General features: G+C 46.0%; 47 protein-coding genes (1 of these 47 cut by a window edge). 20 read left to right on the forward strand and 27 right to left on the reverse strand.

What is annotated here, in order from left to right; translation table 11 throughout:
• Positions 1 to 314 precede the first annotated feature (314 nt).
• The 4 genes from GV64_RS23570 to GV64_RS03945 all read left to right on the forward strand — a co-directional run bounded on the left by GV64_RS23570 (position 315) and on the right by GV64_RS03945 (position 6,330).
• Positions 315 to 1,292, forward strand: a complete 978-nt coding sequence (locus tag GV64_RS23570) for a DUF3943 domain-containing protein (protein ID WP_020584224.1) — start codon at positions 315 to 317, stop codon at positions 1,290 to 1,292.
• A 346-nt stretch (positions 1,293 to 1,638) separates the two neighbouring features.
• The gene (locus GV64_RS03935) at positions 1,639 to 3,417 is read left to right on the forward strand and encodes an acyl-CoA dehydrogenase C-terminal domain-containing protein (protein WP_020584223.1); all 1,779 of its coding nucleotides are present in this window, start codon (positions 1,639 to 1,641) and stop codon (positions 3,415 to 3,417) included.
• A 287-nt stretch (positions 3,418 to 3,704) separates the two neighbouring features.
• Positions 3,705 to 4,805, forward strand: a complete 1,101-nt coding sequence (locus tag GV64_RS03940) for an RICIN domain-containing protein (RefSeq protein WP_020584222.1) — start codon at positions 3,705 to 3,707, stop codon at positions 4,803 to 4,805.
• Between the two features lie 616 nt (positions 4,806 to 5,421).
• Positions 5,422 to 6,330, forward strand: coding sequence for a phosphatase PAP2 family protein (locus tag GV64_RS03945; RefSeq protein WP_020584221.1), 909 nt, complete (start codon positions 5,422 to 5,424; stop codon positions 6,328 to 6,330).
• Positions 6,331 to 6,386: 56 nt separating this feature from the next.
• Here GV64_RS03945 and GV64_RS23575 read toward each other — a convergent pair whose 3' ends face one another.
• From GV64_RS23575 to GV64_RS03975, 6 genes are all read right to left on the reverse strand, one after another.
• Positions 6,387 to 7,442, reverse strand: a complete 1,056-nt coding sequence (locus GV64_RS23575; protein WP_051700869.1) for an OmpA family protein — start codon at positions 7,440 to 7,442, stop codon at positions 6,387 to 6,389.
• 581 nt (positions 7,443 to 8,023) lie between these two features.
• Positions 8,024 to 9,490, reverse strand: a complete 1,467-nt coding sequence (locus GV64_RS03955; protein ID WP_020584219.1) for a hypothetical protein — start codon at positions 9,488 to 9,490, stop codon at positions 8,024 to 8,026.
• A gap of 162 nt (positions 9,491 to 9,652) precedes the next feature.
• On the reverse strand, positions 9,653 to 10,210 hold the full coding sequence (locus GV64_RS03960; RefSeq protein ID WP_020584218.1) for a hypothetical protein: 558 nt from the start codon (positions 10,208 to 10,210) through the stop codon (positions 9,653 to 9,655).
• An 89-nt stretch (positions 10,211 to 10,299) separates the two neighbouring features.
• A complete protein-coding gene (locus GV64_RS03965; protein WP_020584217.1) occupies positions 10,300 to 12,039 on the reverse strand; it encodes a GspE/PulE family protein in 1,740 nt (579 codons plus the stop codon).
• Positions 12,040 to 12,267: 228 nt separating this feature from the next.
• The gene (locus GV64_RS03970; RefSeq protein WP_020584216.1) at positions 12,268 to 12,810 is read right to left on the reverse strand and encodes an RBBP9/YdeN family alpha/beta hydrolase; all 543 of its coding nucleotides are present in this window, start codon (positions 12,808 to 12,810) and stop codon (positions 12,268 to 12,270) included.
• Between the two features lie 185 nt (positions 12,811 to 12,995).
• The gene (locus GV64_RS03975) at positions 12,996 to 13,607 is read right to left on the reverse strand and encodes a CYTH domain-containing protein (RefSeq protein WP_020584214.1); all 612 of its coding nucleotides are present in this window, start codon (positions 13,605 to 13,607) and stop codon (positions 12,996 to 12,998) included.
• A gap of 175 nt (positions 13,608 to 13,782) precedes the next feature.
• Between GV64_RS03975 and GV64_RS03980 the strand changes: the two genes are divergently transcribed.
• The 4 genes from GV64_RS03980 to argA all read left to right on the forward strand — a co-directional run bounded on the left by GV64_RS03980 (position 13,783) and on the right by argA (position 18,451).
• Positions 13,783 to 14,463 carry a TIGR00153 family protein gene (locus tag GV64_RS03980; RefSeq protein WP_020584213.1) on the forward strand — a complete coding sequence of 227 codons (681 nt, stop codon included), beginning with the start codon at positions 13,783 to 13,785 and terminating at the stop codon, positions 14,461 to 14,463.
• Between the two features lie 19 nt (positions 14,464 to 14,482).
• The gene (locus tag GV64_RS03985) at positions 14,483 to 15,754 is read left to right on the forward strand and encodes an inorganic phosphate transporter (RefSeq protein ID WP_034844020.1); all 1,272 of its coding nucleotides are present in this window, start codon (positions 14,483 to 14,485) and stop codon (positions 15,752 to 15,754) included.
• Between the two features lie 94 nt (positions 15,755 to 15,848).
• A complete protein-coding gene (argE, locus tag GV64_RS03990) occupies positions 15,849 to 16,997 on the forward strand; it encodes an acetylornithine deacetylase (protein ID WP_020584211.1) in 1,149 nt (382 codons plus the stop codon).
• A 92-nt stretch (positions 16,998 to 17,089) separates the two neighbouring features.
• A complete protein-coding gene (gene argA / locus GV64_RS03995) occupies positions 17,090 to 18,451 on the forward strand; it encodes an amino-acid N-acetyltransferase (protein ID WP_020584210.1) in 1,362 nt (453 codons plus the stop codon).
• A gap of 2 nt (positions 18,452 to 18,453) precedes the next feature.
• Here the strand turns inward: argA and GV64_RS04000 are convergent, their stop codons facing one another.
• Positions 18,454 to 18,996, reverse strand: a complete 543-nt coding sequence (locus GV64_RS04000) for a hypothetical protein (RefSeq protein WP_020584209.1) — start codon at positions 18,994 to 18,996, stop codon at positions 18,454 to 18,456.
• 165 nt (positions 18,997 to 19,161) lie between these two features.
• Here GV64_RS04000 and GV64_RS26055 point away from each other — a divergent pair, with 165 nt between their 5' ends.
• The gene (locus tag GV64_RS26055; protein WP_269078653.1) at positions 19,162 to 19,290 is read left to right on the forward strand and encodes a hypothetical protein; all 129 of its coding nucleotides are present in this window, start codon (positions 19,162 to 19,164) and stop codon (positions 19,288 to 19,290) included.
• A 55-nt stretch (positions 19,291 to 19,345) separates the two neighbouring features.
• On the opposite strand, the gene GV64_RS04005 is transcribed toward GV64_RS26055, so the two are convergent.
• The 4 genes from GV64_RS04005 to thiI form a co-directional block, all read right to left on the reverse strand.
• On the reverse strand, positions 19,346 to 20,041 hold the full coding sequence (locus tag GV64_RS04005) for a YccT family protein (RefSeq protein ID WP_020584208.1): 696 nt from the start codon (positions 20,039 to 20,041) through the stop codon (positions 19,346 to 19,348).
• Positions 20,042 to 20,242: 201 nt separating this feature from the next.
• Positions 20,243 to 22,933 (reverse strand): hypothetical protein, encoded by a 2,691-nt coding sequence (locus tag GV64_RS04010; protein WP_160171762.1) that lies wholly within the window; start codon positions 22,931 to 22,933, stop codon positions 20,243 to 20,245.
• A 358-nt stretch (positions 22,934 to 23,291) separates the two neighbouring features.
• The gene (locus GV64_RS04015; RefSeq protein WP_020584206.1) at positions 23,292 to 23,795 is read right to left on the reverse strand and encodes a dihydrofolate reductase; all 504 of its coding nucleotides are present in this window, start codon (positions 23,793 to 23,795) and stop codon (positions 23,292 to 23,294) included.
• Positions 23,796 to 23,885: 90 nt separating this feature from the next.
• On the reverse strand, positions 23,886 to 25,349 hold the full coding sequence (gene thiI, locus GV64_RS04020; RefSeq protein ID WP_020584205.1) for a tRNA uracil 4-sulfurtransferase ThiI: 1,464 nt from the start codon (positions 25,347 to 25,349) through the stop codon (positions 23,886 to 23,888).
• Positions 25,350 to 26,062: 713 nt separating this feature from the next.
• Between thiI and glnA the strand changes: the two genes are divergently transcribed.
• The 6 genes from glnA to GV64_RS04050 all read left to right on the forward strand — a co-directional run bounded on the left by glnA (position 26,063) and on the right by GV64_RS04050 (position 32,885).
• On the forward strand, positions 26,063 to 27,466 hold the full coding sequence (glnA, locus tag GV64_RS04025; protein ID WP_020584204.1) for a glutamate--ammonia ligase: 1,404 nt from the start codon (positions 26,063 to 26,065) through the stop codon (positions 27,464 to 27,466).
• Between the two features lie 366 nt (positions 27,467 to 27,832).
• Positions 27,833 to 28,390, forward strand: coding sequence for a DUF4124 domain-containing protein (locus GV64_RS04030; RefSeq protein ID WP_020584203.1), 558 nt, complete (start codon positions 27,833 to 27,835; stop codon positions 28,388 to 28,390).
• 468 nt (positions 28,391 to 28,858) lie between these two features.
• Positions 28,859 to 29,932, forward strand: a complete 1,074-nt coding sequence (glnL, locus tag GV64_RS04035; RefSeq protein WP_020584201.1) for a nitrogen regulation protein NR(II) — start codon at positions 28,859 to 28,861, stop codon at positions 29,930 to 29,932.
• A gap of 3 nt (positions 29,933 to 29,935) precedes the next feature.
• Positions 29,936 to 31,384, forward strand: coding sequence for a nitrogen regulation protein NR(I) (gene glnG, locus GV64_RS04040; protein WP_020584200.1), 1,449 nt, complete (start codon positions 29,936 to 29,938; stop codon positions 31,382 to 31,384).
• A 124-nt stretch (positions 31,385 to 31,508) separates the two neighbouring features.
• Complete coding sequence (locus tag GV64_RS04045; RefSeq protein WP_020584199.1) at positions 31,509 to 32,003, forward strand: hypothetical protein; 495 nt, start codon at positions 31,509 to 31,511, stop codon at positions 32,001 to 32,003.
• A 165-nt stretch (positions 32,004 to 32,168) separates the two neighbouring features.
• The gene (locus GV64_RS04050; protein ID WP_020584198.1) at positions 32,169 to 32,885 is read left to right on the forward strand and encodes a fimbrial biogenesis chaperone; all 717 of its coding nucleotides are present in this window, start codon (positions 32,169 to 32,171) and stop codon (positions 32,883 to 32,885) included.
• A gap of 55 nt (positions 32,886 to 32,940) precedes the next feature.
• Here the strand turns inward: GV64_RS04050 and GV64_RS04055 are convergent, their stop codons facing one another.
• The 9 genes from GV64_RS04055 to GV64_RS04100 form a co-directional block, all read right to left on the reverse strand.
• Positions 32,941 to 33,885 (reverse strand): Csu type fimbrial protein, encoded by a 945-nt coding sequence (locus GV64_RS04055; RefSeq protein WP_020584197.1) that lies wholly within the window; start codon positions 33,883 to 33,885, stop codon positions 32,941 to 32,943.
• A 239-nt stretch (positions 33,886 to 34,124) separates the two neighbouring features.
• The gene (locus GV64_RS04060; RefSeq protein ID WP_020584196.1) at positions 34,125 to 35,096 is read right to left on the reverse strand and encodes a hypothetical protein; all 972 of its coding nucleotides are present in this window, start codon (positions 35,094 to 35,096) and stop codon (positions 34,125 to 34,127) included.
• 132 nt (positions 35,097 to 35,228) lie between these two features.
• On the reverse strand, positions 35,229 to 36,266 hold the full coding sequence (locus tag GV64_RS04065) for a hypothetical protein (protein WP_020584195.1): 1,038 nt from the start codon (positions 36,264 to 36,266) through the stop codon (positions 35,229 to 35,231).
• Between the two features lie 132 nt (positions 36,267 to 36,398).
• Positions 36,399 to 37,358, reverse strand: a complete 960-nt coding sequence (locus GV64_RS04070) for a hypothetical protein (RefSeq protein WP_020584194.1) — start codon at positions 37,356 to 37,358, stop codon at positions 36,399 to 36,401.
• 669 nt (positions 37,359 to 38,027) lie between these two features.
• On the reverse strand, positions 38,028 to 38,984 hold the full coding sequence (locus tag GV64_RS04080; RefSeq protein ID WP_020584193.1) for a hypothetical protein: 957 nt from the start codon (positions 38,982 to 38,984) through the stop codon (positions 38,028 to 38,030).
• Between the two features lie 289 nt (positions 38,985 to 39,273).
• On the reverse strand, positions 39,274 to 40,278 hold the full coding sequence (locus tag GV64_RS04085; RefSeq protein ID WP_152553913.1) for a hypothetical protein: 1,005 nt from the start codon (positions 40,276 to 40,278) through the stop codon (positions 39,274 to 39,276).
• Between the two features lie 247 nt (positions 40,279 to 40,525).
• Positions 40,526 to 41,524: a hypothetical protein gene (locus GV64_RS04090; protein ID WP_020584191.1), complete on the reverse strand. Its 999-nt coding sequence runs from the start codon at positions 41,522 to 41,524 to the stop codon at positions 40,526 to 40,528.
• A gap of 24 nt (positions 41,525 to 41,548) precedes the next feature.
• Positions 41,549 to 44,029: a TcfC E-set like domain-containing protein gene (locus GV64_RS04095; RefSeq protein WP_160171763.1), complete on the reverse strand. Its 2,481-nt coding sequence runs from the start codon at positions 44,027 to 44,029 to the stop codon at positions 41,549 to 41,551.
• Positions 44,030 to 44,411: 382 nt separating this feature from the next.
• A complete protein-coding gene (locus tag GV64_RS04100) occupies positions 44,412 to 44,981 on the reverse strand; it encodes a hypothetical protein (protein WP_020584189.1) in 570 nt (189 codons plus the stop codon).
• A gap of 1,246 nt (positions 44,982 to 46,227) precedes the next feature.
• Here GV64_RS04100 and GV64_RS26060 point away from each other — a divergent pair.
• Entirely contained in the window at positions 46,228 to 46,353 is a 126-nt protein-coding gene (locus GV64_RS26060) for a hypothetical protein (protein WP_269078654.1), read from the forward strand.
• A 220-nt stretch (positions 46,354 to 46,573) separates the two neighbouring features.
• Complete coding sequence (gene trmL, locus GV64_RS04110; protein WP_026258509.1) at positions 46,574 to 47,038, forward strand: tRNA (uridine(34)/cytosine(34)/5-carboxymethylaminomethyluridine(34)-2'-O)-methyltransferase TrmL; 465 nt, start codon at positions 46,574 to 46,576, stop codon at positions 47,036 to 47,038.
• A gap of 100 nt (positions 47,039 to 47,138) precedes the next feature.
• On the opposite strand, the gene secB is transcribed toward trmL, so the two are convergent.
• Together secB and GV64_RS04120 are read right to left on the reverse strand one after the other, a co-directional pair.
• Entirely contained in the window at positions 47,139 to 47,615 is a 477-nt protein-coding gene (gene secB, locus GV64_RS04115) for a protein-export chaperone SecB (protein WP_020584185.1), read from the reverse strand.
• Positions 47,616 to 47,700: 85 nt separating this feature from the next.
• Positions 47,701 to 48,117: a rhodanese-like domain-containing protein gene (locus GV64_RS04120; RefSeq protein WP_020584184.1), complete on the reverse strand. Its 417-nt coding sequence runs from the start codon at positions 48,115 to 48,117 to the stop codon at positions 47,701 to 47,703.
• 446 nt (positions 48,118 to 48,563) lie between these two features.
• Here GV64_RS04120 and gpmM point away from each other — a divergent pair, with 446 nt between their 5' ends.
• Positions 48,564 to 50,096: a 2,3-bisphosphoglycerate-independent phosphoglycerate mutase gene (gene gpmM, locus GV64_RS04125; protein WP_020584183.1), complete on the forward strand. Its 1,533-nt coding sequence runs from the start codon at positions 48,564 to 48,566 to the stop codon at positions 50,094 to 50,096.
• 108 nt (positions 50,097 to 50,204) lie between these two features.
• On the opposite strand, the gene GV64_RS24625 is transcribed toward gpmM, so the two are convergent.
• A complete protein-coding gene (locus tag GV64_RS24625; RefSeq protein WP_152553914.1) occupies positions 50,205 to 51,137 on the reverse strand; it encodes a hypothetical protein in 933 nt (310 codons plus the stop codon).
• 1,083 nt (positions 51,138 to 52,220) lie between these two features.
• Positions 52,221 to 52,781, reverse strand: coding sequence for a hypothetical protein (locus tag GV64_RS04135; RefSeq protein ID WP_020584181.1), 561 nt, complete (start codon positions 52,779 to 52,781; stop codon positions 52,221 to 52,223).
• Positions 52,782 to 53,297: 516 nt separating this feature from the next.
• Here GV64_RS04135 and GV64_RS04140 point away from each other — a divergent pair.
• On the forward strand, positions 53,298 to 53,792 hold the full coding sequence (locus tag GV64_RS04140; protein WP_020584180.1) for a hypothetical protein: 495 nt from the start codon (positions 53,298 to 53,300) through the stop codon (positions 53,790 to 53,792).
• A gap of 111 nt (positions 53,793 to 53,903) precedes the next feature.
• On the opposite strand, the gene GV64_RS04145 is transcribed toward GV64_RS04140, so the two are convergent.
• The 3 genes from GV64_RS04145 to GV64_RS04155 form a co-directional block, all read right to left on the reverse strand.
• On the reverse strand, positions 53,904 to 54,524 hold the full coding sequence (locus tag GV64_RS04145; protein ID WP_020584179.1) for an FKBP-type peptidyl-prolyl cis-trans isomerase: 621 nt from the start codon (positions 54,522 to 54,524) through the stop codon (positions 53,904 to 53,906).
• A gap of 244 nt (positions 54,525 to 54,768) precedes the next feature.
• Positions 54,769 to 55,671, reverse strand: a complete 903-nt coding sequence (locus tag GV64_RS04150) for a hypothetical protein (protein WP_034844026.1) — start codon at positions 55,669 to 55,671, stop codon at positions 54,769 to 54,771.
• A 170-nt stretch (positions 55,672 to 55,841) separates the two neighbouring features.
• On the reverse strand, positions 55,842 to 56,816 hold the full coding sequence (locus GV64_RS04155; RefSeq protein ID WP_026258508.1) for a ribonuclease Z: 975 nt from the start codon (positions 56,814 to 56,816) through the stop codon (positions 55,842 to 55,844).
• Between the two features lie 137 nt (positions 56,817 to 56,953).
• Between GV64_RS04155 and GV64_RS04160 the strand changes: the two genes are divergently transcribed.
• Positions 56,954 to 57,671, forward strand: partial view of a hypothetical protein gene (locus GV64_RS04160; protein ID WP_152553915.1) — the 5' portion only. Its footprint extends 569 nt past the window's final position; only the first 718 of its 1,287 coding nucleotides appear in the window; its start codon is at positions 56,954 to 56,956; its stop codon lies off the right edge, out of view.

Here is a 57,671-nt window from a genome sequence, read left to right on the forward strand (position 1 = left end):
TATTCGGAACAGCAAGACAGCTTATCTTCCGGAACAATGGTATCGGATCAGCAATAAAACGTTAAAAAGAAGTATTAAAGTTACGTTAGCTTACTTAATCGGCAATTGGCACTTTTTTATGATCAATGTTGATGAAGGCTGTCGAGAAAAATTACATTTTTGAGCTTTCACTATTTTGGTGCATTTGATTTTAGTTATCAGAGACATTAACCACTTTGCCAGTCAGAAAAATATGGTCTATAAAATTGGGTTTGCTTTTCATTAGACCTTGGAGCTTTATTCAGCAAATAACGCTGTGCTGATGCCGCATCATTATGAAGAAGAATACCGAAACTACAAAAAACCCGTTGATTCTTCTTGTTTGCTTTTCTTTATTATGGAAATTCGTAGAACCTGTTTTCTCCTCTAATGAGTTCCATAACAACCTGAATCACCCTTATCCTGTGCCACTTCCAGTAACGTCTAATGAGTGGACTGCCTCTTCATTCGACTCAAATTATCAATATGAGCCACAAAAAGATCTTGCCAGTTATCCACAATCGTTTGGGCAGCGCTCTGTATTGCCATCAGATGACTGGCATTGGACATTGAAGGATGAAAATAAAGGGTGGGATATAACACTGTTCGATAAATATCCTGAAGAGGATCAGGCTAGGCTCTGGTATCAAACCAAGATAACCTTTGGGTTGGCTTTGGGAGTTCTGGGAGTTATTGCACTTCTTCCGGAAAGTGTCTCCAAGTGGGACAAATCAGAAGTCAGACCCATCAAAAAGTGGTGGGAGAATGTTAAGTCGGGGCCTGTCTGGGATACCGATGAGTGGTACATCAATTATATTGGGCATCCTTATTTTGGTGGTGTGTACTATGTTATGGCTCGATCATCCGGCTATAACCAGTGGAATTCGTTTGTTTATTCTTTTCTGATGTCCACTTTTCTGTATGAATATGGCATTGAGGCCATGTGTGAGCGACCCTCTATTCAAGACATAATCGTAACGCCTCTCGGAGGATGGTTATACGGGGAGTGGGCTTATCAGAAAAAGCTGAAAATTCTGGATAATGACAGTGAAGTGATGGGGTCAAAAGGACTGGGGTCTACGGTTCTTTTTCTACTGGACCCTGTTGGCAAAATCAGTCAATGGGTCAGTGGTGATGATGAGGATGCTGCGATTCAAAATTTGTCGATTCGCTTGAGTGTGATGCCGCCAGCTTCCAGCTTTTCATCCTATAGGAAAAGATCACTCGACCTTGATGATCGCTACTTTGGGGTAGAGGTGTTCTTTAATTTCTGAGAACGACAACTAAGCACAAAGAAACACAGTCTTTTGCTGAAAAACAGGCACTTTTCGGGTAGTATGTCACAACGGAATTCAACAGCCTTTTGGGCTTAAGGCTATCCTACTGCGATTGCGATAAACTGGTCTAAAAATTCCCACTTCTTCGTCAAATAGCCTCGCTATTATCCTCTGACGCAGAAATTTTTATCATCAGTTTCTCGCCATCCCCGCTACGGATGCTCAAGTCCGAAAGACTGCCAGTAAACAGCTATGAGCCACTTTGGGTCTTCCTGCGTATAAAACCGGTAGGAAAATGGCTGTATTCCTATAGTAAGAAGAATAATTCCAGGAGTGGATAGTAATGGCCGAGTACAAAGCCCCCCTTCGTGATATGCGCTTCGTAATGTATGACGTATTCAACGTGGCAGAACAGTGGTCACAGTGGCCCTCTGTCCGTGAAACGGTGGATCAGGAAACTGCTGATGCGATTCTGGAAGAAGCTGCCAAGCTGGCATCCCGAACCATTGCGCCTCTGAATCGCTCGGGAGATGAAGAGGGCTGTAGCTGGAATGACGGTCAAGTTACCACTCCAGAGGGCTATAAAGATGCTTATCAGCTGTTTGCTGAAGGTGGGTGGAGTGGTTTAGGCGGTAACCCGGTTTATGGTGGAATGGGCATGCCCAAGGTTCTTGCTGCCCAGTTTGATGAAATGGTCTGCAGTGCCAGTCTGGCATTCACTCTCTACCCAAGCCTTGGTGCTGGCGCCAGCCTGGCTATTGATGCTCACGCCTCTGATGAGCTGAAAGAAGCTTACCTTCCGAAAATGTACTCTGGTGAGTGGGCGGGCACCATGTGTTTGACCGAGCCCCATGCTGGCACCGACCTTGGTATCATTCGCACCAAGGCAGAAGACAATGGTGACGGCAGCTATGCCATTACAGGTACCAAGATATTTATCACCGGTGGTGAGCACGATTTAACGGATAATATCATTCACTTGGTGTTGGCGAAGCTGCCTGATGCCCCTTCAGGACCTAAAGGTATTTCACTGTTCCTGGTTCCTAAGTTCCTGGTCAATGAGGATGGTTCTCTGGGAGAAAGCAATAAACTGGCCTGTGGTTCTATTGAACATAAAATGGGCATTAATGCATCTGCCACCTGTGTCATGAATTTTGATGGTGCTAAAGGCTATCTGGTTGGAGAGCCCAACAAAGGTCTTAATGCCATGTTTACCATGATGAATTACGAACGTCTGTTTGTGGGGATTCAGGGGCTTGGTAGTAGCGAAATGTCTTACCAGAATGCGCTGGAGTATGCTCAGGATCGTGTTCAGGGGCGTTCTGCAAATGGTGCTGTTCAGAAAGACAAAGCGGCTGATCCATTGATGGTTCATGGTGATATCCGGCGGATGTTACTGAATATGAAGGCACTGAATGAAGGAGGCAGGGCTTTCTCCACCTACGTGGCCAAGCAGTTGGATATTGCCAAATTCAGTCAGGATGAACATGAAAAAGAGAAGGCTTCAGCCCTGGTAGCACTTCTGACTCCAGTAGTGAAAGCATTTTTGACTGATGCAGGACTGGAAAGTTGTGTAGCAGGCCAACAGGTATTTGGTGGTCATGGGTTTATTCGTGAATGGGGACAGGAACAATTGGTTCGGGATGTTCGTATTACACAGATTTACGAAGGAACTAATGGAATTCAGGCTCTGGATTTGCTTGGCCGTAAGATTGCCTTGAGTGGTGGTGCTTACCTTGAAACCTTCCTGAGTGAGATTCGTAACTCAGTACATTCAGACGATGAGTTTGCTGATGAATTATTGTCTTCAGTTGATAAGTTGGAAGAACTTACTCGCAAATTGCTGGCTCAGTCCAAGAATGACCCTAATGTCATCAATTCTGCCTGCGTCGATTATCTCAACGCTTTTGCTTATGTGGCTTATGGCTGGATATGGTCATTAATGTCCAAAACAGCTGGCAGAAAGCTTGCTGAGGGGAGTGAGGATAGCTCATGGCTGGAAGCAAAGCAGATTACAGCCCGTTATTACTTCAAGCGCATCCTGCCACGCTATGAAAGTGCAGCGGCCGCGGCCCTTTCAGGTACGGATGAGCTGTTTTCTCTGTCTCCTGATCAATTTTAGTTGGAGGCTTGTCAAAATTTGACAGTATGAACCCTGCATTGCAGGGTTTTTTATGTCCGGGTGGATTTTATGCGTGCAATGCATGGATGCAGGAGCAAATACGAGTATATAGTCTTGGGTGCTTAACTTTTCATGAGTTCAGCCAATATAAAATAATGAGATTCCGGTTATTTGTTTAACGGGATCTTACAGGGAGCGTAACACGTCTTTTTGTAACATTAACTTCGGTGATATAGATGGTTTTCAGTCAGGCTCACAGGTCTTTATCTCAGGTATGCTTCTCCATCTTGATCCTGATTTATGGAAATAATGTATATGGCGTAGATGATATTGAGCCTCGAGTACATGCAAATAACTTTCTTTTAAAACAAAAAGGTACGGAGCAGTGCCTTGTTGTAATGGATGAGCTGGAAGGATGTTTGCCTGAGAGCGGTGAGATAATAGACGGTTGTTATGATAGTAATAAAGTAGTGTTTGATGAATGTAACGAAGGCGTTCCTGAGCAGAGGTGGGTGTTTGATTTTCAGAATAAACGTATTCATTCTCTTGAGCGCAGGGCAGAGGTCTGTCTGACTCGGCTACCCGAAAAATTATCTATGGAATATTGTAAGCCTACCCATCTGAAGCAGCTTTGGTTTTTTAATCAGCAGGATGAGTTTTTCAGTCGCGTAGACTTTCTTGACCCGCTTGCGTTCGTAAAGCTGTTAGAAAGTGATAATGACGCTCCTTTACCTGTCACTTTCAACTTTATTGACTCCGAAACCGGTAATGATCAATGTTATCTGAGCCCTTTTACGGGAAGGGTTGAGTGTCCGAAATATGAAATTGATGAAGAAGTGTTGAAACAACAAGAAGTTGAATTCTGGAATTGGTCAGGAAGCTGGCCATGGCAGCCAAAGCAGGTGAAAGTGACCGAAGATCTAAAACTTGGTGAATTAAGTTCTAATCGTTGTCTTGCCGTTGAGCAGTGTCACATTGATAGTATCGGGCAGTATGACTGCTTTGGTGGAGCAAAGCTTCAGGTAAAGGCCTGTAAACCAGAAAGCCATCAGGTTTGGCGTTATGATCTTGTTTCGAAAAGATTGTTTAATAAACAGGCTGGTGAACAGTTTTGTGTAAGCTGGTTGTCAGGAAAGTTGTCTTTAGAGCACTGTTTGCCAGGTGGGGCGATTTCCCAGAAATGGTATTTTGCAAGGGGAGAGGGACGGAAGTATTCAGAAAGAGGTCGTCTGCGTTGGTTCTCAAACTCAAGAGAACATTATGATTATATTAAATCACTTGATTTTGATCCTATAGTCAAATTTGAAATATTGCACAAAGACGGTCAGGGTAAAGGATGTGGATATGATCCCATTGATGGCCTTTGGAAAGGGCTGTGTTCTAATTAGTCTATTTGATAAATGCAGTAACTCATAATTTCCATTTACGATTTAGTCATCGGTTTATTTACTTTTTATAAGTAGATGTCCTTCTTGATTTATTGGAATCAAAAGTTACTTTGATTATTTTCTATGACTCCAATGTAATTCACTGCTACCTTTGCAAACGTCATCGGTTTTGTATCAATATTTAAATATCTATTCATACGAGTTTGATTAAGGTTGGTGTAATGATTCTTGATATTGATCAGCAGTTATCAGATAGAAAATATATTGTCAGACTTTTAACTCATTCTTCCTTTGTAATCACATAACTGATTTTTAACCTATTGGTAAATAATTAGTAATTATTTATTTTGACTCTGAATACTTTCAGGGGAAGCACTGGTCGCACATCATTTTTCTAAGTATTTTATCATGAGATTAATAAAATAATGATGCTCAGAATAGGTCAGGGCATGTGTTAGTGTTGAACTCATGATGAAAAGAATATAAGTGCATATTGCGAACTCTAAACAAAAAAACATAGGACATTTTGAACTCATTTTTGTGACTGATTGTGTCACTGACTGAATCGAATGTTCTGTCTTTTGAGCTGCCAACGAAAATAAGAAAGGAGCTTTTTGTGATTGATTTACTCCAGTGGGGGTTAGACTTCGTTGCCTGGATACAGCAATATCGGAATCCGGTTTCTGATGAATTGATGCGACATACAACCGACCTAGGAGGGAAGTATTATATTTACTTTTTGCCACTCCTTATTTGGTGTCTTAATTTTCGGTTTATGGTGCGAGTCAGTGTCATGTTCCTGTTGTCATTTTTTATTAATATCAGCTTCAAAGACATGTTAGCTCTTCCCAGACCATTTGATGTTGACCCTGGAATTACGTCTGATCGGGAGTGGGGGTTTGGTATGCCAAGTGGCCATTCCCAAAATTCAGCCCTGTTATGGATTATGCTCGCAGTCAGTGTCGCAAAACGCTGGTTTTGGACTGTAGCTCTATCAGTTACTCTGCTGATTGGTTTCTCCAGAGTGTATTTTGGCCTTCATTTTCCCGGGGATATTCTTGGAGGGTGGTTATTAGCTGCCATGCTGTTATGGGCATATTTTACATGGGGCGAAAAAGCTGCTTCCTGGATGCAGAATCAATCCATAGTCTGCTTGCTTGCCGGGTGTGGGATGATAATGGGAGGACTCTGTTTTCTCTATATGTGGGTGCTTGAGATGCCAATCATGACAGGGTTAGCTGCAATCAGCTTTGGCTTTGGAGGGGGGGCTGTCATTTCTCTCAGGATATTACAATACAACGGTGAAGGGAGTTTTTGGAAACGTGCCCTGCGAAGTATAATTGGACTTGGAGTTCTGGTTCTTTATCTTAAGTTCACAGGAAGTTTGTTTCCGGAAACAAAGAGCCTTGAGTACTACTGGGTATTGTTGATTGTCAACACTATGGCTGGTCTCTGGCTATCCCTCGGGGCTCCCTGGATATTTTTACTTCTTTCCCTTGGTGAGAGAGATAAGGCAGAAAAATAATATTAGTTCAGCCTGCCTGAGCTCGAGCAGGCTGAAAATTTATTTCAGTTGAGCGGCTACTTTACAGGGATCACTTCTGCCACTACTCGACGGTTCTGCTGTCGCCCTTCTTTTGTCATATTACTGGTAACAGGTTCGATTTCTCCAAAACCTATTGATTCAATCCGGTCACCATCAATCTTGTATTGATCAATTAATGACTCCCGAACTGCATCGGCTCTTTTTGTCGACAGTACCTGGTTGTAATCTTCATGGCCCTGATTATCAGTATGCCCTTTTATGCGAATTTTCACATCAGGGTAGCGAGTCATGAAATCCCCCATCTTACCGATCATCGACATGGCACTGGAGCTAATGGCATCTGAGTCAAAATCGAAGGTAACCAGAAGATTGATCTCTTCCATTGGCACGCAGCCTGTTTGGTCAACAGCTGCTCCAGTGATTGTTCCCGGACAAAGGTCGACTGTATCCTGAATACCGTCCTGATCGCTGTCGACAGAAATAGCTGGTTGTATGGAAGCCACCGTCTCACGAGTCACAGGATTAACTTCAGTGGCTTTGGGCGCCGTTTGAGATACACTTCCAAAAGTCCAGTTGAGGGCAACATTAAACATGCTCTCGGTCTGGTTGTAATCCAGGCTTCTCACTACCCTGACATCACCCTGCAGTGACAGGTTAGGAGTCAGTGCTTTTCTGACACCTGCACCTGCATTCATACGGGTATCGTCCCGCTTTTCACCAGCGTCAGGCTTTTCCTGAAGCTCGTCAATACCGGCCACCAGATAGGGTGTCAGCTCTCCATTCCATGGAGTCAAATCATAAAAGGTATCCAGACGATAGCTTTTTAAATCAACATCTCCGCCATTTTTATGATCAGTGGTGTACTGAGAGTATATTCCGGCAATACTGAAGCGATCGTTCAGTCGATAACCTGCACCTATTTTCTGGGCGAATGAGTTATCCAGCTCCCGATAACTATCCAGTGCGTTATAACTTGCACCAATAGATAATATAAGTCCTTTATCGGTGGCTTCTTGTGCAATAGCTGAGTGATTAATAATGCCAGCTACTGCCATGGCAATAGCGGATTGTGCGAAACGGCGCACGTTCATGGGTTGCTCCCTGATCACTGGATTATGTTGGAATGATCTGCCTGGAAAGGTTAAGCCTAGGGGGTGTTCACAATTAGGCATGTGACCAGCCACCCATAATTTACATCAGTCAATACCCACAGGACATAAAGGCGCGAGCTGCGCGGTCTGGTTTATTCCACATTAAGCAACGGGGTATGACGCAAATAATGGATAACCCTTCGGGTTGGTCACGCAATCACTTATACCGCTTTGAACGACTTGAACATGGAACCACCATGCCTTTAGGCCCTTTGGCTCCTGCACCGTTTGCCTTTATGCCCTTTGGGTATTGCCTGAGTGCTTGTGTGATCAACTGTCCTCATAGCTAATTGTGAACACCCCTAGGCATTGCAGAGGATAAGGTATTATTGGTATGGACTAAAATACTAAAGTTGGTATTTGTATTAGAAAGAATATTCTAATGGTTATTTACATAGATCAGGAAATAAAAACATTTAACCCGAGGTAAAGAATATTGCAGTATTTTATTCATGGTCACATGTGAAGGTTAAAAGAAGTGAAAAGTGCAGTCACTTCTCTTAAGCCATTATACAGAGTAATTAGTGGCGCCCTCCTGCACGACCAGCCCTCCTACCTCTTGGAGCCTTTGGAGGTAATGTAGGAATTATTACCTCGTTAAAGAGGTGGCCTATAGTAACGCCATGATTTCCAACCTTCTCATTCAGTACGCTGGGTAAGATTTCACGCATGAAATCCCCTTGGCTGAAGTTGCTCTTTTTCATGCCGGTTGTAGGATCTGTCCAAGTACCGGTCATGGCATCTCTCCAGGGTCCTGCATAGATACCACAACTGATTTGTGGAACAAGCATGACATCATATCCCTCGGCTTTGGCAGCAATGAAGAGGGCAACTAATGTTTGTTTAACGCATTCCTTGAAAAAAGCGTAGTCGTTTAGTGCTTTTACATTGAGCGTATTGGCCATAGAGCCTTCGCCAGTTGTGTCATTCGCATTTGCACATGTGTTAGGTCCTGCAACAACAACATAACCAACCTTGGGGCTATTCGGGTTTCCTGCTCTGGGATTATTTGGGTTTGGATATATTGGAATATTAGATAATGGCCAAGCGTCCTTATAATCGGCAGGGTTGGTGGTTTGAACGTAGTCACGCCCTTGTTTCGTCACTCTACCAATCTGTCCGTAAGTAAAACCCCATTGTCCCCGAACGGTATTTGCAAATAAGATCTGTTGGTCTGCAGAGTTTCCTTTTCCACACTCATTAATAAGCCACTCTGAAAATAACCCTTCTTCCTGCCCCTTTGCTTTTGGGTTTACTTGCGACGGATTAAATTGGTAGTGTGCATCTTGCAGTCCTCCACCAGGCTTTCCTGAATTTCCCGCAATCCCCATTGCAATCAAAGCCTGTGGATGATTTTGCAAGTACCCCCTTGCCACTCCAGCAGCACCATCAGGGTGTTGCTGTATGACTGGTCTCACTGGGTTATGGAGCGGCCTGCAAGGCTGAATATTTTGCAGAAGCTGATCATCACCACCTTTGGTCAGGTCATAATGCTTTAGTGTATGCCCGTTGTAATTTGTCAATGTTCTAACGGATGGTTGAACTGTCGTGACAGTGGGCACTGGATAGTATGAGGGCTGGGCCGGTTGCGGCTGCACTAGTGGTTGAGGCTGCACCAGTGGTTGAGGCTGCACCAGTGGTTGAGGCTGCACCAGTGGTTGAGGTGCAATATACACTGGCTTCTGAGGCGCAGGAGAAACGGTACGTTGTGTAAGAGGTTTAGGTGCAAAGAGGGTTTGATAAAGAGGAATGCCCAGACAAACCAGCCCTGCGGCTCCCAGAACACCTGCAGCAACAAAGGAGCTGGCCAGGAAGGCCGCAACTGCACCAGCGGCAGCAAGAATGCCCAATCCGACCATAATAACTTTGCAAGTACGTGTCTTATACCAGGGAACTTTAGCTACAGTACCATCACTATCCTGAGTTACAGGTAGGCTCTGAGAATAGGCTCCGACTGTTTGAGGCGTGGGAAGTACTTGTGGAGCCATTGTGCCCGTCCTTGATAAATTATTATTCGGTGGATGATGGAGTTAGTCAAAGTTGTACTATTTGACAATGCTGATGTTTAATAGTTCGTTTTTCGTTATGGACAGGACGTGAAGGCTTTTTTGAGTTAACAGGAAAGGATAAAAAACAATAAGTTATAAGTATTATTTCTGAAGGCTTCTTATCAGTAAACTGACACCTTCCATTAATTCGCCAATGGCATGGGGGGCATAGGATATTTCCAACCATCGCTCTTTTTGCTGGCTGGGTGAGGGGTAAAACACCCAGCAGAGCTGCTCTTGCCAGGAGCAGTCTGATTCAAGCTCATAGTTAATGCCATAGACAGGAAGGCCCTTGTTTCCTATTTGCACACCGTATTTATCCTGCTCGCTTCGGGTGGCTATAATGACACCTTCCCGGCTGGCATGAACCTGATAAATAAGTCTGGGCTCTTTGTTGCTATTGCCAAGGCTATAGATAGCGTTGGCCTTCAGCAGGCTGTTGATATAGTTTTCCAGAATTTGCTTACGATTTTGATTGGGAATATTCGCTGTTATCTGCCTGGCAAATGAATCTGACTCCTCGGTGGCGATAACTTTCATGCCTTCTTTATTAGAAAGCATGGCAGTTGTCGTTGGCTTATTGCTGTCCGCAGCAGCACTGTCCGTAACAACAAAAAGGGGTAACGTTGCAAGCAGTATAAGTAAGGCCTGTTTCTTCATGTCATCAAAAGCCCTGCTTTATGGTTTGTTATTATTTAGTAATCCATTCCTTGAGAGTAACCAAGAGAACTCAGGCTATCAAGTAGTGCTCACTCAGGAGTTACCCGCATAACCTCTTCTATTGTTGTCGTTCCATTGGCAACTTTCTGTGCTCCCGAAAGTCTGAGGCTATACATTCCTTCCTTGATACATTGTCGGCTGAGCAGCGAAATATCAGGACTTTCATTAATCAGGCCTTTGACCTGATCACTCATGGTTAAAATCTCATACAGACCTGCGCGTCCACGATATCCGGTCTCTCGGCAATCCAGACAGCCCACAGGTCGATAGACTTCTGCAGGTGCTGATGCTGACCAGGGTTTGGTTAATGCTTTCCAGCCACTGGTATCCAGTGGCGTTTTTTCTTTGCAATTAGGGCACAGTGTTCTGACAAGGCGTTGTGCCATGACGCCAAGTACGGTGTTTTTGATCAGATAAGGGGGAACACCAAGTTCCAGCAAACGTGTTAAGGCAGAGGGCGCATCATTGGTGTGTAGTGTCGAGATTACCAAGTGTCCGGTGAGTGCTGCTTGAATAGCCATCTCGGCTGTTTCCAGGTCACGAATCTCACCAACCATGATAATGTCAGGGTCCTGTCTTAACAGTGCACGAAGGCCTGATGCAAAGGTCAAATCTATATTGTGTTGTACCTGCATTTGGTTGAACGAGGGCTCAACCATCTCAATTGGGTCTTCGATGGTGCAGACATTCACCTGATCGGTGGCCAGCTGCCTAAGAGTTGAATAGAGTGTTGTTGTTTTACCGGAACCGGTTGGGCCAGTGACCAGAATAATACCATTTGGTTGTGTCGACATTACGTTCCAGCGCCTTTCGTCTTCCCTGGAAAAGCCAAGGTCACTGAATGACTTCACCAGAACTTCAGGGTCAAAAATACGCATCACCAACTTTTCGCCAAAGGCGGTAGGCAAAGTGGATAAGCGTAACTCAATTTCATAACCGTCCGCGTTGCGGGTTTTAAGGCGTCCATCCTGGGGTTTGCGCTTCTCGGCAACGTTCATGCGACCGAGAATCTTCAGTCGGCTGGTGACCGCTGCGGCAACCTTTGCGGGCATTTGGTAGATCGAGTGCAATACCCCGTCGATACGGAAGCGGAGGTTACACTGCTCTCTTCGGGGCTCAATATGAATATCGCTGGCTCTTTGCTCGAAGGCATATTGAAGCAGCCAGTCAACAATATTGACGATGTGTTGATCGTTGGCATCCGGGGCTTTCATATTCCCCAGTTCAAGCATCTGCTCAAAGTTATTGAGAGAGGCCGAAGTGATGCCTGAGTCAGAGCTGGCCCCCATCACCGATTGGGCCAGACGGTAAAACTCAATGGTATAACGACGGATATCCGTGGGGTTGGCAACGACCCGTCTGATATTTTTGCGGCTGACATGACGCAGATTGTCTTCCCAAGCTCGATGCCATGGCTGCGCAGAAGCCACAACAATTTCGGAATTGGTGACTTCAACAGCAAGAATCTCATGACGTATGGCATAGGCGTGAGACATGATTGGCGTGATGGCTGTAACATCAATTTTCAATGGGTCGATGTGAAAATAACTCTGCTCAGCAAGGCCTGCCAGCCACTGGCACAGATATTCAATGTCCAGCTTTTTTCCTTTACGACTCAAGTCTTTCAGCTCTAGGCTGGCGAGGTATTCCAGAGGATGTAAACGAACCTGCTCGGGTGTGCGTGGGCTGCTAAGGATATCATCAGCAGTTGCTTGATCGAGATGAAGAGTTCTGACCAGGTCAGAAACGACCATTGCCAGATCCAGCATTTGTTCCCTGTGTTGCAGGCCACTTGCTTTCACATTGCTCACTTGGAATACCGTTGGAAGCTGCAGAATTGGAATCTATCTATTCTCTCTTGTTTTTCGGCGGTGGGACAAATGGATTTATGCTTTCAGGAAAAGAGAGCTTGTTTACAGGGGAGGGCAGTAGTCTGTCTCCTAAATAGGGGGGCGTTATTAACTGGTTAGATGGTCAGTTGGTAACCCCTGATAACCCTATACTGACTTTTCTATAAGAGCTGTTATTAGTTCGGGAAAGTCATCAATATCAGTTTGGAGAAAGTGCCCGCGGTCAGTGAACTCAAAGTACTCTGTATCAAGCTTTGCGTGGATGTACTGAGCTTCTTCTATAGGGATCCATGGATCATCAACAGAAGAAAATTGAATAATCCAGTCTTGGTTTGCCGAGATCCTTCGCCAATTCCATGGACGGTCAAACCAGCCCCCGGCTTTTTCATCTTCCAGGTTCAGATGGGTATGGTACGGGCTAACCAGAGTACTGCCTTTTATAGGGTACTCTTCAGCATAGCGTAAAGCGGCAATGGCCCCGGATGAGTGTCCAATCAAAATACTGTTCTGGTCCGCCCCAAGAGTATCTCGTATATAGGGAATCCAAATGTTTTCATGAGCGATGTCATTATCAGGTAGTGTTTCCCTTATCACATTAAAGCCGTTTTCCCGCAGGCGCTGATCAGCTGAGGCATACCAGTTCATGTCGGCAGTGCAGCCACCATTGCCGTGGATAAATATTATTTTCATAATAAATTCCCATTAACCAGGAGGGGCAGATTCAAAAATCAATGAAGGAGAGTAGCTTATGCAACTATTCTCTGTTCTTGGTGTTCAGCCAGAAAAACAGGGCCAGGGTTTTGAAATTGTAGATTGCCCTCTCATTCCGGACATAAATATTCTTTATTTTGCAATGGTTCGCCCTGCTGAATGCTTTAAGCTGATATCAATTTGAACCCTTTTTCAGCCTTGCTCTGGTCAGACGGGGTTAGCTCAAAGAAGTTCTGTAATTCTGAAGCTATGGCCACCAGTGCTGATTCATCCCCTTCAATTAACTCAAGCTCCAGCTCACAAATAGGGCTTGAGTGATCTCCTGCTCTTACTGACCCACGATCAAGAGCCGCCTCGACTTTTGCACAGGGCTCTTGCCATTGCAGAAGCCAGCGGGTTCGATAAAAGTCTGTGGTGAATAGGGGGTGCAGATCTCCGATGGTCACATCCTTAAGTGCTTCAGGCCATACAGGGAGTAGTAACTGCCCATCGAGTTTATGGGAAGTCAGTGGCCACTCCCACTCTCCTCGTCGGGTCAGGCCGTTAATACTTTCCCCTTTCGTTTTAAGCGTTTGGATAAATTGCCCGTTAAGCTCACGGATCCGAAGAGCAACTTTGGCTTTATTGAGCCTCAGATCTGCAGTGTCAAAGTAGGTATTCCCAAGGTGGAAGGTTTCCGGTGGCTTTCCCGCATACTCCTGCCAGAATGGGTGGTGTTTGAGATTCTCTACCTGTTGTTCAGGCAGAGAGAGCTTTAGCTCAGTTTCATGGCTCATTATCTTGTCCGTCAGTACTGGCTGGAAAAAGATACAAATTGGGCAAAAATGATATAAAAATCAAGATGTCAGGCCTTAAAGCAGGTAGAGCTCTGTTTGTCATGGCTATGTGCATTTGTGCAGGAATTGGATCAACATTCTATACTCAGGCGTTCAATCGGGATGGATTTGAAGAATGCCTACCAGCAACATACTGGCGAGCGTTTTTGGTCGCTCACCCATAGGACCTATACAGAAGCATATTACCACTGTTCACAAGTGTGCATCAGAGCTGGACCCTTTTTTTCAGGCAGTGTTCGCCGAAGATTGGGAGTCTGCCTATGAACTGCAGCAGAAAATTATCAAACTGGAACATGATGCTGATGCGATCAAGCGCAGTATTCGTCTTTCTCTGCCCAAGAGTCTGTTTCTTCCAGTTCCCCGGACCGACCTGCTGGAGATTGTGACGGTTCAGGATAAAGTGGCTAACCGGGCGAAGGATATTGCCGGGCTTATGGTTGGGCGCAAGATGGTTATTCCTGAGTCTATGCATGAAGCTTTCATTACTTACGTGCGCCGGTCAATTGCCTCATCGGCACAGGCATTAAAAGCCATTCATGAGCTGGATGAGCTTCTGGAAACGGGCTTTCAGGGCCGTGAAGTTGATCTGGTGGTAAAAATGGTGGAAGAGTTGGATAACATTGAGAGTGAGACGGACAAAGATCAGGTGAAGATACGTCGCATGTTATTTGGCCTTGAGCAAAAGTTACCACCGGTTGAAGTCATGTTTCTTTACAAAATCATTGACTGGGTGGGTGATCTGGCGGATCGAGCTTCCCGTGTTGGTAGTCATCTCCAATTGTTGCTGGCCCGTTAACTGAACCGGAAGCAGACTGATGAGTATTATCGCTGAATATGGCACAGTTTTTTTGATTCTGGCCTGCCTGTTTGGATTCTTTATGGCCTGGGGAGTCGGTGCCAACGATGTTGCCAATGCCATGGGTACATCCGTTGGGTCGGGTGCCCTTACCGTTAAGCAGGCGATTTTGATCGCTATTCTTCTCGAATTCACCGGTGCCTACCTTGCGGGGGGATCTGTTACCGAAACCATTCGAAAAGGGATCATTGATCCCTCCATGCCCCTTCTGGTGGAGAACCCTAACCTTCTTGTTTACGGTATGCTTGCCTCCTTGCTGGCTGCAGGAACCTGGTTGCTGGTGGCCACTCACTATGGCTGGCCAGTTTCCACGACACACTCTATTGTTGGTGCCATCGTTGGTTTTGCCGCAGTCGGTATTTCTCCTGATGCTGTCAGCTGGGGAAAGGTCGCAACCATTGTGGCCAGTTGGGTGGTGTCGCCATTAATGTCTGGCCTTTTTGCATTTCTGATCTTTGTAAGCGTCCAGAAGCTTATTTTGGATACAGAAAACCCATTCAGGAATGCCAAGCGTTATATGCCTCTCTACATGTTCCTTGTTGGTTTCATGATGTCGATGGTAACGCTCATCAAAGGCCTTAAACACATCGGGATGCCATTGGACTTCACTGAGAGTCTGGTACTTTCCCTTGTTATTGGCTTATTGATCATGTTCATTGGCCAGATGGCTCTTTCAAAAATCAAGGAAGATGTTCAGGCGGATAAATCATTCCACTTCTCCAGTGTGGAGAAGGTTTTTGGGGTGATGATGATCTTTACTGCCTGTTCCATGGCTTTTGCCCATGGCTCGAATGATGTTGCCAATGCTGTTGGGCCACTGGCTGCTGTGGTCAGCGTTGTTCACAGCGGTGGTGAGATTGTTGGAAAATCAACAGTTCCTGCCTGGGTTCTGTTACTTGGTGCTGTTGGTATTGTCGTAGGGCTTGCAACCTGGGGCTACAAGGTTATGGCGACGATTGGTTCCCATATCACCGAGCTTACGCCCAGCAGAGGCTTTGCTGCAGAACTGGCTGCCGCGTCTACGGTCGTGATGGCATCGGGTACCGGGTTACCTATTTCTACGACCCATACGCTGGTTGGTGCCGTGCTTGGTGTTGGGCTTGCCAGGGGTATTGGAGCCCTTAATCTTCGAGTTATCAGCACTATTTTCATGTCCTGGCTTATTACCCTGCCTGCTGGAGCTCTTCTGGCAATTGTCTTCTTTCACTGTCTCAAGTTAATTTTTGGCTAAATAGACTTGGTTTCTTGGGCTGGCCCTGTTTATCATCATCAGGAGTCTATTCTCGTAATACTCCCTCCTCTACCAGAAGGTGATAATCAGGGCTATGAGTCAGCCAACATTTCAGCACGCACTTTCAAGATTGATAGAAATACCTTCTGTCAGCTCAACTCTTCCTGATCTGGATATGAGCAACCTGCCAGTTATCAATGAGTTGGCAGCCTGGTTTGAGGTAATGGGGTTCCAGTGTGAGATTCAACCCCTGCCTCATGCCCCTCACAAAGCAAACCTGATAGCGACACTGGGAAGTGGTCCGGGAGGGTTGGTGTTTGCTGGCCACACAGATACTGTGCCTTATGATGAAAGCCTCTGGAAAAGCTCTCCTTTTGCCCTGGAAGAGCGCAACAATCGATTTTATGGTCTTGGCGTCTGTGACATGAAAGGCTTCTTTGCCCTGGTTATGGAAGCCGTTCGAGAGTTTTTACAAGCACCATTGAAAGCACCGCTGATCATTCTGGCTACCGCGGATGAAGAGTCGTCTATGAACGGTGCCCGGGCACTGGCAGAGCTTGGGCAGCCAAAAGCGCGATATGCCGTGGTTGGAGAACCTACCGGAATGCGGCCTATTCATATGCACAAAGGCATCATGATGGAACGTATCCAGATTCTGGGGCAATCTGGCCATTCAAGTAATCCGTCACTTGGGCGGAATGCCATGGAAACGGCTCACAAGGTGATTACTGATTTGATGCAGTTCCGTGCAGAGTTGGCAGAACGCTATCAGAACCATGGGTTTACTATTCCAGTTCCTACATTGAACCTGGGATGTATTCATGGTGGGGACAATCCTAATCGGATCTGTGGGCAGTGTCAGCTGGACTTTGATATTCGACTGTTGCCGGGAATGGACAGTGAGCAATTGCGCCAGCAGATTCGGCAGAGGCTAAAACCTATTGCTGAAGCGGATCAGGTTGCGATTTCCCTTGAGTCTATCACGCCAGCTATTGAGGCTTTTTCCAGTCAGGAGAACTCGGAGTTGGTCGCTGCCTGTGAGAAGCTGACGGGACACCAGGCAGAAAGTGTTGCATTTGGTACAGAGGCACCGTTCTTTAGCCGACTGGGTATGGATACGGTGGTACTGGGGCCGGGTGATATTGATCAGGCCCATCAGCCGGATGAGTATCTGTCTCATGACCGGATTAATCCAATGATTGGTATCTTGAAGTCTTTGATCAGGCAGTACTGCTTATCATGAAACCGGGTTTTGGAACTGGTTTTTGTATGGTTTGGGTCTGAATATCAACTCAGCTTAAAGGCTACTTAAAATTGAGAAAAAGTGTGGCTTGCGTGAACAAAAATGATAATTCAGCAGACAGCTCTGAAAAGTATGTAAAGTTTTTCCGTCAGTCATCACCCTATATTCATGCTCACAGGGGTAAGACCTTTGTGATCATGCTCAGTGGTGAAACACTGGCACACCCAAATCTGAGCAATATCATCAGTGATATTGCCTTGATGAGCAGTCTTGGTGTCCGACTGGTACTTGTGCACGGTGCTCGCCCCCAGATTGATGAACGTTTACGCGAGCGAGGCATTAAAACAGCGCTTCATAAAAGTGCTCATAAAGGCGCTCTCCATAATGAGCGAAGAATTACTGATAGGCAGAGCCTTGAGTGTGTTAAAGATGCGGTAGGGAATATGAGGGCATTGATTGAGTCAAGGCTCTCAGTAGGACTGGTAAACTCACCGATGCATGGCGCCAGAATTCGTGTTGTCAGTGGTAACTTTGTGACAGCCAAGCCTTTGGGCGTTCTTGATGGTATTGATTTCCAGCACACTGGAGAAGTCCGAAAAGTGGACAGTCAGGCCATTGATCATCTGTTGGACAGTGGCTATGTGGTATTGCTCTCATGTCTTGGCCTTTCGCCAACCGGTGAGATTTTCAATATTGAAGTAGAGGAAGTGGCAACCAGAACCGCAATAAGTCTGGGAGCTGAAAAGTTGATACTTTATGGTGCGCAGCAGGGAGTTTTTGATCATCAGGGAAATTTGATCAACCGAATCTCTCCCCATGAAGGCAGTAAGGAGCTTGAGTCGCAGGTTGGTGAATCCAGAAGGCTTCTTTCGTCAGCTGTTAAGGCTTGTTCAGAAGGTATCGAGCGCGCACAGATTATCAGTTATCAGGATGATGGCTCACTGCTCATGGAGCTGTTTACCCGCGACGGTGCCGGAACGTTGATTTCCAGAGATCACTATGAAGAGGTTCGTGGTGCCACCATTGAAGATGTTGGTGGGATTCTTGAGCTCATCCGCCCTTTTGAAGAAAAAGGTATCCTTCGTCGTCGTTCCAGAAAGGAGCTGGAGCGAGAAATACGGCTGTTCAGCGTTGTCTTACTGGATGGTATGATCATTGGCTGTGCCGCGCTTCATCCTTATTGTGAAAACGGGGTAAGCAGGGCAGAACTGGCCTGTGTTGTGGTTCACCCTGAATATCGTCAGGCTCAGCGCGGAGATCGCTTGCTCGCGCATATTGAAGAGCTTGCAAAAGAAAAAGGGATGAACGAAGTCTACGTTATGACAACGCAGACTGCGCACTGGTTTATTGAGCGAGAGTTTGCTGAAGTTGCTTATGATGACTTACCAGAAGAACTCAGGGCAAAATATAATCCCAAGAGACAGTCAAAGGTACTTATGAAAAAAATAAGCTAATACTATTTGTCACTTAATGTTGCGCCACAGTGAGGACACTGACTCAGGTCAAGGGTAACGCGATATTGAGAACCCGATTTCTCCATTGGCATGTACTGGCATGCTGGGCAACGGGCCAATTTTTGATAGCAGTAGGAAAGCCAGATAATATCCAGAAATATAATGATAAAGCCCGCTGAAAACATGGGTTCATGGGTAATAATGAAAAGGGCAAAGAGGCTGATACCAGTAACCAGAATAAGAGCAAATAACTTTATTTGCTTCCGGAGCTTGAGCATGTTGGACTGGTACGTTTGACTCCAGTCCTCCCCTTTATGATGTAGGGGATGTTGTTCTTTTCCCGTAAATATGGTGAAGATGGCATGTGCGAAGATAAAGCCGCCTAAGACAAAAGGTATCAAAATAATAAATTTGGCCATATCCGGCCGATCTTCATGCCATAGTAGAGTCTCAAGTGTGAGTTGAGCTGCAAAGCCTGAAGCGGCAATCATCCAGCCGATTACCGCCTGTTTCTTTACTTTCTTTAAGTCGTAGTTTTTCTTCATACTCAGAATCCTTCCTTCTTCTCGCCCTCTAGGCAGCGTGAGTCCTTTCACAAATGCCGGTTATCTAACCAGAATAGCTTAGGGGGTGTTACCAACTGGACATACAACCAGCCACCCATTATTTGCACCAGGCTAGGCGCGAGCTGCGTAGTGTGGTTGTTCCACATGAGCAGTGAGCAACACGGTATGGTGCAAATAATGGGTGGCCCTTCGGGTTGGTCATACAAGCACTCATGCCGTGTTGAACGTCTTGAACAGGGAACTACCATGTCCTGCGCCGTTCGCCTTGCCTGAATGCTTGTATGACCAACTGGTTGGATGGCCAGTTGGTAACACCCCCTAGGCTCTGTTACTCTTTTGTACCAGATTTACTGGCACTAACCCACTTGAGGAAACGTTCCCTGGTTGGCGCATCTGCCTGGTTGTACCAGTACTGAAGCATGCTTTCACTCATTGGTTGAGCAATTGCAGGTGCTGTCATAACAGAAGGCTGAGGCTGTTGAGCAACCTGGTAGGAAATGCCCTGTGGGGTTGCAATATAAACAGTGCCTGCCATTTCCCTGACCGCGGCGGGATTTTCAGACAGGTTAAACTTCTGGATATCCTCAACGGTATCTACTCCGATTAAAAGACCCGATTTATTGAGGACACTAAACTCAAAGGGAACACTCTGACCTTTTTGGTTAGTAATTGAGAACTGTGTTTCAGGAGATCGTGACAGTTTGTCAGTATCTCGGGCTGTTTTCAGCTTCGGAGAATTAATAGTGAACGTCTGATCTCCAGTAAGGTCAAACGTCATGATGTAAGGACTTGATGAGAACATCTTACTGTCACCACCTTCTCTCACCAGTGTTTTAAGCTGAAAGACCAATTGGTGGCGACCATTGCTGAGAGAAATGTCTTTCTTACCGTTCAGCTTATCTGCATCCTTGCCATCAAGAACCAGCAGCTTTGTTTTTTCGGGTAATAGCAGGGTGTTGTCAGCGATTACTGGCATAGCCAGAGAAGATATCAACAGTGCACCGAACAGTCGACGTATAAGCATAAGGCAGAGTTCTCCTATAGATGTTCGGTTGATTATAAGTTGGTATAACTACCGGTTCGTATTGTTGTTTTCCGAATTGCTCACTTTTTCATAATTGGTTTGACAGGGGGGGGTGATGATAAGTGTGTGAAAAAGACAGTGGATGAGTAACCTTTAAGTAGAGTGGAGGGGGGTGATAAGGTGAGGCTACGTTAACAGGGCTTAGAGTGGATCAATAGGTCTCTGACTTCCAGTCTGATGCTGAGGGTGTGTGGGGTTGTTGTATTTATTAGTAATAATATAATTGATAAACCGGTAAAACTTTTTAAGAGTGTCTTCGTTCTGCTGATAACTGCCTTCCTTGAGGGCCGTGTCGATCCAGAATTGCAAGGCAAGTAACTCATCTAAATTGTTGAGTGCTCCGATTTCCTGAAGAGCCCTGGCATCAGATATTTCTCCTTTGCGGAATTTGCTAATCAATTGACCAGATGCTCTGTCTCTGATGTTTCGTAAAAAAATCTCTGATTGAAGTTGCTGAAATGAATCTCTGGCTTGCTGCTGGTTGCTGACTCCTCTCAGTTGAACTGTATTCGGTATATGTTTTTGAGACTGTGAGTCGGACAGTTCTGAGACTGTATATTTGCTTTTGGCAATCAGAGTTTTAGCAACATCATTATTCCTGTCGGAAGCTTTTTCCTGAATAATTTTGTGAAAATTGCTGAATGCACCATTAATTTCTTTATCAAGTAGCTGCTGCCAGGCCGCATGTTTTAGTATAAGAATTGCAGCCTCTTCATCGCTCATTGTTCCAAATTGCCCTTTTCCACGTATTTTGCTTTGTTTTTTTGTATCTTCGAGAATAGCACCTATTTTTTCCATTGATTTTATGGATTCGAACATATGATCAACCATCGGCTCAACTTGCTCTTTTGCCAGTGATCGCAGTGTTCCTATTTCTTCACGGCCTGTTCTTAGTCGTTTACCAAACAACTGCCTTGTATATCCGGGGTCTTTATTTACAATTTTTTCCATTCTTTTTTCATTAATTTTTGTGTTTTTATGGTCTGCTGCAATTTCTGCTAAAAAGAAAACTATGAAGCACAGGCCGCTATCCAGTGTGACCTTTGGTGCAACAGGTGTTACATGAACAGTAGTACGAGCACTTCTGGCGGCAGTTTGAAAAAGATTAACCAGATTGCCGAAAATCGTTTTCTTTATCTGCTTAAAGAAAAATGCCTGTGCCATCTCTTTCATAACACCTGCAGATTTAAATGCGGTAGATAGCTTTGTTTTTTCTATTGCTGACTGATCACCCGTTGATTGGTCTTCTGTTTTCCTATTCTGATTCATCCAGTTTGGGATGATATGATGCATCCACTCTCCATCCCTTGTTTTTATCTGCTGGGAATGAATAATTAATTTTTTGTTTCTTGATATTTTCTTGAATAAAGCCTGTCTTGTTATAGGGTTCATTTTTTCAAATTTTTCATTCCAGAGTGCTTCCAGGTCTTTTATATGTCGGTTTTCAAGAATGGCTCTGCTAATGACTACATTCTCAATGAGTTTGTCAAAGAAAAATAAGTTTGATTTAAGTTTTTTTCTTCGTTCCCGGTATAGTGACTTTTCTTTCTCAAAAGCAATAGAGTCAGCAAGTGTCTTTTGGTCAGCTTCAGCCATTTTTCTGAGCTTTTCTGCTTGTTTCTCAAGTTCAGCATAAGCATTGTATATCTGGGTAAAGGTTTTATGTTTACAGCGGTAGAGAAGTTTTTGTGCCAGATCTTTTCTTTTTTTGTCGGCCAGTGCTCTCATTCTTTTTTTATGGGCTTTGACCTCTTCCGAATCTCCCTCTTTAATATCCTCTGTATCAAATTTGGTATAGTCAACATCCGCGTATTTTTTTATCTGTTTCAGTCCTCTTATGAGTCGAACTCTACGCCATAGCGCAGTACCGGTAGACCAGAAAGTGAGATAGCCAATATCAGTTGCCAGGCCAACAGCAACTGCAATACCTATAGCCAGGCCTGCAGGCGGAAAAATCGCAGAGAGAATGGCTCCTGCAATAAGGCCAAAGAAAATGATGATCTGGTTTCTTTTATTGCGTAATAATGTTCGCTTGATCCTGTTTCCTATGTCTTTAAGGTGTATCTTCGAGAAAAAGCGCTCTCCTGATGCAAGCTTTTGAATGTGTTTACGGTCATCTTTTTCTATAAAATGACCTGTCTTTTTCGGCTCAGGTAAACGATGGTTGGCTGTTGCATTATTTGGGTTCTGGGCCTTTTCATGAACGGCTGACTCTTGCTCCTCAATAGATAGAGCGATGTTGTTCCTCAATTCTTTCTTAAGCTCAAGCATTCGCTCAAAGTTGAATGAGCTTTCATCTTCTATTCCTACTTTTTTAAATAACTCTTTGATATATGCTTCAGGATTTTTCCGATATTGTTGTCGCCCCTGAAGTTGTTGCTGTATTACGGGTAATTGAGAGGTTTTTTCATACTGTATTGCATGACGAACTGTCTCATGAATATGTGGCAGAATTATTTGTTGCAGGTAGCCTTCAGGCAGTTTTTTTCCTTTCCGCAAATACTCATAAGCGGTTTCTACACCACTTTGTTTTATGGATTTGACCACTGCCCCCATTGTTTTCGTACTGATAGCAACTTTTCCATCAGTAAAAGCCAATTTACCATCTTGTGACTGATGCAGTTTGATGCCTCGACCAGTATGGAGTTTTAATGCAGAAAGTACTTTTTGCGGGGCTTTTGGGCAGTGTTTAGTGAGGTCGTCGACCAGTACACTGATTTTTATGGATGCAGGGGGGTGAATGAGTCGTTTTATTTTATTTTTACAAAAAGTGATTAACCTATTGTGCCAGTGTTTTGACTCAATACGATCAACTTCCTGAATGGTGGACATTACAGCCTTATTTTTCAGGATGCCGGTAGCGTGTTTATCTGTGTCAGGATCAGATAATGGGTATCCTGCCCCGTGCAGAGAGATCTGGTCTGGTGGTAGTATGCGGGGCATTCCTCATTCCCTAAGGCAACCCTTATACAAAAAATTGTATTGGCTTAATAAATTATTAATGAAAATAATGCATTGGCTACCAATACATATGGTTGGCAGAATGCAGTCTTTCTGAATATCTTCTCAATTAACTATAGACAATCAACTTTTCACATTTGGACGTGGAGTAGGACCTTCCCTGTGATGGGGGGCATGGCAGGACAAGCGACTGCTCCTCAGGCAGGGAGCAGTATCAGGCAAATGACAGTCAGGCTCTATCGAGCACCAGATAGCTGTAAGTCAGCGGCTGGTCATGTTCAGGTTGAATGTCTTCCCGTGAGGTTTCCCGCCACTGTTGTTGTGCGATTTCCGGGAAAAAGGCATCACCGTCAAAACTTTGGTAAACCCGGGTCAGGTAGAGCCGGTCGGCTTGTTCAATGGCCAGACGATAGATCTGTTCGCCACCAATCACCATGACTTCTTCATTACCGTTGATCAGGGCTATATCTTCAGCCAGGGCAATGGCGTCAGCCAGACAGTGTACAACTTTTACACCATCATGATGCCAGTCTTTATCCCGGGTAATGACGATATTAGTTCTTCCCGGTAGCGGTTTTTTCAGCGAGTCAAAGGTCTTGCGGCCCATAATAATGGGCTTACCCATGGTAACTGCCTTGAAGTAGCGAAGGTCTCCGGGCAGATACCAGGGCATTTTATTGTTGATGCCGATCGCGTTGTTATCTGCCACTGCAGCTATCAGGGCAAGTTTCATCCGTGTTTACTCCTTTTATGAACCGCAAAGGCACAAAGACAAATTTTGGTTGAGAAAGCTTTGTGTCTCAGTGCCTTTGTGGTGAAAAAATTACTGCTTTGGTTTCGGGTTGAATACTCCGACATTTTCATGCCCTTCTTCCCGAAGATGCATGGCATGCAGCTGACTCATTACCCCTTTTTCGCAGTAGAGCAGGTAGTGGCAACTCTTGTCCAGCTCAGGAAAACGAGTCCGTAACTGATAGAATGGGATTGTCATTACTTCACGCCCTGGCATGGAGAAAGGTTTGATTTCTTCCTCGGTTGGGTGACGAATATCGACAATCACTTCCCCCTGATGAACCTCACTGACCACCTCTATTTCTTCCCGAGTCAGATCATCCGCAATGATGTCGTGGATAGAGACCATTCTCCGGCTGCTAATGGCCTCTTCCAGCACTTCAAAGTTGAATCGAGCTTCTTCTGCAGCAACTCTCTCTTCTTTGGCCCGGGTTGTCGGGTTTTTGGAGATAACCGCACAGTATTCCGGAATGTTACGGACGAACTCTTCCGTGCCAATTTTTATGGAAAGATCAACAATTGCCTGTTTATCCATGGTGATCAGAGGGCGCAGCACCAGTGCATCAGTGACAGAGTCAATAACTGCCAGGTTGGGCAGGGTCTGACTGGAAACCTGCCCAATGGCTTCACCGGTGACCAGCGCGGCCATTTCCATTTCATCTGCCACCTTGGTAGCAGCCCTGAGCATCATCCGCTTCAGAATAACCCCCATCTGAGAGTTATCCACCTTGGTCAGAATTTCTTCTACAACGCCTTCAAAGGGGACCGTAACAAATTTTACTCGATGGGAAGCACCGAACCGGTTCCACAGGTAGAAAGCGACTTCTTTTACAGCCAGTTCATGAGCATGTCCACCCAGGTTGAAGAAACAGAAATGGGTACGAATACCTCGTTTCATCGTTAGGAAACTGGAAACGGTAGAGTCAAAACCACCGGAAATCAGAGACAGAACCGGTTCCTGAGACCCCAGTGGATAGCCTCCCAAGCCTTCTCCCCGCTTTTGGGTCATAAAGTATCGATCATTCTTGATATCAATACGGACGGTAACATCAGGGTTTTTCAGGCTAACCCCGCTGGCTTCTGTCTGCTGATTAAGGCCGCCTCCAACAAAGCGCTCCACTTCAATTGATTGGAACTCGTGCTTGCCGGCTCGGTTACAACGGACGCAGAATGTTTTACCTGCCAGCGCTTCTGAATGGGCTTCCACCGCTTTTTCCAGAATATCATCCAGGCTGATCAGCTTGTGTTCAGCAACCTGTAGCCAATAGGCAATCCCCGGAATGTGGCTTAACAGATCACTCACTTCTGCAACCAGTATCTCATCATTGCTGCCGGTCGTGACTTCAACGTGATCCCATACACCTGAGACATCAATATTCTCATCCACGCGTTTGAGAATGGTGCGAATATTTCGTCGCAGCATTTTAATAAAGCGTTTGCGAACCGGAGCACTTTTAATGGTGATTTCCGGAAACAGTTTGATGATGAACTTCATGGAATTTGGAGACCTTGTGGGCGGAGAGTCCGAGCAGGTGAGGTGAATATCTTAACAATTCATAATCTTCCATTATACCGAAGAACCGTGCTCTCTGGACACCCTTCCAGTATTGGAAGGGGGTGGTTGATTACGTACGTGGAGAGAGTTAGGGGAAGAGTCAGTGCATGGTGTTGTTGGTGTATACCTCTAGGTAAGTAAGTAAAACTGCAAATCCTTTTTCAAAGGCGGTACACTGTTTGCCGTTATTTTGTTAGATGGTGCCTGGAAAAATTTATGCACTGATTTGGTGCGATTTAATTGCTTCTTGCACTGTATTGGGTATTTCTCTTTCGGGCCTGATCGCGCCATGCCTTTTACGGGTGCGTAAGTCTGAAAGTGAATAGTGCTTCGAATGGTTTGAAGACTAATCGGGTGAACAATAATTTTGCTGACGGGGCTGATATCTTATTGTTTTTTGGTCTTTTTTTGATCGTTTTTGCCCTGTTTAGATTCTTTTATCCAAAAAGCACTAATTTTGTCCATGCGTCTGACGGGATTGCACAATGTGGCATAGCAATTGCTATAGCTCCAGCAAGCGTATTTCTTTAGCTGCTGCTCGTTGATGAGACCTGAAAGCAAAGAGATTGATCAGTAAACCGCCTGATCCAGACAACTTATGTCAACAGAGCCTGGTTGCCAGCGCGGTGTTTGTCCTCTGGAGGAAATAATAAATGTCGAAGACTCTTAGCCTGATTAAGGAACATGATGTTAAGTGGGTTGATATGCGTTTTACCGACACTAAAGGTAAAGAGCAGCATGTATCAATTCCTGTCAGCGAACTGGATGAAGAATTCTTCGAAGTTGGCAAGATGTTTGACGGTTCCTCCATCGCTGGCTGGAAAGGTATTAACGAATCCGACATGATTCTGATGCCAGACGACAGCACGTCTACCATCGATCCATTTACTGAAGCATCTACCCTCAATATTCGTTGTGACATCGTAGAGCCTTCTACCATGCAGGGTTACGAGCGTGATCCACGTTCTGTTGCCAAACGTGCTGAAGAGTACCTTAAGTCCACCGGTATTGCTGACACTGCTTTCTTTGGTCCTGAGCCAGAGTTCTTTGTCTTTGATGACGTTAAGTGGAGTGTTAATATTTCTGGCGCTTCTTACGAAGTGAACTCTGAAGAAGCGGCCTGGTCTTCCAATGCCAAGTTTGAAGGTGGCAACACCGGTCACCGTCCAAAGGTTAAAGGCGGTTACTTCCCGGTTCCTCCAGTAGACTCTCTGCACGATCTTCGTGCTGCCATGTGTGATGCCATGGAAGCGCAGGGTCTGGAAGTTGAAGTACATCACCATGAAGTAGGCACTGCTGGGCAGTGTGAAATCGGTGTTAAATTTAACACGCTGGTGAAGAAAGCTGACGAAGTTCAGGTTCTGAAATATGCGGTTCATAACGTTGCCCATGCCTATGGCAAGACGGCAACCTTTATGCCTAAGCCTCTGGTAGGTGACAATGGTTCAGGCATGCACGTGCATATGTCTCTGTCCAAGAATGGTGAAAACCTGTTCGCTGGTGATGGGTATGCTGGACTGTCTGAAGAAGCACTTTACTACATTGGTGGTGTGATCAAGCATGCCAAGGCGATCAATGCTTTTGCCAATGCTTCGACTAACTCCTACAAGCGTTTGATTCCAGGCTTTGAAGCACCTGTTATGCTGGCATACTCTGCCCGTAACCGTTCTGCTTCCATCCGTATTCCTTATGTGAACAGCCCTAAGGCTCGTCGTGTCGAAGTACGCTTCCCTGACCCAACAGCTAACCCATACCTGGCCTTTGCTGCACTGATGATGGCGGGCCTGGACGGTATCAAGAACAAGATCCATCCTGGTGATGCTGCTGATAAGGATCTTTACGACCTGCCACCAGAAGAAGCGGCTGAAATTCCAACCGTTTCCGAAAGCTTCGAAGAAGCCCTGGCTGCTCTGGATACTGATCGCGAGTTCCTGACTGCCGGTGGTGTATTCACTGACGACATGATCGATGCTTACATTGAACTTAAGAAGGAAGAGTGTATCGCTGTCAGCCAGACCACTCACCCTGTAGAGTTTGACCTGTACTACTCAGTCTAAAATGTCGGTATAAGATATTTCAGAAAATGCAGTTTTGATGTAATCCCCGAGCCAGAGTTTTTACTCTGGCTTTTTTATGCCCATGGATGGGCTGTATGCTGGCAATGCACGACTGCATGGATGCAGGAGATAGAGTAACGCAGGAGCGGTTACCGAGGAGCAATTGCCAGTATATGTTCAGGGATGGGCTATATGCCGGCAATGCACGACTGTATGGATGCAGGAGTTAGAGTAATGCAGGAGCGGTTACAGAGGAGCAATTGCCAGTAGCTTCTTTCCCTGTTCAATACGGTTCACTGCCATTAAGCTAACAACAAATAAATGCGATATAAGCCTGTATAAGATTTTGTCCGGAGCAAGAGGCGCATGAATATAAAAAAGGCAATGGTTCAGTCTTTCCTGGTGGTTATTCTGCCTTTAGTTGTTACCGATCTGGCTTTGGCAGCCATCTACAAAACGGTAGATAAAGATGGGAATGTCATCTTTACGGATACTCGTCCGGTTGATGAGCCCAGTGAAGAAGTTCAACTCCGTCCGATCACCCCGATGTCTCCAATTCCCGCCGGAAGATCAGGTTCTTCTCTGCAGGGAGAGGAAGGCGAAAGTAAGAATCTGTATTCCCGCCTCGAAATTATTGAGCCTGCGAATGACTCCACAGTAAGAGATCAGGGTAACTTCACAGTAAAAGTGATGACCGAACCAAGGATTCTCGCAGGCCACAGAGTTCGCCTTTTACTGGATGGTGATATGGTTGGGGAGTCAAAACGAAAGCTCAGCTTCGACCTGACTAATGTGGATCGTGGAACCCATACTCTGACGGTAGAAATCGTCGATAACCGAAGAAAAGTCGTTCAGTCTTCAAGTAGTACGGTTCACGTACATCGTACTGTTTACCGACCTGCTGTTTCTATCAACCCACCTTAACCCTGAAGGGCATCTTACCCGGTTTTCAGGCTAATTAAGAACACCCCCGAAATGGCCATTCTTTTTATTCAGTGGTTGCACCAAAATAGGGCGCGGTCACTGGTTGATATTGCTGATGTTTTTGCTCTCTCGCGAACAACTGTTTTTCGCCAGTTTCTGATTGAACGATAAAATGGATGCTCTGATTTCCTGTTGGCACTATTATGGTGCGTTACAGCCTGTTGATTTTTAAAGAGCACTATATGGTAGAGGGTAATGCTGTTCTCCAAGAAGCCTGAAGGAATGCCAATAGAGGCTGAACAGCCTAGTTACTCACACTATCTTCACTTCCCGTAAAGGGTGGTTTGATTTTTGCATCGACGATAGCCAATGCCAACGTTCATTCAGAATGCACAAAAATAACAAACACTGACCATGATACCGCTTATGCCCGACTCTTTAGTTGAGATAGTCCCTGAAGCAGGAACGATGCAAAACATAATTCTGGATAACCTAAATACGGCCATCATCGTACTCGATCAGGATTTCAGCGTACTGACTCTGAACCCAGCGGCAGAAACATTGCTGGATACCAGTTTGAAACGGATCATGAATCTGTCAATTGTCTCTTTAATCAGTGAGGAGCTCTTAAGGACCGACCTTGATCGAAGTTTGAGTCAGTATCAGCAATTTACCCGACGAGAGACAGACTTTCCCATCAATGGTGAGATGGTTAATGTGGATTACAGCATCTCTCCTATCGACTGTGGTGATGCAAAGCTATTGCTGGAGATTAATCCACGTGACCGGGTTCAGAAAATTACACGTGAAGAGTCGTTAATAGCCAAGCAGGAAACCTCCAGAATTCTGGTGCGTGGTCTGGCGCATGAAGTAAAAAACCCCCTGGGAGGCATTCGTGGAGCAGCCCAGCTTTTGGCCAGAGAACTGGACGATAAAGGTCTGAAAGAATTCACTGAGATTATTATTCAGGAGGCTGATCGACTGCGGGATCTGGTGGATCAAATGCTGGGCCCACTTCAGCCACCGAAGATGGAAGCCCTGAATATTCATGAAGTGCTTGAAAGAGTCATGCAGCTGATCAATGCAGAAACCGGTGGAGAGCTCAGGCTCAAACGGGATTACGACCCAAGCATTCCTGATATTCCGGGGGATTTTGAGCGCATGATTCAGGCTATTCTGAATCTGGTGCGTAATGCCATGCAGGCTATTGATCAGGCCATGCCCCGTTCTGAGGGTTTGATTACCCTTCGTACCCGTATTGCACGACAGTTTACTATTGGTACCCAGCGACGGCGGCTGGTTTGCCACTTATCCATTATTGATAACGGGCCAGGCATTCCACCAGAGCTGATTGAGAACATCTTCTACCCCATGATCAGTGGTCGTGCCGACGGAACCGGGCTTGGGTTACCGATGGCTCAGTCGATAATCAGCTTACATCAGGGACTGGTTGAGTGTGAAAGCAAGTCCGGCGAAACCATATTCCATGTCTATTTGCCCCTTTCTAATGGGCCGCTTTCGATGGAAACATCACAGGAGTGAAGTATGAGTTTGAATTCTAAAGTCTGGATCGTGGATGATGACCAGGCGATACGGTGGGTTCTGGAGCGGGCCCTGAATTCAGAAGGCATCGAAACACAATCGTTTGATGCACCAGAAAAAGTACTGGCTGCATTGGAGCACAGCGAACCGGAAGTATTGATCAGTGATGTCCGAATGCCGGGCATGAATGGTCTGGAATTACTGAAAGCGGTTCATGAGTTAAAGCCGGATGTGCCGGTCATTATCATGACTGCTCATTCAGACTTGGACAGCGCGGTGTCTTCCTATCAGAGCGGTGCTTTTGAATACCTGCCAAAACCTTTTGACATTGATGAAGCGGTTGCCCTGGTAAAACGTGGCCAGGAGCATCGGCAGCAGCAACTGGCTGAAGCACCCATTCCGGAAGAGGTTCAGGCGACGGAAATCATTGGCGAAGCACCGGCCATGCAGGAAGTTTTTCGGGCGATTGGTAGGCTCTCACACTCCAATATTACCGTGTTGATTAATGGGGAGTCAGGAACGGGTAAGGAGCTGGTGGCCAGAGCATTGCATCGTCATAGCCCACGGGCAGAGCGATCGTTTATTGCACTGAATATGGCGGCTATTCCCAGGGACCTGATTGAATCAGAACTGTTTGGCCATGAAAAAGGCGCATTTACCGGTGCTGGTGGACTGCGTCGCGGGCGTTTTGAGCAGGCTGGTGGTGGCACTCTGTTTCTGGACGAAATTGGTGATATGCCGGCCGATACCCAGACCCGTTTGTTGCGAGTTCTGGCCGATGGTGAATTCTACCGAGTGGGTGGGCACACACCGGTAAAAGCGGATGTTCGAATCATTGCCGCAACCCATCAGAACCTGGAAAAGCTGGTGGAAGAGGGTAAGTTTCGTGAAGATCTCTTTCATCGCCTTAACGTTATCCGGGTACACCTGCCGAGGTTAAGTGATCGGCGGGAAGATATTCCGAGGCTGGCACGCTTTTTCCTGGACAAGGCCGGTAAAGAACTAGAAGTGGAGCCTAAAATTCTTCATCCAGAAACAGCAAGCTATATCAGCTCTCTGGATTGGCCCGGAAATGTTCGTCAGCTGGAGAACACCTGCCGTTGGCTGACGGTGATGGCTTCTGGTCGGGAAGTGCTGGTTTCTGACCTGCCCCCGGAGTTAATGGTGAAGAGCGACAGAGATCAAGGCTCTGTTGCCGGCTACGGTAGCTGGGAGCAGCTATTCCGGCAATGGTGTGATCGAGAGCTGGCCGCAGGTCATGTGGGTATTCTGGATCAGGCTGTACCAGCCTTTGAAACGATTGTTATTGAGTCAGCCCTGGCTTATACCGGCGGACGAAAGAAGGATGCTGCAGAGCTACTGGGTTGGGGACGAAATACACTGACCCGTAAGATCAAGGAGCTGAACCTTGAACCTTCAGAGTCTCTGGAAGAAGAAGAGCTGATCCTTTAATTTTTTATGGGTAAACCAGAAGCTTACTCCCGATGTAAGGAAATCTGCCAAGACGTAAGGTAAAAATTATCCGTTGCACACTGCCTATACTGAAAACAGGATGTAGCAGTAAGGCAGTAACATCATGGAATGGACACCACCTTTACGTCAGGGAATTGGCGCACTTTTTCTATCCGGTATCTTTGCCGTCACTTCGTTGACAGAAGCTCAGGCGGCCACTCAGGGTAAACTGGGAAATACCTCCACAGGCTCATTTTCAATCACGCTGGTTGTATACCCTTCTTTGCAGTCGCAGGTTGCCATTGTGGATGAAAACGCAACCGATGAAGAAGGTAATCCGGTGATTATCCCAACGAAAACTCTGAGCTTTGACCGCCCGGTATCCCTTTGTATATCTGGTCGTGGCCTCTCCCAGTTCAGCCTTGCAGCCAATGGCACCCGGGGTGTTGATCTGAAAGTGACTGAGCCTGAACGGGAAATCTGGATTACTGAACGGCCATCAGCGGCATTTGGCGTTGAAAAAGACTGTCGCAACAGTACCCGAAAATTGATTGCCCAGCCGGTAGCGGGTTTTCAGGGTTCAAAGCAGCCAGCGACCCTTCTAATTCATGCAGAGTGATTCATGCAGAGTAATCAGTGGGTTTTGGATATACTGACAGAAAAACCCATTTGAGATTATTTCTCTGGACAATAGAATAGGGGAAACAGTGTTCATCCCCTGTCGTCTCAAGCGCTCAATAGCAACTCAGTGATTTGGTCCAGGGCAAACCGGAATTACCATTATATGTTCATGAAACGCATTGCCAGTGGAGCCTGCCTGCTGGCGACTCTTATCGCCAGCTCACAAGCGCTGGCAACCATGTCTCTTGATCGTATGATCGTCTACTTCAAGCCAGACCAGCTGCCGCGGCAGGATGTTGTGGTCTCCAACCCGGATAAAGAAAACCTTTACCTTCAAACCGAGGTCTACAAGGTAGTCAATCCGGGTACAGAGAAAGAAGAGCGTATTCGGATCACAGATCCCAACGAAATCAAATTACTGGCTACGCCAGGAAAAGCCATTATTCCACCCAGTGGTCGTAAAACCGTGCGCCTGGTGAGTCTGGAAACCCCTAAAGAGAAAGAGCTGGTTTATCGGGTAACCTTCCGGCCAGTGGTGGGTGATCTGGAGGCTAAGAAAACTGCAATTAAATTGCTGGTAGCTTATCAGGCTCTGGTTTTTGTACGCCCTCAGAATCCTGAGTATAAAGTGGTCGGTAAATTGAATAATGGCAAGATGACGTTTACTAACAGTGGCAACATCAATGTGGTGCTTCGCAATGGAAAATATTGCACCAGCAGCAAAGAAGAAAGCTGTACTGATCTAAGCGACGGTACCCGTATCTATGCCGGTGAAAGCTGGGAAATGCCTTTGCCGGAAGGCGCAGCTAAAGGCAAAGGGTTCATCCAATATGGCCTGTTTGATGGCGAGTTTGAGGAAACACAGAAGTTCTCTCTCTAATTACCAGCCATTTGCTGCTCGATAAGAGCTCCCTGATAGATGATCAGGGAGCGACTTATGACGGGGTAACTGTCAAGGTCACGGTATCCTGATAACGGCCTCCATCAGAGGGCTGCTTTTTCAACGTTACCCTCACTTCAGCATTATCTTTACCGCCACAGTTCTCTTTATTGCTGCCAGTTCCGGTAACACCCGCTCCTGGCTTAATTCCGGTCTGCCAGGAGGCCCGGTTTGATCGAAAATCGATCTGGTAAGGTAACCGTCTGCTGCCCTGGCTTAGATTAAATTCGTTGTTATGGTCTGTATGGCCACCATTAGCTCTAAGCAGATACTTGCCACCATCAGAGACATAAACACAGAACGACATGGTTCTGGCGTCATAGTTACCCGTAGAACCCTGAGAGAGGGAAACATCCTTCAGGTTACTGATTTTCGCGGTTCGGTTTGCTTTCTTCCGAATACGAATTTCCAGAGTATCGTGATATTGAGTCTGTTCATCATCAAGACCAATCAGATACACACTTCGGTACTGACCTGGTTTTAAATTAGTGAGCCCGCTCTTCTTCAGCCGTAACTCGAAAGTAATGGTTCTCTCTCTGGCCACTTTTTCAGGGGCTTCAAAAAGCGATGACCAGTTATTCCAGCCATTGCTATAGATGGTGTACTTTCTGCCGGTCTCCGATTGAAAACGTACCCGCCTCAAAAAAGTAGAAAGTCCATCCCGGTTGAGAGACGGTTTTCCTCTTCCTTCACCTTCATCCTGACTGGAAACACCAAAGCGGTAGTCCTGACCTCTGCCCACGGGGTTACAGCCACTCAGCTCACAAACTGTTTTAAATCGAACGGTAATATTGCGATTGAAGTTATTGCCGACCTCATCAAGGTTGACGTCTATATATTCAATATCCCGGTCGAAAAAGAAAGCTGCTTTTGTGATGCCAGGGAGCCATAACAGTGATACGGCAAGCCAGACCCTGAGCGGTGCTAAGATAGAATTCATTGTTTTAATATGGATTTATAAGAAGAGGATAATGGTAGGATTAAGCAGGGTTTCTAATGATTATAAAATAGTCAGTTCTCTTAACTCTGAGCAGCACCTTATTAGAATAAAGGGTGTGTCTAGCCGTAATAATATTACTTATTCCTGTGTGCTCCCGAGTGGATAATAGTGGCTCTTGCCTAAAGTTATCAGAGGTATTCTCTGTATGCTAATCAGCCCTGGTTTGAACCAGGGGGGGGTTATTTGGGAGTGATTACAACCGTCATGACATCACTAAAGATACCCGAAGGCGCTTTGTTCACAGAGGACTGATCTGCTTCTATGGTAATGGTGGAGTTATAGCCAAACTTGGTATCAAGACAGTTTCCTTCCTTACCACTTATTTTATAGGGCTCTGTCTCTTTTTCTCCCTCTTTGGCTATATTGAAACTATCCTGCTCTTTACCGTTTTTATTCAGGAAGCGGATATCAACTTTATAAGGAATACTGTATGCCTGAGTGCTGTCCGTGAGGTAGTACTCTTCTCCTTTTACCGTATTCCTGGCATCAAACAGGACACTGGCTTTACCTGAACTGCTGTAGATGCAGGGATAGATAGTGGCAGAGGCATTATTAGCGGGGAGAATCATATCTTCCAGTTTGGATATCTTGGCCTGACCCGGTTTGGCCAGTGAAATCGTCACGGGAATTGAAAGCCAGTGATACTCAGGTGTCTGGGTATCCTGACCCACCAGATAAAACTCCAGATTTTCTTTATTATCGAATAACTTTTTCAAGCCACTGGTCTTGAGTGTCAGGGTAAACGTTAATGTTGTTATGTCACTGTCAGGTGCAGCCTGAGTAGACCATCTACCCAGCTTAAGTGACATGCCCTGTGGCGTACCAGATATCTGAATTGTATTCTGAATGTATTCACCATAATTACCATTGGGTTGGCTGGGCAGTGTATTGCCTCTACCGGACATACGATCATCTGAAATGGCAAACCGGTATCGCTGATATATCTTCTGCAGACCTTCAATCGCGTATGAGCGGAAGCGAACATCAAAGGTGATATCTACACTGTTGCCAGAAGGAATAGTAACGGTTTTTCGGAGTTCATAATCAAGAAACTCAAACTTTGCTTGGGTAGTAACTGGTAGGCACAGGGAGGTCACGCAAAGGACACTGGCGAACACAAAGTAGATTTTATTAAGGGCTTGCCTTGCCATTAAGACCCGTCTTGAGTAGTAGTGACCGAACGATAATGTATTGCATATTAATATTCATAAAGTGGCAATGGTGGAAAACCGAATGCTTTTGGCAAGGCATCACGGGATTGAAAATTAATCTATTGAAGTTGATTAACCGGGAGCTACCATCAGATAAGCGGTGTCCTGATAAACACCCGCAGGCTTGCCGGTAATCTCGATATCTTGAATCGTGATATTCAGCTGCATATTCTCAGAATTACCATTATCGCAGGAGGTGGAATCAGCCGCTTTCCATGAGGCGTGTGTCACATAGTTGCCACCTTCAGCCAGAGTTTTCATACTGCCCTGACCATTGTTGTCCGCTTTGCCAACAGCTAAGCCATACTCAATTTTTTCATTGCCATTGGAAAGCAAAAACTGACCACTGCCGTATTTACTTTCACTACGAATTTTGAAGTTGGTAGTGCCAAAGCCATAGACACAGAAGGTCTGCCTCTGATTGACATTGTTGCCAGCGCTGTGGCTAATAGCCATATCTTCCAGGCCGGAAATCTGAACCATAGGCACCAGTTCAATAGAAACGGTAAATTCAACTTCAACGGTGAGCTGAGGGTTGGAACGTTCAATAATTAAGGTAAACCGGCTTTCAAACCGGTTAGTAAAGGCATTGTTGAGAATATCCGAGCGTTTAATTTCAGCTCGCAGAATATACTCATTATTTCTGCACTGCTGATGTTGCTGACTGGCCGTAAAATTGAAAGGAGTATTTAGCAGGTCATCAGAAAAACCATTCTGGGCATCGCCATCAGCACCCAGAAGGGTCAAGGTAACGGGCAGTGTGGCACTGGAACTGTTTTCAAGCACGTACTGCCCATTTCGCCTGGGACCATCAAAGCGCACCTGGAAATCATTCAGCTGACGGTTTTTTGCCCCACTCCGGTTTTCCTGGTAGGCAATCAGGCAGAACAGTCGACCATCGGTAGCGGCTTCAGTAGCGCCACTGGCAATTTCTTCACCACCCCACTGTCCCATCTCGATTGGGTAGAGTCGTTTGATTTTGATCCAGTAGTTGTAGGCCCCGTCATTGCTGCTGGCGCAGTCGGCATCGGACTTGTTACAGTCATTATCTGCATGGGAAACGACAGAGAAAAGAAGGGTGAAGACAAAGATAAAAGCGTTAAACAGCATAACGCAGTACTCCTGCAACTACCGTTATTATTCTTGTTAACTGGTAAGGCAGGCTCTCCTTCCAACAAACCTCATTACTACCAGAATAAACATGGTCATAGTACAGAATTTAATGAGGTTTATGAACACCCCCTAGACAGCACTCACCGTGAGGGTAACAGTGTCGCTATAGGTGCCACTATTGGCTGGTGCTCCGTCCAGGTAGATACGCAGCCAGGCATTGAATGCATTACCGCAATTTTCCATTGCACTTCCAGTGCCGTACAGGCTGTCTCCTGGCCGAATATCGGCTTGCCATCCAGAGTTATCAGGAGAGAAGTCCATTTTATAAACGACCCTTTCACTGCCATTGATCAGGTTGAATTTGTTTTTAAAATCATCATTACTGCCATTGGCTCTCAGGACGTATTGATCACCATCAGTCACATGGATGCAGAATGGCATCTCTTCTGCCCTGCTCTGGCTATTATTGTATTCAGTCAGGTCTACGTCTTTGAGCTTACTGATTTTGACTTTTCGGTTGTCTGCTCTGCGAATTCGTATTTCCATGGTTTCCCAGAGGTTGTATATTTCTCCGCCTACAAATCCGATGTCACGACCGACAAGATAAATCGACTGGTATTCCCCCGGTGCCAGATTTTTAAGCCTTCCTTCTTTTAAATTTAAGTTCAATGAGGCCTCATACCATACTCCCTGCTGCTCATTTAGTTCGAAAGTCTCCGACCAGCTTCCTGCAACGATAGGAATGTCTGCTCCCCGGTTCGTGTACCTGGCACTAGCGACATAGCTGTTTAACTCCCCATGATCAAGCACTGGTGCAGGGGGGGGGAAAAGAGAAACAGTATTATTTTCACCCTCATTATTCAGTGATAGCCCGAATTGGTAGCTGTGCTCCCTACCAAGGCAGTTAAACAAGTCAACATTGCATACTGACATAAAACTGAAGGTTATAGTTCTGGTAAAGCGATTTCCGACCTCATCAAGGTCTACATCAATGTATTCAATTTCTCGGTCAAGATAAAAAGCAGAAAAGCCAGGTTGGCTGGTAAACAGCAAAAAGATGAAAGCCAGAGATGGGCGAGAAAGTAACATTGTTACAGTCCTGAGTATAAACAACCAACAACTTGTCGTTCTTAGAATTATTAAATATCCACCGATTAACTGTGCAGTACAGAAAATCGTGGCTTACCTCAGAACTGCTTCAGGTAGACTTCTTCCTTGTAAGAGGGTTCCTTTAGGAAAAATTATCACTGAACCGGTAGATTAAGTACAGTTTTAGAGAATGGGTTAGTATCTTTAGGGGGATTCATGGCTGAAGGTTTGGCTAGTTGCCGATCAATTCTGCTTGAGTGTGGGCATGGCTTATGTGGTCTGCACTTGTGTTCAGCTTCTTTTCCGGGTGGGGCTTATGACTTACTAGGCGATCAACCGATATATTCTTGATAGAGAGAGGCTTGTTTAAAGAGAGGGAATGATCAGCCAGTACTTTCTTAAGTCTTTCAGAGGAAATAGTCCGTAAGCTCATTTTCAATTTAAAGTCGTTAAAAGAGGCACCTCCTGATGCCCCTTTTGATTTTCCAGACACCTTGTAATACCGACCCTTTTTGGTAACGGTTTATTCCTATATGGGTTCAAGTGGTGTTGCGCAAGTTTTAAGTAAGATGCTTTATGCGCTACATACATAGATAGTAGTCACTTCAGTTTATAGATTTGATTTTGTTTTCCTTTGAAAGCACCATACTACGCCTTTACCAAGCCGAACTAATTAACAGGGGGCTCCACAACAATTGTTACAACGTCAGAGTAGACACCTGCTGCAGCAGAGGTTTTATCCACGTTAACCTGCAAGTACATATATTTTCCGTCAGCACAGTCTGGATTGGTTGATCCTTTCCATCGATAAGGAGATGAGCCTTCATTGGCATTTGGAGTAATAGGTTTTTCCTCTCCTTCACTCGACTTCATGACTAGGGAATATGGTATTTCGGGTATATTTTCATTCTGTAAAAGGATAAAGCGAGATGGGTCATTGTGGCCATAAGCTCTGAGTTGAAACTCGGAGCCTCCTTGGGAAAATACACAAAACTGTTTCCAACCACTACTCACTTCAGTGGTACCATCAGAATTTAGTGAAATGGGACTGATTGCTTCCAGACCACTGATTTTAAGCCTCTCAGGAATGTTAATCTTAAGTTCAAACTCCGTCGTATCCTGATCACCTATAAAACCGTCGTTTTCACCTCCTTGTAATTTTACTGTGGCTTGGTAAATACCTGGAAGGGCATCATACAGTTCAGAGTTATACACTTTGAATGTCATTTTTGCATCGACTCTGTCGGATATGCCTGGGTCGAACATCTTTTGGCCACCGATCAGGTCTTCTCTTTGAGTTCCTTGCTCGAATATTGCCTCTGCAATAACTCTTGTCTTCAGGTCTTCGCCTCTTGACCCCTGGTAGGATAAATTAAAGTTTGTGGCTGACAGATAATAAACTTGAGGTGTATTAACCCAATTACATGAGAGGCTACCAAGTCCAAAACACGACCGAAGTTTAAACGTCATTTCCTGCTCAATATTTTCATTTTTCCAATCTACGGTTACTGGGTCTGGGTCAGTAAAGTTAAACCAACCATATGCTGTTCCAGCCATACAGGAGATAGCCGGTAGCATGATAAAAATACTTTTTTTAAACCAGCTTTTAAAACAGGCATATAACATTTTTGCCCTTCCTTAGTTTGTAAAAATCTCCTTGCCTGTGAGTACCATATATTCTTGGAACTAAAGATTAGTTTGGGTGTTGCCAAAGTCCCTTCAAACCTTCTGATGTATCACTGCGTATCAGTACGGCAAAGAAGCGTATTTGTACTATGATTTTGGTCGTTTTGCATCAGCGTTCTGATCTATTTGAGGTGGTTTGACACAAAATAAAAAACAGAACATATCGAGGGGGGTTTTGAGCGAGATTAGCCAGCGGTCTGAGCGATCTGTCTTAGAGGATTTGATGGCATCAGGAAGGCTCAACGGTTAGATAAAGCGTTCCCTTATATACCCCTGCCGGTTTTCCATTTATCCAGCTATCCAGTACGACAATCCTTACTTTCGTATTGGTACCACCATTGCAGTTTAACGAAGTACTGCTGTTTGTTGCATCCAGCCACTCGCCAGGGTCAACGGTGTTAAGATTGGATCCATTACTGGATAAACGAACTCTGTAGGGGATGCTGTCATTGCTATTGCTGAGCAGGAATGGTTCGGTTGACCCTGCACCACCGCTGGCTCTAATACGATAATCACCTCCACCGGAAACAAACACGCAGAACGGCTCTTCCTGTCGGTAGCGATTATTGCCACGGCCAGTCAGCACCATATCATCCAGCCCACTGATTTTGACCAGCGTTGGCAGGTTGACCGTGAAATTAACATCGGAATGGTAGCCGGTTGAGTCCTGGCCAATATCGACGGAAAAATTACCGCTGTAACTGCCGGGCAAGACACCCTGTAACTCGGAAGACAATAGCTCAAATCGAACCCATGCCTGGGAAAAGGGCTGCTCATCACAGGACGTGGCACCTTGTTGATCCGACGTCAGGTTGCCTGGGCCCGGTTCTTCCCAGATGGATGCACCGTTCACCGGAGCACCGCCTCGCCATTTAAAAGCAACGGGTAGAGTATTACTGCCGTTGCTTAAGACGAAATCATTGCCATCTCTGTCACCATCCACCTGAACATCGAATGGCAAACGACTCCAGGCGTTGACATTGCTGTTACCAGAGGGTTTTGTATAGGAAAGAATACAGTACTGCTGTTCGCCATAAATCACGGAACTGTTATTGATAATCTCTTCAGTCTGAATTGTGATTTCCTGGTTATCCATCCCAATAACGTCAGTGCAGCGTTCACTGTTACCGGAGAGAGAGGCACATTCCAATGCCGCCAGAGAAGGCGTTATCCACAAGGTGAAAACGATGAGGGGGAAACGTTTTAGAGCGATCGAGAAAACATCATACAACATAACCGATTACTGCCAGTGCCATCATTTAAGCTCACATTGGGGTAAAAGATGGCCAGGCCCTGTTTTATTATTCTTAGGTCTGATCGATGTTACCGATTTTATTGAGTTAGAAACCAGTAATACCCGATCAGGTTATTCTGTCTGACGCCAGTGTGAAGGATTTTTCCTCAAAAATCCAATAGATAAAACGACAATTGATTTACTGATACAGCTGGCCGTATTGCTGAATTATGAAAGCTGTTTCCCGTTAATCCGGTGTCACGGTAAGCGTCATCGTATCGCTGAAAGTGCCCGTTGTCTGGCTATTGCCATAGAGGTCGATGGTCAATTTCATATTCTCTGCGGTATGCCCATTACAGGTGTACTGGTGGCTGGGTTGCCAGCCGCTCTTGGTGCTGTGGTTATTCCCTTTGTAAGTCTCACGCAGCGAGGCTTTGTCTCTTACGGTCATTGAGTATCTCTGCTTACTGCTGCCATTAATGAGCCGAAAGTGATTCTTGGTACCTCCATTGCTTCTTGCCGATAACGAGAATGTCTCTGCACCAATAGCGAACACGCAGAATTGCTGCTCATTACTGTTGTTCAGGTTCATATCTTCCAGCCCGCTGATTTGAATAGCGGGTTCCAGTTGCAGCTTTACGGTGAATGGGATACTCCCTTGCAGTCCCGCCGTTGTATGAAAACCGTGGAGATAAAATTTTCCCTCAAAATCAACAGCGGTCGAGCCACTGTTAAGAATATCCGTTTTAGTCACGGTTACTTCCAGGCTGTACTGGTAGTCTCTGCATACGCATTTGTTGGGGATGGCGGGTAATAAGACCCGGGTATCTGGTTGAAACGGTGTGAGGCTGTTACTTTGATGGTTTCTCAGGGCAATGGTGACAGGAATTTCACCCCCAAGAACAAAATGTCCACTGGAATTGGTATCACCGGTCACGCTTATGGCCGCGTCTTCCATGTCCCGAGTATTACAGTTACTGGCAGAATCAGCCCCCTGATAGGCGATCAGGCAGAAGTTACCGGTTGATTCACCCGGTAGGGTGATGTTGTCGTCAATGACCGTCCAGGTTGATTCATAACTGGTGCACAGGCTTTTGATCTTGACGCCTCGACTATTACTGCCATTTTCCTGGAAATTACCGGAGCAGCTGGATAAGTCTGCATAGGCTACCGACGATATCAGCGGGAAAATAAACAGGAAACTTAAAAGACGCGTAAACCAGACACTGTGAAAAGCAAAATCCATTCTACATACTGCTTGATTGTTAGATTATTGGTCGACATCATCCCGCTTGGTAATTGCCAGCTGGCCTTCCAACAGCGGCGCACACTGGGCATCAGCAAGATCAATCGAGCCCATCTGTAAAACATAACCGGCATCCAGTGGTTTCACGGGCAGCTGGCAGAGCCAGCCGTTGTCCAGTTCAACCTGCAGGTTGCCCACATCGGAGCGGGTTTCCAGCTGGAACATGCCGATATCGTCGGTGCTGCCGGGGTAGAGGCCACCGTTAATGCGGGCGCCTTCCAGCGGTTCACCATTAAACAGCAGACGTCCAAACAACAGCTGCAGAGGGATGGCTTCGTAATCCAGCGTCACCACATTGCCCGGGTAGAGGGTGACGGTCTTTTCCCGCTCATCAAAACTGTACAGGGTTTCACCCGCAGGGCTCAGGCTGACTCGATACTGCTCATAAGGCGACAGGGCAATAATCGAAGGCGAGCCAGCAATGGCATAACCACGGCGCTGGCCGTTTACCTTGACGTCGAATACATCACCAGGGCGACCGTCCAGATTCACCACCAGAGCGCTTTCTGCTCGCTCTTCACCGCCCAGGGCGAACACATCACCGTCAGTCAGGAAGCTGGTGCTCATGCTGCCACCCCAGGAGGTGGTATTGCTGGTATCACCACGGGTATGGCTGGCACTGAAACTGGCCCGGCCATAACGGTTAGCGTACTGCACGCTGCCATCCATCCGATCATCGCCGGTTCCGCCTTCAATGCCCGCATCAAAACGGAGGTCGCCGTCCAGCAGATCACCATCATCCCATGAAGCTGAAAGGCGGAGCCGTTCAGAGCTGTCCGTGACACCATCCCGTTTGGAGACTTCGGCCCGTGGCGTAGCTCGGAAGTTCCAGCGGTCTTCCCGGTAACGGAAGCTGAAGCTGACCAGACCAATCTCGGTGTCTCCGGATTTGCTCAAGCTCAGGGTGATATCGCCATCGTAGTCAAAGGTGCGGAACAGGGTGCGGCGATAGTCCAGGCTGTGAGTGCGGGTTGGGTCCTGCTCTTCATTATTGTCGTCATAGCTCTGGTTCAGGCTGTAACGATAGCCCAGGCTGCCATCGAACACGGGCATGGAGGCAGAAACGGAGTGTTGCTCAAAGGCGTTACCAAACAGACCAGGAATTTCTTCACCATCTTCATTTACGTCATTATCAATGGGTTCATCGTGCCATAAACGACGGTAGTTACCTGACAGGGAAAGGTCACCCAGGGTCAACCGGCTGTTGACCGTAAAACCCTTGCTGCCATTATCCGCCAGCATCAGTGATGGGGAGATTTCATAACGGTAGCCAAAGTGGTACAGACCGAATTCCATCAGGGCATCGTCATTATTGATAGCGACCGCGCCTGTTGCAGCGAGGGTATCAAACACCCGGCGGCTGGCACCGGCACGGGTCAGCCACTGCTCGGTAAGCTCTGGCAGGGCTTTATCCGCTTCACGGTTTACTACCCGACCGGTTTCGGCAAAGAACAGCCATTCACCGATGGGGGGAATCTGGCTCTGCTTGGCAAAGAAGCGGGTTTCGGTGGAGATCAGATTGCCGCTCTCATCCAGAATACGGATCTCAATATCGTAAGCGCCACTGGGGAAGCTGGTGGTATCCAGCTGCTGGGAGCCTGCCTCGAAGAATGCGCTGTCGATCAGGCGGTCATCCTTACGCACTTCCACCCGGCCACGGGTAGGCAGGAAAATTTCCACCGGCATACCGCCGGAGAAGTCCAGGTCTTCCCGGGTATTGTCGGAGCTGTTGATCCGCAGGCCAATCATGGGCTGGTCAGAAGTCAGGTTAAGGCCAAAGCCGCTGGTGGATAACAGGCCGCCATTGTATTCCAGCCCTTCAAAGTCCCGCTGGCCGTAGAACTGGTTGACGGAGAAATGGTTGGTATCGGAATAGTCCCAGCTCCAGTACAGGCTGTTCTCTTCCCAGGCGGCCATGGTCAGGCCATTCAGTGTGTAACTGTTATCGCTGCCCTCGGCGGTGGAGCCGGAAACCGCCGCAGAGAAGTTCTGCATCAGGGCAAAACCCGCATCAGAAGGCGGCAGGTATTTGCGCACATCCGCAGCGCGGGTCAGCATAAAACGACGGTTGATGAAGATATCCACTCGGAAGCGGGACTCGTCAAAGATGACACCGGCCACTGGCGTTTCCAGAATGCCACAGTTTTGTGAATTATCCGTCAGACAGACCAGATTCGCATGGCTGTTCAGTTCGCCGGTCAGGGTGCTGACAATCAGGGTTGGGTCATTCAGGTTGCCAATCTGGCGGACCAGTTCAGCGGGGTTGGGCAGCTCAATAATGCCGGGGCTGAACGAGGCCAGCTGGGAGCCGATATAGCGGTTGCCGAAGTAGATATCCACCAGGGATTGCTGGGTACCGCTGAGTTCTTCAAAACCGGCGGGTGGGTTGGTGGCGGCGAGAAAAATGGGAGCGTCAGCGTGCGCCATGTGACTGAAAGTGGACATGGAAAATGCAAAAAGCATTGAGATGATGCACTTCCAACGACGCATAATAACTGAATCTTATCCTGGGTGTTTAACCACGGAGCTCACAAAGCTCACTGAGTTTTATTGGATTTCCACTTTGGGTCGAGGCTGTTGGTTTTTGTTTGCACCACAAAGGCACAGAGACACAAAGTTTTTTGATTTCCTCAATTTATGAGGAGGCTTTTTTCCTATTCCCATATTCAGCATGGGAATGTTTTGTTCGTAGGTCGGTAACCGCTGGGCGGTTGCCGACATTTGGTTCAGATTGTATTGATCGTTTTTGTCGGCTTGCAAGCGAACCGACCTGCCTAGCTTGAGGAAAGTTTGGTATTAACTCCCACGGAAGACCGTGGGAACGAGGTCAAATGGCACTTACTACAAGAGTAACTTCGTCTGTATAAGTACCAGTTGTTGAAACAACATTTGAAAGTGTGACAGTTACATCAATTTTCTGGAAATCACCCCCAACAGCACAAACCTCATCAATTACGCCCCCAGTGTTATTAGGCTCGGTTCCTGAAGCGACGTTGAAGTTAATGGGGGAAGCTTGGTTATTAGCTAAATAATCAGTCCCCCACGTAGAGGATATTGAGCTTCCAGATTCTTTTACGGTAACTGTGTAGTCGGCGCCTTTTGTACCATTATCTTTCAATTGGAAGTCAGTGTTTGTAGTGTTTAACAAAAACTGCGCTCTAGCAGTACTACTAAATACACAAGCATTTATTGTTTGAGAAGTTGCACCTGCTGAAGTAAATGGCAAGTCTCTCATGCCCCAGATAGCTACTTTTCCTGGGATGTTGAGGTTTATGTCAAATTTACCGGTAGAGGTTGTTTCTGTTAGATCACCATCTACTGCAGCCATCGCTCCAACAGAACCCAGCAAACCTGCAGAAACCGCCGTCGCCAGTGCCAGTGTTTTTAATGTTTTCATTCTTTTGCCCCCATGCAGTGGTTAACTGCCGTTTGCCTGTGGTTACGTTCTTATCCGATGTCGTCTGGTTGGTGAATGGGGAAAAGGAAACAGTTAAGGGTGAAGAGTGAATGGTGAGGAGCCTGTCGAAGCACAGTCTGCCCTGCTGCGGTGTCAGTAAATCGGTCTAAACAGTCGCTTTTACTCGTTGAATAGCCCTGCTATTCGCCTCACAAAACCAACTGTTTATCCTCAATTTTCTGACCCCTCGCGACGGGCGCTATACTCCGACAGTCTCCTGTAGGGGCAGCCCCGCTTGTTACGCTTAACCATTCACTATTTACAGTTAACGATTCGTACTTTCCACAAATCCAGTCACAAACCTGTTCAAGTCAACACCGGATAATGGTTGTTTTGTGACCAAAGCCTTCTGCTGTATGACTTTCAGCCAGATTGTAAGCATTTGGTCAGCCATTATATTGAACCTTGATTCTTCAACATCTCGGAATAATACTCAAGCTTTTTGTGATATGCGTCACAATAAAAATTGCTGTCTTTCGGTTTTTGCGGATGTGATATGTATGAGCATTTATGTTTGGCCGAAAATGTCAGTTTTGTGCTCGCACAATGTCTATCAATACCTACCATTTGATGATGTTTCGCTATCGCTTTTTCACACCTGAAACTATTGCTTATTTCGATCCGGTGTTTGGATAAATGTATTATGCAGTGGTCACCTGAATGGTTTCTGAATGATCAACCGCTCCACGCTTTATTATCACTATTCCCTATCACAAAAATGTCATCGCTTTTTCTTGAACCACCAACGCCCATGATGACTTCGTTACCCTCTGCCGCGAAAGACAATGGCCACGGAGGCACGGAGAAAAGAAAAGCGTTTCCTTTGTGTCACCGTGCCTCCGTGGCGAAATCTTTCATGCCCGAGGGTGACTAATCATCGTCATGAGCCTATGAGGTCATTTTCTTTCACGACAAAGCGTGCAATGCTCGCAACGTGTTTTGGTTATTGGTTTGCTGTGACCAGGTACAGACGTGGAAACTATTTTCTTGTTTTTGGTTTTCACTGGAGCCTGACAACAACAGCATAAAAAACGCTGTGTACTTTGGGTTCTTTGTGGTTAAAACACTGATTAACCGTTGACTCCCCATAAATAGCCACTGGCTCCATCCGGCTTGCAGGCCAGATTCATAAACTATTCTTAAAAGACACCTCTTTGTATGACTTCCCGATTTGAGGCTTTTGACAATGGATCTGTCTCCTTACGACCATAACCGCAATGACAGTAAACTGTTCCGCTACGGCTGCGGCGGTAATCTTCTCGCCTTGTTTTTGACGCTGGTGATGATTTTCGGCTTTACCCAGGCTGGCTGATATTACAAGCCTTTGAACCACAGAGATCACGAAGATCACAGAGAAAAGAATTTGCAGGCTTTTCTCCGAAAGCTGGAGCTTCACCCCTATTCTCATTCACGCAAGAAAGAAAAAACTTTGTGTGCTCTGTGATCTTTGTGGTTCAAAGCTTGTGATCTCTGTAGTTCCACCCCCTCCAGATGCTCTATGATTGACGCTCTGTCATCTGTTGGATCTGCCCATGCTTGATGTTGTTCTCTACCAGCCGGAAATCCCACCCAATACGGGCAATATCATTCGCCTCTGTGCCAATACCGGCTTTCGTCTGCACCTGATAGAACCCCTGGGCTTTGAGCTGGACGATCAGCGGCTGAAGCGGGCCGGGCTGGATTACCATGAGTTTGCCGAGCTGCAAATTCATTCAGATTATCAGCGCTTTGTTGAGACGGTTAAGCCTGGACGGGTGCTGGCACTGAGCACCAAGGGCACCAGCAACTACAGCTGCTGCGAGTTTCGTGAAGGTGATGCCTTGATGTTTGGCCCGGAGACTCGTGGTTTGCCTGCGGACATTCTGGAATCGCTGCCAAAAGACCAAGTGCTGAGATTACCCATGCTCCCGGACAGCCGGAGCCTGAATTTGTCGAATACCGTGGCGGTGATGGTTTATGAAGCCTGGCGGCAGATGGGGTTTGTTGGAGGACGTTAGATTTTTAGATCGTTTCCCGTTTCCCGTTTCCCGTTTCCCGCAACAGCACAGGTGGTCTGGCTTTTTCGGGCATCGGTCAGCGGGAAACGGGTCGCGTTTATCAGTTAACGGCTTCTGGCTGCTGCTGAGCGGATTGCTGTTCGCGAGCCTGCATGTACAGCGCGTCGAAGTTCACTGGCGCCAGCATCAGCGGAGGGAAGCTGCCGCGCAGTACCAGGTTGTCAATCGCTTCGCGGGCGTATGGGAACAGGATGTTCGGGCAGAAAGCACCCAGGGTACGGTGCAGTTCTTCTTCGTCCAGACCTTTGGCCAGGAAGACACCTGCCTGATGTACTTCAGTGACGAAAGCGGTCTCTTTGCTGCCTTCAGGACCGTTTTCCACAGTTACTGTCAGAGACAGAACCACTTCGTACAGGCCTTCTTCCAGCGGACGGTTGCTGGTGCTCAGGTCCAGTTTGACTTCTGGCTGCCACTGCTTCTGAAAGATCTCAGGTGCCTTTGGTGATTCAAAGGAGATATCTTTCATGTAGATTCGCTGCAACGCAAACTGCGGTGCTTGCTGCTGATTATCAGCCATTGTCATTTCCTTACTTTTGATGGTCTAAGCGATAAAAGCGAATAACGCATTTTGGTAACGATCGTACAGATTGTCCAGCCAGAGCCTATTTCTTGACCACTGGCAGGCTGTCAGACGTCCAGGTAGACATTCCACCCTGCAGTCTGACCACGTTGGCAAAACCTTCAGTTTTCAGGGTTTTTCCGACACTGCCACTGTGCTGACCCATGGCGTCGACCACAATGATGGTCTTTTCACGGTATTTTTCCAGTTCACCAGCACGTTCCTTCATTTTTGCATAAGGAATGTTGATGGCATTCACGATATGACCTTTGGAAAAGTCTGCCTTTTCCCGAACATCGATCACCACGCCCTGGTCCTGGTTGACCATCTGGGTAAGCTGGGCGGTGGAAACACTCTGCCCACCCTTACGCATTTCAGTGAAGGCCAGTGCGCTGGCCAGCGCCACCAGTGCACCAACGTGCAGGGGGTGGTTTATTACAAACTCTATGAATTGTTCCATGCGGACAAGCTGTCAATCTATAAATTGAAAGGAGGCAAGTATACTTATCCCACTTCAGGAAAGTAAGGGATGAAGCTTCTGAAAGATGATATGGCTGAATGTTTGTTGTGTGCGAGCGTACAAAAACGTCAAAAGAACCTAAAATAATCCTATAAAGGCTGAGTAACCGGAAAAGCTCAGCAAATTGCAGAGATTTCCACAGGGTATCGCCTGTTGACGCCTTCTTGTGTGATAGTTTGCGCGGCTCAAAGAACAGCAGGCAATTCACTGGAAACCGGCTGTAAAGCAGGTAGAATGCGAACCATTCTACTCACAGCGAGGTTGGTTCAAGAGGTCGTTTGCGCAGGCTGTATAAGAAAAAGCATGTTTTTCTCAGCCCTATTATCGGACAAGCTCCCAGGCGCAACCTTTTCATCTTCCTCCATGTTCGCCAAGGTTAAGAGCCCATGACTGATAAGCGCACACCTACCGCCCTGATCATCCTTGATGGTTATGGTTATCGTGAAGAAAAAGACAGCAACGCCATTCTGGCCGCCAAAACACCCGTAATGGATCGTCTCTGGAAAGAGAATCCACACAGCTTCGTTTCCGGCTCGGGAATGGATGTTGGTCTGCCGGATGGTCAGATGGGTAACAGTGAAGTTGGCCATATGAACCTGGGTGCCGGTCGAGTTGTGTACCAGGAACTGACCCGCATCACCAAAGCGATCAAAGATGGTGACTTCTACGAAAACGAAGTCATTACCGGCGTTGTGGATAAAGCCATCAAGGCCAGTAAAGCCGTTCATATCATGGGTCTGGTTTCTCCAGGCGGTGTCCACAGCCATGAAGACCATATTCATGCCATGGTAGAACTGGCTGCCCGTCGTGGCGCCAAAGAAGTGTACGTTCACGCCTTTCTGGATGGTCGTGATACCCCTCCTCGCAGCGCTGAATCTTCCCTGGAAAAACTGGATGCCCTGCTGAAAGAGAAAGGCATTGGCCGCGTTGCCAGTCTGATTGGTCGTTATTACGCCATGGACCGCGATAACCGCTGGGATCGTGTGCAGCAGGCTTATGATCTGATTACCGATGGCAAGGCTGAGTTCTCGGCTGCCAATGCTGTAGAAGGCTTGAAGGCTGCTTATGAACGTGACGAAAACGATGAGTTTGTAAAAGCGACCATAACCGGTGATCAGGCGGCTCGTCTGAATGATGGCGATGCACTGGTCTTTATGAACTTCCGTGCTGACCGAGCCCGCGAAATTACCCGTGCGTTTGTCGACCACGACTTTGATGGCTTTGCACGCAGCCGTGTCGCTGACCTGGCCGGCTTCGTGATGTTGACTCAGTACTCTGCCGATATTCATGCGCCTTGTGCATTCCCGCCAAGCGAGCTGGTGAACACACTGGGTGAATACATGGAGAAAATGGGTAAAACCCAGCTCCGTATTGCTGAAACCGAGAAGTATGCTCACGTAACCTTCTTCTTCAGTGGCGGCCGTGAAGAGCCGTTTGAAGGAGAAAAGCGTGTTCTGGTCGCCTCTCCAAAAGTGGCAACCTACGACCTGCAGCCAGAAATGAGTGCGCCTGAAGTCACGGATCGTTTGGTTCAGGAGATTCGCAGCGGCGAGCATGACCTGATCATCTGTAACTACGCAAACTGCGATATGGTTGGCCACACCGGTGACTTTGATGCTGCAGTCAAGGCTGTTCAGGCAGTAGACGAAAGTATTGGCCGTGTTGTTGCTGCCCTGGATGAAGTGGGTGGCCAGTGCCTGATCACGGCTGACCACGGTAATGCTGAGCAGATGGAAGATCCGAGCACTGGTCAGGCGCACACAGCGCACACCTGTGAACTGGTTCCCCTGATTTATGCTGGCCCTCAGGCCCTTCAGCTGAAGGATGGTATCCTGTCTGATCTGGCTCCAACCCTGCTGGACCTGATGAGTGTTGAACAGCCTGCTGAGATGTCTGGAAAGTCTCTGCTGGTCAAGTAAGTTCTTCTCTATCTCCTCAGTTGTGGATAAGTGCGGTTTTACACTTATCCACAACGCCCCAGGTGTTTAATTAAAAAAGGTGTTTAATTAAAAAGATACCTTTCTTTATCAACTTTCTTCTTCATCGAATACATCTTCCATTTCTGGACGGGATCCTGGTTTTCCTGCTTGCTCAATATCCGATTGATTCCCTGATGCTGCTGACGTTTGCTCCAGGGTTTCTGTTCCAGAATCGGTACCTGTGATTATCGTTGGTGAATTGCTTCTGGGGCTATTTGAAGCTTCAGGTGTGCGGGCAGAATCAGAAGTGGGTGTATGAGGTTCCACTCTTTTCAGAAAGTTGTTCTGCTTCAGATAAGCCAGCATTTGTATATTGGGGACATTATCTGGGTGTTTCAGGAGTGACTTCAGGAAAAACAGGCCTTGTTCTTCCGGCGCTTTTTTTGAGAGTTCTTTAAAATCCACTCCTTGTAGATGATCCTGTTTTTTGGCTATTGCATTCAATATTGTATCAACGTCGCTCTTGCGGCTAGTCCACTGCTCAATCAGATGTTTCTGATCAAAACATTGCAGTGGGTTTTCTCCCCGGATAACCATCAACTCTTTTATTTCTTTAAAGGCTGGATTAGTTGTCGGTACCATATGGAGAAGCCTTTCAATACCTGTAGGGCCTGATCGAGCACCTTGCGATTGTCCCGCTGCCCCCATCAAGTTTGAAATGGTTGTCCCCATCATCAGCGGAGCTACCAGGTTACCAAATAAATGTCCAAGGCCTCCTGAGCCTGCCATGGGACCATTGCCATTGTGGCATGGGGCATGATTGTCTGTTGTTGGTGGAAAGCTGATTCTGCATCCTTCATCAACAAAGGAAAGAGTTGGTCGATTTGGGGTTGACTGAGTATGAGTGTCTCCTGTTTGTTGCTGCTGAGGCTGAGGCTGAGGCTGAGTGCGAGGTTCAACGAACTGTTGCATAGGTATTTGTGTTGGAATAAAAGCTTGTTGTTGAGAGCTTGGAAAATTACCAGCGGGTTGTTGAAACATGTTTGAATTTGCAGGGGCGAAAGCTTGGGATGGATGGGGGGGATAGGAAGGAGGAGGAAAAGGAAGACCGCCTTGAGATGGCATGAAAGGCTGGTGATGAATGGATGGTCTTGGCGGGTTATCTAAGGGCATGCTGTGGACATGAGGCTGTTCTGGTCTGATGGAGTTTTGGCGTGGGAGTAAAGCCAGAAATTGGCTTAAGTTATCAGATACAAATTCACTTGGAATATTAATATTGATGTTTACACCAGTCTCTGAAGAATTGTGCTCAGTTACTCTGATTCGAGGTGAAGTTACTTGCAGAATTTCTGCCGCTCTATTGATAATTCTTTGGCTTGCATTATTGCGTTCTTCAGGGGTTAAACGGAGGTTGTCTAGTTGATGTCTGATTGACCATATACATTGTCTGCTGGATCCCTCGATACAGTCTAGCTGCTCTGCTGTGTAGGGGCCAAAAGATGCCGACGTTCTCTCTGGTCCTGTGGGAGGTAAGCTAGGCTCTCCATAAGTGCTGGGCATTGAAAGGGGTGGTTGGGAGTTTTGGAGTTGAGGAGAGGACATTGAGTAATATTCCTTAAATTAACTTTGAAGAAAAAACAGTTCATGACTCTGTTTTAACGATTCATGATAGATGAATATTGGTTATTTAATTTGTAAAATTGAAAAAGGTTTTTTAATCGATAATAATTTTTAATCTATTTTGAATTAGTAAACGAAATAAGATGCTGTTTGATATGTCAAGAATTTACTATTGATCATCTTGATTTTAGATTTTGTTGTGTAATTATTTATGCATCCTGTTTCTTTGCTTAGAAGAAAAATATCAAAGAATCCCTTAGGTAATAAATGCTGTGTTTGGATTAATGACAGACGGCTGTTGATGCATAGTTAATACTCATACGTATCTAGATGATGTTATATGTATGTTTATATGCAGAAATGCATATTCTAGTCCCATTTTATTGATAACGGATTTATTATCTGAAGATAAACGATGTGTACGCTTATCTTCAGAAGTTGTAGTTATTGGATAATACAAGTTTAACGCAACACTGTTTACTTGCACGCTACCTTGGCTCGCTTTTACCTGCCCGATGAAGGAAAAGTGTTTTGTGGAGCTGGAATAAAGTGAGTGCTGGCGTACGTTGTTACAACTTGCCCTTGTCCTTGCTGTCCTAGTGGTGGTGTGCTTGTGGGCGTCCATGGCGGAGATGGAAGCGGAGCCAATGTATTGAACTGCGGATTAGGAACCACAGGGAAAGAAGCATAACAGTATGTGTGTACTGGTGTCGGTAATTGTTGATAGAAATCGGCATAATATTGCTTTGCCTCTTCTGGGGTGAGATCAACCTGGACAGTTTCTTGGCAAACCGTTTTTGTGTGTGTTACACGAACGTTTCCTGGCTGGCTGGTTGGCACTGCCTGAAAAGCCCTCTGCTCAATTGACGGGAATGAATTTGATCCACCATACTCACCTGTAGCAGGTGTTACAGGTATATAGTTACCATTCACGGGGTATCCGGTTATTCTTCCGGGCTGATTAGGATTGGCCACATGATTTGGTGATGCCTGATTTGAAGGTGGCGGTGTTTGAAAAGCATTTCCATAAATAGGGCTCGGAGCACCAATAATTTGGTTTGACATCTCAGATCTACCTTTGAATCTATTTTAGAGTAATTCCAATCTCGAAATTTTCACAAAATATCATAATAGATGATTATTGATTTTTAGCTTTTATTTTTGTTTTAAAAAGTACTGTTCTGCCATTATAAATAGTATTTGATGTTGATATATCGTACATGTTTTTTATTTTATGGGTAAGCGAGTTTGGAAATTTTCTACATTTTGGAATGTTAAGATCTGTATATAGGAATTGGTCTGAGTTATTGTTTTTTTAAAAGTAATGGATTGTATTTGTTTTGAGCTTGAACAGGGTTTTGTCCAGGGTGTTCAATTTAAACGGTGTTATTGGTTCGATTTTTTTTGATGCTTGGTGGTAAATAAATAATTTTTATCAGTGGTTGGTTGGAATTATATTTATATAATAAAAACAGAAAGTTAGTTTGTTTTTGGTGGTTATAGGTAGGACTAAAGTATAATTTAAATCGTATTCATTATTTCATATCTTAGCGAAAATTGGTCTGAATAGGAGTACAGGCTATGTTTAGCAGAGCTGATGGAGCAGTTCATTCACAGGTCCAAAGGCCTCCTCAAACAACAGTCAGGAGGAGTGGCAGGAAAAACCTTTGGCATAAATTGGTCAAAGCATTTAATAGGAAAGTTGAGGAAGTTGATACTTCAAGATTTACTCAATCACAGGCCACGACCATTAATGCTAAGGATCTTTCCAGTCGTAAAGTGCTTTGGTTGAAGTTGAAGTATAATCTTAAACTTTACACATGCCGCATTAGATTAGCGCTTCATCTTCATTTTGGTAGCGAAAGCCGGGTAGAGTTAAAAAAATCCAGAGATATATCAAAAGCGCAATTGGAGGCTTTGAAGTGCAAGGATAGCCGGCAGAGTGAAACTGAAAAACTTCAAGAGGCTATAGAAGATGGACAACCTGGAGATGTTATTCGAAGTGTGGCTAATATAGGAAGGGCTGCTATTGGGGAAGGAGGCAACAGGGTGCGGGAATGGTGGCTTAAAATATAAATTACCGTTTACTATCGCTCTAAACAAATAGCATATAACTTTTCTTATAATGATAGAAACGCCTCTTACCTTCACAGGTAAGAGGCGTTTTCTTAAAAGGCTCTGTTCTTATCAGGACACAATATCCAGCAGCTCAACTTCAAAAACCAGAGTAGTGTATGGGCCAATGGCACCACCCGCTCCACGCTCACCATAAGCCAGATGGTAAGGAACAAACAGCTTCCACTTGGAGCCTGTGTTCATCATCTGCAGGGCTTCAGTCCAGCCAGCGATAACTCCGCCAACCGGAAATTCTGCAGGCTCTCCACGCTGAACGGAGCTGTCGAATACAGTGCCGTCAATCAGGGTGCCGTGGTAATGAGTACGTACAGTGCTGGCATGGGTCGGCTTCTCGCCGCTGCCCTCGGTAATCACTTCAAACTGCAGGCCTGATTCAGTCACCTGAACACCTTCACGCTTGGCATTTTCTGCCAGGAACTGTTCACCTTCTGCAGCCAGAACACGGGCTTTCTCAGCTTCTTCAGCCTGCAATCGCTTCTGCATTTCAGTGAAGGCGGCGTGCAGGTCTTCATGGGAAACTGCGCTTTCAGCACCGTTCAGAGCATCCGCAAGGCCAGCCAGTACAGCGTCAATGGACAAACCGGCGATTGGGTTGGCAGTCAGCTGATCGCCCATCTGACGGCCAATACCGTAGCTGACACGTTCTTCCATGGTTTTATAGATATCAGACATTAATCATCAACTTCTTTATGAATTAGGCGGGGGAGTATATCACGACTGGATGAAAATCAGTGGGGCAATCCATAGGGGGGGTTATCAACTGTGCGTACAACCATCTATCCATGATTTACGTAAGGCAAGTCACTAGCAGCACGGAGTGGTTATTCCACGTAGGCAGTGAGCACTCTGGCAGGAGATTTTCAGGTGTAATTCGGCACAGGAAGTTACTGCATTCAAGTTTGGCTCTATTTGCTGATTACCTTTGAGGAAGTACAGGAAAGCTGGGCATATAACCCTGGTTTTTCAATAACTGGCATACTCTGGCAGTTTCAATGTATGGGCAGCCGGGGGGGTTGAATAATATATGAAGGAACTTTTTCAGTAGCGGCTTATTACTGGAATAGTTGTCCACACTGGAAATTCTTTCAGCCAGTTCAGTGTTCTCGCTATGATGTAGCGATGGTAAACTTACACACCCTTCAATGAACCATTCTGTGAAGTTCTGATCAGATTCAAGGCCTGAGAGCAGTGTTTGAAAATCAGTCGTGTATGAGCTTCTTATGCTCTGTGCCATTTCCATTTCATCCAGCATTAAAAACGCTTGATTAATGCAGATGGCAGGAAGAATATCCAAAAGAGGTCTCTGCATATCATTTGCAGTTAATCGGGTTCGTAGATCATTGATAGATAAAACTGAGCAATTTCGTAAGTCATTTATGTTTACTGAAACCCTGTTACCTTCTCTTAATGGATGAGATAAGCCGGATGGAGCTGTAATAATAAGGCTGCCGGCAAAAGTTCCTCTGTGTACGGCCTCTGAATGTTCAGAAGACTGTTGGGTATTATGATTAGGTGTAAATAGTGGTTCAGAATCCAGTCTGGCAGTGACTTGATAGTTTCTCAAATCATTCGTTTCTATTTTAACTCTGTTATTACCGATGGTTTGTACACTTCTGATCTGATCGGCTACAACCACAAGCTTTCCAGAGAATCGCGGTAATAGATTGCCTTGTTGACGATGGTTTGTTTCTCTTACCAGTGCTGCTTGAGAATCTGCTGATGGGCGCAAAATTCCCCTGGGCTGTTGTTGTCCAGACTGGCCATCTGGAGTGGTTCTTATCGTTGGTCTGATGAAGGCTTGAGGAAGTCGTGTTTCCATAATTGAACCCAGTGGTATTCACTATTTTTAATCTTGGATTTTGATTTTTAAAAATCCAGAGGGTTCAAAAAATAGGAAATAATGACCTGTTGAAATGATTGTTCTTACAGTGTTCAACATTTATTTGCAGCTATCTGACGACCTTATTACGAACATTACAATTGAGAGTATCACGCTTTTAAAACCATTAACTGGCCGGATCGACGCACTTCCCAAATGCTTAAATCGCTGGCCAGACCAATACTGCCTGAGTAAAAGCTCTTTGCTTCTGCTGTCAACGCATCAATACAGTTTGGACCTGCTGAGGGCGAGTGTTGATAACGACCGCTGAAGTGGGTAAGGATCAGGTTGGGAACACCGCTGGTTTCAGCAGCTTCGGCAACCATTCGCGCTGAGCTGTGCATCCAGACTGGCCCGGCTTTTTGAAGCGCTGAATCAGTCAGTGTGGCCTCATGAACCAGCAAATGGGCACCTTTAAGGGCTTCAATTAATAATTCGGGCTTATCATTATCGCCGGCAATGATGGCAATTCGGCTTTCTGGTGGAGGTTGAAGCACCTGTTCGGGGTGTATCTTACGGCCATCCTCAAGCTCAACGCTCAAGCCTTTTTGTAGCAGTCCCCAGAGCTCACCTCTTGGAACGCCAAGGGTATTCAGTTGTGCAATGTTGAGTTGAGTACTGAATGTTGTCTCCACAAAGCGATAAGCAAAGCTGGGCACCCGGTGTGAAAGTTCGTGGGATGTGACACTGATCTGATTGTCCTGATAGTTGAAACCAGGGCGGTCACTCCGAGTGAACTCAATACTGAAAGGGAGTTGTGTTACATCTGAATAGTGGAGGGCCGCCTCCACAAACTGCTGAACACCATCAGGTGCGCAGATAGTCAGAGGTGCTTGTCGTCCCTGCATGCTGGCAGAAGTGATCAGGCCAGGCAGACCGTACATATGGTCGCCATGAACATGAGTAATAAATATGGTTTTGAGATTATTGAGTGTATAGCGGCAGCGAAGCAACTGGTGCTGCGTTCCTTCGCCACAGTCCACCAGGTACCACTGTCTGGCATCATCAATGGCTAGTGCCAGCGCAGTGACGTTTCTTTCGGTGGTGGGCATACCCGCCGACGTTCCGAGAAAAGTCAGTCTCATGAGCACTTCCGAATGGTTGTAGTATTGAGGAGTGTATCAGATGAATGTTCTTTAGTGCTTCCTGAAATATCTGACATTTCTACTGTCTAACCGTATCTGGTGTTTAATATTCACAACCTAGTTCTAAGAGTTTGTAAATGGCGAATCCGTGTTCAGTAAGTTTCTTAATAGATGGCTTTTCTATGATTCCTGAGAGCAGAGCTTTAGATCAGGGGAGTCCGGTAACTTCTTTTGCTATGCATAAGTGCAAGGTTAATAAGGTTTCTCGAAATGAAATGGATAATTCTGCGGGAGGAAAGCTAGGGGAAGGTATTACGGGAAGATATTGTTGTCCCATTGCCAATTGTATTGGCAGATTTTCTTTAATGGCAGACTTAAAAAAACACTATGAAAATGATCATGTTTCTAAAGAGTTTACTGAAAATGTGCATATGAATCCGGAGCAGCTATCTGTGAAACCATCTGATCAGAAATTTGATCAATTATCAGGGCTGATGTTTGTGGATAATGTACCTAAGGAGTCAGTGTCAGTAGCTGGCATACAGAATAGTGACACTTTACCTTCGCAAGGGTTTGATTATGGTTTTCCTAGTGAAAACCAAAGAGAGAATAGAGAAACTTTTGATGGGGCAGGCTTATTTGAAATGACGGTGAATGATTCTGAGTCTCAGCTGACTGAATCTAAAAAGGTGATTGAGATAGAGGGAGGCAGTCAAGATAGCCCCGTTTCAGAGGAAGGTGTATTGGATCTATCGCTCAAGTCATTATCGTGCGGCAAAGAAGGTTGTAACGATCCCGGTGTAAAATTGTCAGGCGTAGATCGACGAAATATTGAGCGGGTTGATGTCACAGAGA

Origin of the sequence: Endozoicomonas elysicola (assembly GCF_000710775.1) — a bacterium.
GTDB lineage: Bacteria > Pseudomonadota > Gammaproteobacteria > Pseudomonadales > Endozoicomonadaceae > Endozoicomonas > Endozoicomonas elysicola.

What these genes read in the sequence shown, in the direction of transcription:
- GV64_RS23570 (WP_020584224.1), top strand. Translation starts at nt 315, where the DNA reads ATGAAGAAGAATACCGAAACTACAAAAAACCCGTTGATTCTTCTTGTT.
- GV64_RS03935 (WP_020584223.1), top strand. Translation starts at nt 1,639, where the DNA reads ATGGCCGAGTACAAAGCCCCCCTTCGTGATATGCGCTTCGTAATGTAT.
- GV64_RS23575 (WP_051700869.1), bottom strand. Translation starts at nt 7,442, where the DNA reads ATGAACGTGCGCCGTTTCGCACAATCCGCTATTGCCATGGCAGTAGCT.
- GV64_RS03955 (WP_020584219.1), bottom strand. Translation starts at nt 9,490, where the DNA reads ATGGCTCCACAAGTACTTCCCACGCCTCAAACAGTCGGAGCCTATTCT.
- GV64_RS03960 (WP_020584218.1), bottom strand. Translation starts at nt 10,210, where the DNA reads ATGAAGAAACAGGCCTTACTTATACTGCTTGCAACGTTACCCCTTTTT.
- GV64_RS03965 (WP_020584217.1), bottom strand. Translation starts at nt 12,039, where the DNA reads ATGCTGGATCTGGCAATGGTCGTTTCTGACCTGGTCAGAACTCTTCAT.
- GV64_RS03970 (WP_020584216.1), bottom strand. Translation starts at nt 12,810, where the DNA reads ATGAAAATAATATTTATCCACGGCAATGGTGGCTGCACTGCCGACATG.
- GV64_RS03975 (WP_020584214.1), bottom strand. Translation starts at nt 13,607, where the DNA reads ATGAGCCATGAAACTGAGCTAAAGCTCTCTCTGCCTGAACAACAGGTA.
- GV64_RS03980 (WP_020584213.1), top strand. Translation starts at nt 13,783, where the DNA reads ATGCCTACCAGCAACATACTGGCGAGCGTTTTTGGTCGCTCACCCATA.
- GV64_RS03985 (WP_034844020.1), top strand. Translation starts at nt 14,483, where the DNA reads ATGAGTATTATCGCTGAATATGGCACAGTTTTTTTGATTCTGGCCTGC.
- argE (WP_020584211.1), top strand. Translation starts at nt 15,849, where the DNA reads ATGAGTCAGCCAACATTTCAGCACGCACTTTCAAGATTGATAGAAATA.
- GV64_RS04000 (WP_020584209.1), bottom strand. Translation starts at nt 18,996, where the DNA reads ATGAAGAAAAACTACGACTTAAAGAAAGTAAAGAAACAGGCGGTAATC.
- GV64_RS26055 (WP_269078653.1), top strand. Translation starts at nt 19,162, where the DNA reads ATGAGCAGTGAGCAACACGGTATGGTGCAAATAATGGGTGGCCCTTCG.
- GV64_RS04005 (WP_020584208.1), bottom strand. Translation starts at nt 20,041, where the DNA reads ATGCTTATACGTCGACTGTTCGGTGCACTGTTGATATCTTCTCTGGCT.
- GV64_RS04010 (WP_160171762.1), bottom strand. Translation starts at nt 22,933, where the DNA reads ATGTCCACCATTCAGGAAGTTGATCGTATTGAGTCAAAACACTGGCAC.
- GV64_RS04015 (WP_020584206.1), bottom strand. Translation starts at nt 23,795, where the DNA reads ATGAAACTTGCCCTGATAGCTGCAGTGGCAGATAACAACGCGATCGGC.
- thiI (WP_020584205.1), bottom strand. Translation starts at nt 25,349, where the DNA reads ATGAAGTTCATCATCAAACTGTTTCCGGAAATCACCATTAAAAGTGCT.
- glnA (WP_020584204.1), top strand. Translation starts at nt 26,063, where the DNA reads ATGTCGAAGACTCTTAGCCTGATTAAGGAACATGATGTTAAGTGGGTT.
- GV64_RS04030 (WP_020584203.1), top strand. Translation starts at nt 27,833, where the DNA reads ATGAATATAAAAAAGGCAATGGTTCAGTCTTTCCTGGTGGTTATTCTG.
- glnL (WP_020584201.1), top strand. Translation starts at nt 28,859, where the DNA reads ATGCAAAACATAATTCTGGATAACCTAAATACGGCCATCATCGTACTC.
- glnG (WP_020584200.1), top strand. Translation starts at nt 29,936, where the DNA reads ATGAGTTTGAATTCTAAAGTCTGGATCGTGGATGATGACCAGGCGATA.
- GV64_RS04045 (WP_020584199.1), top strand. Translation starts at nt 31,509, where the DNA reads ATGGAATGGACACCACCTTTACGTCAGGGAATTGGCGCACTTTTTCTA.
- GV64_RS04050 (WP_020584198.1), top strand. Translation starts at nt 32,169, where the DNA reads ATGTTCATGAAACGCATTGCCAGTGGAGCCTGCCTGCTGGCGACTCTT.
- GV64_RS04055 (WP_020584197.1), bottom strand. Translation starts at nt 33,885, where the DNA reads ATGAATTCTATCTTAGCACCGCTCAGGGTCTGGCTTGCCGTATCACTG.
- GV64_RS04060 (WP_020584196.1), bottom strand. Translation starts at nt 35,096, where the DNA reads ATGGCAAGGCAAGCCCTTAATAAAATCTACTTTGTGTTCGCCAGTGTC.
- GV64_RS04065 (WP_020584195.1), bottom strand. Translation starts at nt 36,266, where the DNA reads ATGCTGTTTAACGCTTTTATCTTTGTCTTCACCCTTCTTTTCTCTGTC.
- GV64_RS04070 (WP_020584194.1), bottom strand. Translation starts at nt 37,358, where the DNA reads ATGTTACTTTCTCGCCCATCTCTGGCTTTCATCTTTTTGCTGTTTACC.
- GV64_RS04080 (WP_020584193.1), bottom strand. Translation starts at nt 38,984, where the DNA reads ATGTTATATGCCTGTTTTAAAAGCTGGTTTAAAAAAAGTATTTTTATC.
- GV64_RS04085 (WP_152553913.1), bottom strand. Translation starts at nt 40,278, where the DNA reads ATGTTGTATGATGTTTTCTCGATCGCTCTAAAACGTTTCCCCCTCATC.
- GV64_RS04090 (WP_020584191.1), bottom strand. Translation starts at nt 41,524, where the DNA reads ATGGATTTTGCTTTTCACAGTGTCTGGTTTACGCGTCTTTTAAGTTTC.
- GV64_RS04095 (WP_160171763.1), bottom strand. Translation starts at nt 44,029, where the DNA reads ATGTCCACTTTCAGTCACATGGCGCACGCTGACGCTCCCATTTTTCTC.
- GV64_RS04100 (WP_020584189.1), bottom strand. Translation starts at nt 44,981, where the DNA reads ATGAAAACATTAAAAACACTGGCACTGGCGACGGCGGTTTCTGCAGGT.
- GV64_RS26060 (WP_269078654.1), top strand. Translation starts at nt 46,228, where the DNA reads ATGGATCTGTCTCCTTACGACCATAACCGCAATGACAGTAAACTGTTC.
- trmL (WP_026258509.1), top strand. Translation starts at nt 46,574, where the DNA reads ATGCTTGATGTTGTTCTCTACCAGCCGGAAATCCCACCCAATACGGGC.
- secB (WP_020584185.1), bottom strand. Translation starts at nt 47,615, where the DNA reads ATGGCTGATAATCAGCAGCAAGCACCGCAGTTTGCGTTGCAGCGAATC.
- GV64_RS04120 (WP_020584184.1), bottom strand. Translation starts at nt 48,117, where the DNA reads ATGGAACAATTCATAGAGTTTGTAATAAACCACCCCCTGCACGTTGGT.
- gpmM (WP_020584183.1), top strand. Translation starts at nt 48,564, where the DNA reads ATGACTGATAAGCGCACACCTACCGCCCTGATCATCCTTGATGGTTAT.
- GV64_RS24625 (WP_152553914.1), bottom strand. Translation starts at nt 51,137, where the DNA reads ATGTTTCAACAACCCGCTGGTAATTTTCCAAGCTCTCAACAACAAGCT.
- GV64_RS04135 (WP_020584181.1), bottom strand. Translation starts at nt 52,781, where the DNA reads ATGTCAAACCAAATTATTGGTGCTCCGAGCCCTATTTATGGAAATGCT.
- GV64_RS04140 (WP_020584180.1), top strand. Translation starts at nt 53,298, where the DNA reads ATGTTTAGCAGAGCTGATGGAGCAGTTCATTCACAGGTCCAAAGGCCT.
- GV64_RS04145 (WP_020584179.1), bottom strand. Translation starts at nt 54,524, where the DNA reads ATGTCTGATATCTATAAAACCATGGAAGAACGTGTCAGCTACGGTATT.
- GV64_RS04150 (WP_034844026.1), bottom strand. Translation starts at nt 55,671, where the DNA reads ATGGAAACACGACTTCCTCAAGCCTTCATCAGACCAACGATAAGAACC.
- GV64_RS04155 (WP_026258508.1), bottom strand. Translation starts at nt 56,816, where the DNA reads ATGAGACTGACTTTTCTCGGAACGTCGGCGGGTATGCCCACCACCGAA.